This is a genomic window from Clostridium aromativorans (genome assembly GCF_020908015.1).
In the GTDB taxonomy this organism is placed as follows: Bacteria; Bacillota; Clostridia; order Clostridiales; family Clostridiaceae; genus Clostridium_B; species Clostridium_B aromativorans.
Window position 1 is genome coordinate 57,672 of the sequence record NZ_JAJJPB010000012.1, and the last position, 49,569, is coordinate 107,240.

General features: G+C 33.9%; 68 protein-coding genes and 1 riboswitch (1 of these 69 cut by a window edge). Of the genes, 1 reads left to right on the forward strand and 67 read right to left on the reverse strand.

The annotated features are described in order from the left end of the window. The 22 genes from LN736_RS10510 to cdaA form a co-directional block, all read right to left on the reverse strand. Nucleotides 1-1,034, reverse strand: the 5' portion of a protein-coding gene (locus LN736_RS10510) for an AMP-binding protein (protein WP_229981517.1). The gene continues 436 nt to the left of window position 1, outside the view; 1,034 of the gene's 1,470 nt are visible here — the first part of the coding sequence; it begins with the start codon at nt 1,032-1,034; its stop codon lies beyond the left edge, outside the window. Next, the gene (locus LN736_RS10515) at nt 1,031-1,273 is read right to left on the reverse strand and encodes an acyl carrier protein (protein ID WP_150355361.1); all 243 of its coding nucleotides are present in this window, start codon (nt 1,271-1,273) and stop codon (nt 1,031-1,033) included. The genes LN736_RS10510 and LN736_RS10515 overlap by 4 nt, the downstream gene beginning before the upstream one ends. A gap of 233 nt (nt 1,274-1,506) precedes the next feature. Then, entirely contained in the window at nt 1,507-2,061 is a 555-nt protein-coding gene (gene cobO, locus LN736_RS10520; RefSeq protein WP_150355362.1) for a cob(I)yrinic acid a,c-diamide adenosyltransferase, read from the reverse strand. A gap of 149 nt (nt 2,062-2,210) precedes the next feature. Beyond that, a complete protein-coding gene (locus tag LN736_RS10525; protein ID WP_150355363.1) occupies nt 2,211-2,906 on the reverse strand; it encodes an HAD family hydrolase in 696 nt (231 codons plus the stop codon). A 67-nt stretch (nt 2,907-2,973) separates the two neighbouring features. After that, nucleotides 2,974-3,717, reverse strand: a complete 744-nt coding sequence (gene cuyB / locus LN736_RS10530; protein WP_179978377.1) for a cysteate racemase — start codon at nt 3,715-3,717, stop codon at nt 2,974-2,976. Nucleotides 3,718-3,760: 43 nt separating this feature from the next. Beyond that, nucleotides 3,761-4,153, reverse strand: coding sequence for a secondary thiamine-phosphate synthase enzyme YjbQ (locus LN736_RS10535; protein ID WP_150355365.1), 393 nt, complete (start codon nt 4,151-4,153; stop codon nt 3,761-3,763). 509 nt (nt 4,154-4,662) lie between these two features. Continuing rightward, nucleotides 4,663-4,992: a PadR family transcriptional regulator gene (locus tag LN736_RS10540; RefSeq protein WP_150355366.1), complete on the reverse strand. Its 330-nt coding sequence runs from the start codon at nt 4,990-4,992 to the stop codon at nt 4,663-4,665. Nucleotides 4,993-5,186: 194 nt separating this feature from the next. Next, nucleotides 5,187-6,023, reverse strand: a complete 837-nt coding sequence (locus tag LN736_RS10545; protein ID WP_179978376.1) for a L,D-transpeptidase family protein — start codon at nt 6,021-6,023, stop codon at nt 5,187-5,189. A gap of 264 nt (nt 6,024-6,287) precedes the next feature. Continuing rightward, nucleotides 6,288-6,527 carry a YdbC family protein gene (locus tag LN736_RS10550; RefSeq protein WP_179978375.1) on the reverse strand — a complete coding sequence of 80 codons (240 nt, stop codon included), beginning with the start codon at nt 6,525-6,527 and terminating at the stop codon, nt 6,288-6,290. A 266-nt stretch (nt 6,528-6,793) separates the two neighbouring features. Next, a complete protein-coding gene (gene glmS, locus LN736_RS10555) occupies nt 6,794-8,620 on the reverse strand; it encodes a glutamine--fructose-6-phosphate transaminase (isomerizing) (RefSeq protein WP_150355372.1) in 1,827 nt (608 codons plus the stop codon). A 640-nt stretch (nt 8,621-9,260) separates the two neighbouring features. Then, a complete protein-coding gene (locus tag LN736_RS10560; RefSeq protein WP_150355373.1) occupies nt 9,261-9,461 on the reverse strand; it encodes a DUF4177 domain-containing protein in 201 nt (66 codons plus the stop codon). A gap of 184 nt (nt 9,462-9,645) precedes the next feature. Next, nucleotides 9,646-10,998 (reverse strand): phosphoglucosamine mutase, encoded by a 1,353-nt coding sequence (gene glmM, locus LN736_RS10565; protein ID WP_150355374.1) that lies wholly within the window; start codon nt 10,996-10,998, stop codon nt 9,646-9,648. 145 nt (nt 10,999-11,143) lie between these two features. Then, nucleotides 11,144-11,674 carry a 2-oxoacid:acceptor oxidoreductase family protein gene (locus LN736_RS10570; RefSeq protein ID WP_150355375.1) on the reverse strand — a complete coding sequence of 177 codons (531 nt, stop codon included), beginning with the start codon at nt 11,672-11,674 and terminating at the stop codon, nt 11,144-11,146. 1 nt (nt 11,675) lies between these two features. Then, nucleotides 11,676-12,425, reverse strand: coding sequence for a thiamine pyrophosphate-dependent enzyme (locus LN736_RS10575; RefSeq protein ID WP_150355376.1), 750 nt, complete (start codon nt 12,423-12,425; stop codon nt 11,676-11,678). Further along, on the reverse strand, nt 12,425-13,495 hold the full coding sequence (locus LN736_RS10580) for a 3-methyl-2-oxobutanoate dehydrogenase subunit VorB (RefSeq protein WP_150355377.1): 1,071 nt from the start codon (nt 13,493-13,495) through the stop codon (nt 12,425-12,427). Before LN736_RS10580 ends, LN736_RS10575 begins: the two co-directional genes overlap by 1 nt. Nucleotides 13,496-13,513: 18 nt before the next feature. Then, nucleotides 13,514-13,723 (reverse strand): 4Fe-4S dicluster domain-containing protein, encoded by a 210-nt coding sequence (locus LN736_RS10585; protein ID WP_150355378.1) that lies wholly within the window; start codon nt 13,721-13,723, stop codon nt 13,514-13,516. Nucleotides 13,724-13,867: 144 nt separating this feature from the next. Next, on the reverse strand, nt 13,868-14,530 hold the full coding sequence (locus LN736_RS10590) for an ATP-binding protein (RefSeq protein WP_150355379.1): 663 nt from the start codon (nt 14,528-14,530) through the stop codon (nt 13,868-13,870). A gap of 206 nt (nt 14,531-14,736) precedes the next feature. Continuing rightward, nucleotides 14,737-15,813 (reverse strand): butyrate kinase, encoded by a 1,077-nt coding sequence (buk, locus tag LN736_RS10595; RefSeq protein WP_150355380.1) that lies wholly within the window; start codon nt 15,811-15,813, stop codon nt 14,737-14,739. 48 nt (nt 15,814-15,861) lie between these two features. Then, the gene (gene buk, locus LN736_RS10600; protein ID WP_150355381.1) at nt 15,862-16,947 is read right to left on the reverse strand and encodes a butyrate kinase; all 1,086 of its coding nucleotides are present in this window, start codon (nt 16,945-16,947) and stop codon (nt 15,862-15,864) included. Between the two features lie 90 nt (nt 16,948-17,037). Further along, nucleotides 17,038-18,627 carry an NAD(P)/FAD-dependent oxidoreductase gene (locus LN736_RS10605; RefSeq protein WP_150355382.1) on the reverse strand — a complete coding sequence of 530 codons (1,590 nt, stop codon included), beginning with the start codon at nt 18,625-18,627 and terminating at the stop codon, nt 17,038-17,040. Next, nucleotides 18,617-19,864, reverse strand: coding sequence for a CdaR family protein (locus tag LN736_RS10610; RefSeq protein ID WP_150355383.1), 1,248 nt, complete (start codon nt 19,862-19,864; stop codon nt 18,617-18,619). The genes LN736_RS10605 and LN736_RS10610 overlap by 11 nt, the downstream gene beginning before the upstream one ends. Next, the gene (gene cdaA / locus LN736_RS10615) at nt 19,831-20,682 is read right to left on the reverse strand and encodes a diadenylate cyclase CdaA (protein ID WP_150355384.1); all 852 of its coding nucleotides are present in this window, start codon (nt 20,680-20,682) and stop codon (nt 19,831-19,833) included. Before cdaA ends, LN736_RS10610 begins: the two co-directional genes overlap by 34 nt. Before the next feature lie 124 nt (nt 20,683-20,806). Then, a riboswitch (cyclic di-AMP (ydaO/yuaA leader) is annotated at nt 20,807-20,936 on the forward strand. Nucleotides 20,937-20,939: 3 nt separating this feature from the next. Here cdaA and LN736_RS10620 point away from each other — a divergent pair. Beyond that, nucleotides 20,940-21,464 carry a cell wall hydrolase gene (locus tag LN736_RS10620; RefSeq protein WP_150355385.1) on the forward strand — a complete coding sequence of 175 codons (525 nt, stop codon included), beginning with the start codon at nt 20,940-20,942 and terminating at the stop codon, nt 21,462-21,464. Nucleotides 21,465-21,563: 99 nt separating this feature from the next. Here the strand turns inward: LN736_RS10620 and LN736_RS10625 are convergent, their stop codons facing one another. The 45 genes from LN736_RS10625 to LN736_RS10845 form a co-directional block, all read right to left on the reverse strand. After that, nucleotides 21,564-22,430, reverse strand: coding sequence for an NAD(P)/FAD-dependent oxidoreductase (locus LN736_RS10625; RefSeq protein WP_150355386.1), 867 nt, complete (start codon nt 22,428-22,430; stop codon nt 21,564-21,566). 103 nt (nt 22,431-22,533) lie between these two features. After that, a complete protein-coding gene (trxA, locus tag LN736_RS10630; RefSeq protein WP_150355387.1) occupies nt 22,534-22,851 on the reverse strand; it encodes a thioredoxin in 318 nt (105 codons plus the stop codon). Nucleotides 22,852-23,019: 168 nt separating this feature from the next. Continuing rightward, complete coding sequence (locus LN736_RS10635; RefSeq protein ID WP_150355388.1) at nt 23,020-24,231, reverse strand: tetratricopeptide repeat protein; 1,212 nt, start codon at nt 24,229-24,231, stop codon at nt 23,020-23,022. Beyond that, nucleotides 24,224-24,991, reverse strand: coding sequence for a DUF4652 domain-containing protein (locus LN736_RS10640; RefSeq protein ID WP_150355389.1), 768 nt, complete (start codon nt 24,989-24,991; stop codon nt 24,224-24,226). The genes LN736_RS10635 and LN736_RS10640 overlap by 8 nt, the downstream gene beginning before the upstream one ends. A 154-nt stretch (nt 24,992-25,145) precedes the next feature. Continuing rightward, on the reverse strand, nt 25,146-26,762 hold the full coding sequence (ptsP, locus tag LN736_RS10645; RefSeq protein WP_229981518.1) for a phosphoenolpyruvate--protein phosphotransferase: 1,617 nt from the start codon (nt 26,760-26,762) through the stop codon (nt 25,146-25,148). 39 nt (nt 26,763-26,801) lie between these two features. Further along, a complete protein-coding gene (locus LN736_RS10650) occupies nt 26,802-27,530 on the reverse strand; it encodes a tetratricopeptide repeat protein (protein WP_150355391.1) in 729 nt (242 codons plus the stop codon). A 161-nt stretch (nt 27,531-27,691) separates the two neighbouring features. After that, nucleotides 27,692-28,666 (reverse strand): GntR family transcriptional regulator, encoded by a 975-nt coding sequence (locus LN736_RS10655; RefSeq protein ID WP_150355392.1) that lies wholly within the window; start codon nt 28,664-28,666, stop codon nt 27,692-27,694. A gap of 216 nt (nt 28,667-28,882) precedes the next feature. After that, the gene (gene cwlD / locus LN736_RS10660; RefSeq protein ID WP_150355393.1) at nt 28,883-29,590 is read right to left on the reverse strand and encodes an N-acetylmuramoyl-L-alanine amidase CwlD; all 708 of its coding nucleotides are present in this window, start codon (nt 29,588-29,590) and stop codon (nt 28,883-28,885) included. 157 nt (nt 29,591-29,747) lie between these two features. Then, nucleotides 29,748-30,140 carry a 30S ribosomal protein S9 gene (gene rpsI, locus LN736_RS10665; protein ID WP_150355394.1) on the reverse strand — a complete coding sequence of 131 codons (393 nt, stop codon included), beginning with the start codon at nt 30,138-30,140 and terminating at the stop codon, nt 29,748-29,750. 25 nt (nt 30,141-30,165) lie between these two features. After that, entirely contained in the window at nt 30,166-30,600 is a 435-nt protein-coding gene (gene rplM, locus LN736_RS10670) for a 50S ribosomal protein L13 (RefSeq protein ID WP_229981519.1), read from the reverse strand. A 167-nt stretch (nt 30,601-30,767) separates the two neighbouring features. Beyond that, the gene (gene truA, locus LN736_RS10675; protein WP_150355396.1) at nt 30,768-31,502 is read right to left on the reverse strand and encodes a tRNA pseudouridine(38-40) synthase TruA; all 735 of its coding nucleotides are present in this window, start codon (nt 31,500-31,502) and stop codon (nt 30,768-30,770) included. Then, nucleotides 31,502-32,311 (reverse strand): energy-coupling factor transporter transmembrane component T family protein, encoded by an 810-nt coding sequence (locus tag LN736_RS10680; RefSeq protein ID WP_150355397.1) that lies wholly within the window; start codon nt 32,309-32,311, stop codon nt 31,502-31,504. Before LN736_RS10680 ends, truA begins: the two co-directional genes overlap by 1 nt. A 12-nt stretch (nt 32,312-32,323) precedes the next feature. Further along, nucleotides 32,324-33,178, reverse strand: a complete 855-nt coding sequence (locus LN736_RS10685) for an energy-coupling factor transporter ATPase (protein ID WP_150355398.1) — start codon at nt 33,176-33,178, stop codon at nt 32,324-32,326. After that, nucleotides 33,163-34,008 (reverse strand): energy-coupling factor transporter ATPase, encoded by an 846-nt coding sequence (locus LN736_RS10690; protein ID WP_150355399.1) that lies wholly within the window; start codon nt 34,006-34,008, stop codon nt 33,163-33,165. Before LN736_RS10690 ends, LN736_RS10685 begins: the two co-directional genes overlap by 16 nt. A gap of 94 nt (nt 34,009-34,102) precedes the next feature. Then, nucleotides 34,103-34,444: a 50S ribosomal protein L17 gene (gene rplQ, locus LN736_RS10695; protein WP_150355400.1), complete on the reverse strand. Its 342-nt coding sequence runs from the start codon at nt 34,442-34,444 to the stop codon at nt 34,103-34,105. Between the two features lie 61 nt (nt 34,445-34,505). Next, nucleotides 34,506-35,453 (reverse strand): DNA-directed RNA polymerase subunit alpha, encoded by a 948-nt coding sequence (locus LN736_RS10700; protein ID WP_229981520.1) that lies wholly within the window; start codon nt 35,451-35,453, stop codon nt 34,506-34,508. A gap of 63 nt (nt 35,454-35,516) precedes the next feature. After that, nucleotides 35,517-36,137, reverse strand: coding sequence for a 30S ribosomal protein S4 (gene rpsD / locus LN736_RS10705; protein ID WP_150355402.1), 621 nt, complete (start codon nt 36,135-36,137; stop codon nt 35,517-35,519). 21 nt (nt 36,138-36,158) lie between these two features. Next, nucleotides 36,159-36,557, reverse strand: a complete 399-nt coding sequence (rpsK, locus tag LN736_RS10710; RefSeq protein ID WP_150355403.1) for a 30S ribosomal protein S11 — start codon at nt 36,555-36,557, stop codon at nt 36,159-36,161. 19 nt (nt 36,558-36,576) lie between these two features. Beyond that, nucleotides 36,577-36,951: a 30S ribosomal protein S13 gene (gene rpsM, locus LN736_RS10715; protein ID WP_150355404.1), complete on the reverse strand. Its 375-nt coding sequence runs from the start codon at nt 36,949-36,951 to the stop codon at nt 36,577-36,579. Nucleotides 36,952-37,165: 214 nt separating this feature from the next. Further along, nucleotides 37,166-37,279, reverse strand: a complete 114-nt coding sequence (rpmJ, locus tag LN736_RS10720; RefSeq protein WP_007062395.1) for a 50S ribosomal protein L36 — start codon at nt 37,277-37,279, stop codon at nt 37,166-37,168. Nucleotides 37,280-37,297: 18 nt separating this feature from the next. Then, nucleotides 37,298-37,516 carry a translation initiation factor IF-1 gene (infA, locus tag LN736_RS10725; RefSeq protein ID WP_011988826.1) on the reverse strand — a complete coding sequence of 73 codons (219 nt, stop codon included), beginning with the start codon at nt 37,514-37,516 and terminating at the stop codon, nt 37,298-37,300. A gap of 300 nt (nt 37,517-37,816) precedes the next feature. Further along, nucleotides 37,817-38,470 carry an adenylate kinase gene (locus LN736_RS10730; protein ID WP_150355405.1) on the reverse strand — a complete coding sequence of 218 codons (654 nt, stop codon included), beginning with the start codon at nt 38,468-38,470 and terminating at the stop codon, nt 37,817-37,819. 25 nt (nt 38,471-38,495) lie between these two features. After that, entirely contained in the window at nt 38,496-39,776 is a 1,281-nt protein-coding gene (gene secY, locus LN736_RS10735) for a preprotein translocase subunit SecY (RefSeq protein WP_150355406.1), read from the reverse strand. A 1-nt stretch (nt 39,777) separates the two neighbouring features. Beyond that, complete coding sequence (gene rplO / locus LN736_RS10740; protein WP_150355407.1) at nt 39,778-40,218, reverse strand: 50S ribosomal protein L15; 441 nt, start codon at nt 40,216-40,218, stop codon at nt 39,778-39,780. Nucleotides 40,219-40,240: 22 nt separating this feature from the next. Further along, nucleotides 40,241-40,420 carry a 50S ribosomal protein L30 gene (gene rpmD / locus LN736_RS10745; RefSeq protein ID WP_150355408.1) on the reverse strand — a complete coding sequence of 60 codons (180 nt, stop codon included), beginning with the start codon at nt 40,418-40,420 and terminating at the stop codon, nt 40,241-40,243. 12 nt (nt 40,421-40,432) lie between these two features. Continuing rightward, on the reverse strand, nt 40,433-40,930 hold the full coding sequence (gene rpsE, locus LN736_RS10750; protein WP_150355409.1) for a 30S ribosomal protein S5: 498 nt from the start codon (nt 40,928-40,930) through the stop codon (nt 40,433-40,435). 16 nt (nt 40,931-40,946) lie between these two features. Next, on the reverse strand, nt 40,947-41,306 hold the full coding sequence (gene rplR, locus LN736_RS10755) for a 50S ribosomal protein L18 (RefSeq protein ID WP_150355410.1): 360 nt from the start codon (nt 41,304-41,306) through the stop codon (nt 40,947-40,949). A gap of 18 nt (nt 41,307-41,324) precedes the next feature. Continuing rightward, nucleotides 41,325-41,867 (reverse strand): 50S ribosomal protein L6, encoded by a 543-nt coding sequence (rplF, locus tag LN736_RS10760; RefSeq protein ID WP_150355411.1) that lies wholly within the window; start codon nt 41,865-41,867, stop codon nt 41,325-41,327. 100 nt (nt 41,868-41,967) lie between these two features. Then, on the reverse strand, nt 41,968-42,366 hold the full coding sequence (rpsH, locus tag LN736_RS10765; RefSeq protein ID WP_229981521.1) for a 30S ribosomal protein S8: 399 nt from the start codon (nt 42,364-42,366) through the stop codon (nt 41,968-41,970). Nucleotides 42,367-42,399: 33 nt separating this feature from the next. Then, complete coding sequence (locus tag LN736_RS10770) at nt 42,400-42,585, reverse strand: type Z 30S ribosomal protein S14 (protein WP_150355413.1); 186 nt, start codon at nt 42,583-42,585, stop codon at nt 42,400-42,402. 12 nt (nt 42,586-42,597) lie between these two features. Continuing rightward, nucleotides 42,598-43,143 carry a 50S ribosomal protein L5 gene (gene rplE / locus LN736_RS10775; RefSeq protein WP_150355414.1) on the reverse strand — a complete coding sequence of 182 codons (546 nt, stop codon included), beginning with the start codon at nt 43,141-43,143 and terminating at the stop codon, nt 42,598-42,600. A 22-nt stretch (nt 43,144-43,165) separates the two neighbouring features. Then, on the reverse strand, nt 43,166-43,483 hold the full coding sequence (gene rplX / locus LN736_RS10780; RefSeq protein ID WP_150355415.1) for a 50S ribosomal protein L24: 318 nt from the start codon (nt 43,481-43,483) through the stop codon (nt 43,166-43,168). Between the two features lie 17 nt (nt 43,484-43,500). Further along, nucleotides 43,501-43,869, reverse strand: a complete 369-nt coding sequence (gene rplN, locus LN736_RS10785) for a 50S ribosomal protein L14 (protein WP_150355416.1) — start codon at nt 43,867-43,869, stop codon at nt 43,501-43,503. A gap of 26 nt (nt 43,870-43,895) precedes the next feature. After that, complete coding sequence (gene rpsQ / locus LN736_RS10790) at nt 43,896-44,150, reverse strand: 30S ribosomal protein S17 (protein ID WP_150355417.1); 255 nt, start codon at nt 44,148-44,150, stop codon at nt 43,896-43,898. A gap of 20 nt (nt 44,151-44,170) precedes the next feature. Beyond that, nucleotides 44,171-44,383: a 50S ribosomal protein L29 gene (rpmC, locus tag LN736_RS10795; protein ID WP_150355418.1), complete on the reverse strand. Its 213-nt coding sequence runs from the start codon at nt 44,381-44,383 to the stop codon at nt 44,171-44,173. Continuing rightward, nucleotides 44,373-44,816, reverse strand: coding sequence for a 50S ribosomal protein L16 (gene rplP, locus LN736_RS10800; RefSeq protein ID WP_150355419.1), 444 nt, complete (start codon nt 44,814-44,816; stop codon nt 44,373-44,375). The genes rpmC and rplP overlap by 11 nt, the downstream gene beginning before the upstream one ends. A gap of 17 nt (nt 44,817-44,833) precedes the next feature. Continuing rightward, a complete protein-coding gene (gene rpsC, locus LN736_RS10805) occupies nt 44,834-45,505 on the reverse strand; it encodes a 30S ribosomal protein S3 (RefSeq protein WP_150355420.1) in 672 nt (223 codons plus the stop codon). 15 nt (nt 45,506-45,520) lie between these two features. Next, nucleotides 45,521-45,856, reverse strand: a complete 336-nt coding sequence (gene rplV, locus LN736_RS10810; protein WP_150355421.1) for a 50S ribosomal protein L22 — start codon at nt 45,854-45,856, stop codon at nt 45,521-45,523. A 26-nt stretch (nt 45,857-45,882) separates the two neighbouring features. After that, nucleotides 45,883-46,185, reverse strand: coding sequence for a 30S ribosomal protein S19 (gene rpsS / locus LN736_RS10815; RefSeq protein ID WP_150355422.1), 303 nt, complete (start codon nt 46,183-46,185; stop codon nt 45,883-45,885). Nucleotides 46,186-46,289: 104 nt separating this feature from the next. Continuing rightward, nucleotides 46,290-47,123 carry a 50S ribosomal protein L2 gene (gene rplB / locus LN736_RS10820; protein ID WP_229981522.1) on the reverse strand — a complete coding sequence of 278 codons (834 nt, stop codon included), beginning with the start codon at nt 47,121-47,123 and terminating at the stop codon, nt 46,290-46,292. A 67-nt stretch (nt 47,124-47,190) separates the two neighbouring features. Next, the gene (gene rplW / locus LN736_RS10825) at nt 47,191-47,490 is read right to left on the reverse strand and encodes a 50S ribosomal protein L23 (protein WP_150355424.1); all 300 of its coding nucleotides are present in this window, start codon (nt 47,488-47,490) and stop codon (nt 47,191-47,193) included. Continuing rightward, entirely contained in the window at nt 47,490-48,110 is a 621-nt protein-coding gene (gene rplD / locus LN736_RS10830) for a 50S ribosomal protein L4 (protein ID WP_150355425.1), read from the reverse strand. The genes rplW and rplD overlap by 1 nt, the downstream gene beginning before the upstream one ends. 24 nt (nt 48,111-48,134) lie before the next feature. After that, a complete protein-coding gene (gene rplC, locus LN736_RS10835) occupies nt 48,135-48,764 on the reverse strand; it encodes a 50S ribosomal protein L3 (protein ID WP_150355426.1) in 630 nt (209 codons plus the stop codon). A 69-nt stretch (nt 48,765-48,833) separates the two neighbouring features. Then, on the reverse strand, nt 48,834-49,145 hold the full coding sequence (rpsJ, locus tag LN736_RS10840) for a 30S ribosomal protein S10 (protein ID WP_434735232.1): 312 nt from the start codon (nt 49,143-49,145) through the stop codon (nt 48,834-48,836). A gap of 326 nt (nt 49,146-49,471) precedes the next feature. Further along, nucleotides 49,472-49,569: EF-Tu C-terminal domain-related protein (locus LN736_RS10845; protein ID WP_407647149.1), on the reverse strand; the 98-nt coding region annotated here is incomplete at its 5' end.

The window sequence follows — 49,569 nt, forward strand, 5'->3', positions numbered from 1 at the left end:
TTAGCAACTATTTCTCCTACTTCTCCTATTTCAGCTGGAAGACACTTCTTATTTAGGATCATTAATTTTGTACCTGGAATCCCCTTTCCTATAGAACCCAATTTATTTTTAATCTGAGAGGGCGGAAGATATGACAACCTAGCTGTAGCTTCAGTCTGTCCATACATAATGTATATGTCAACTCCTTTAAGAGCCTCATACAATTCCAATATAAATACCTCTGGAAGCCTTCCTCCGGCCTGTGTTACATATCTCAATGACGGCATCTCAGCATCCTTAAAATTAGTCATTCTCAACAATATCTGGTAAGTGCTTGGAACCCCTGCAAAACCAGTACAATTATATTTCTTTATGTCCTCTATAACAGTTTGAGGAAACATAAACTTACTATTTATTACAACGCTTCCACCACATCTAAAATGCGTATTCAAAAGGGATGTTCCATAACAATAGTAAAAAGGAAGTACAACCTCCACCCGGTCCTTTTCAGTCAAACGCAAATATTCCACAATAGAATCGGTATTATACATCAAATTGTAATGCGTGAGCATGACACCTTTCGGCTTTGAAGTAGACCCCGATGTAAACATAATAAGTGCTGTATCCCTTTCTACATCTACAGGATCATTCAGAACAAGTTCATTTTCACTTGTTCCCATGTCTTCTTCAGTATATAATATTGCTCTCTCATAAATCAATTTTTTTACCCTGGATTCATATTTTTTTTGACAAAAAATTGTTTTTATTTTTAAAATATCCACAATATATTTTACATCGTTTTCAGACATATTTGGATTAATTGGAACACAGATGCTTCCATTTTTAATTATACCAAAATAGGTTTCTATAAAAAATCTGGAATTATCTGAAATAACAAGTACACTGTCTTCCTTTGAACATTTATTTTCATTCAGTAGATTGGATACATAATTTACACCAAGATAGATCTCCTCATAGCTTATACTGCTGCCATCTATCAATGCTGTTTTTTTTAAATGTCCGGATTTTTCAAATATATAGTCTGTAAATGTCATAGTTCCACCCCGTATTTTTTTAATATCTTTTTAATGTCTCCAATCGTATACATTCTGGATATATCAACCACATCAAAATTTACTCCAAATTCATCTCCCAGTGCTGTAACCAATTCCACATGTGCCAATGAATCCCAATCCTTTATTTCATCCGGTCCCATTTCATCTTTGATATTTTCTACATCCTTTATATTTAAAGTATCACAAATTATATTTTTGAATTTATCTAAATTATTCATAATATACTCCTCCATTTCCCCATGCAATCTTTATTAAGTAGCAATTATCATACCACCAACTAAACATTTCTATATCAAAGAATTGCAGATACCCCCTATATATGCTTGTTGCATTAATAAAACAAAAGTACATATAACTTATCCTCAGTCCTAGTAATCATAATATACATTTTATATTGTTGCAAAAATGCATTTTGTTCCATATCTGCAACAATTTTATTCTAAAATTTAAATTAATATTCAATTCCTGCTTGACCTTTAATTCCAGCATTATAGTGATGTTTAACTTCAGCTATATCACTTACCATATCTGCAGCTTCTTCGATTTTATCAGAAGCATAGCGACCGGTTAGTAACAGATTTACTTCAAGAGGTTTTTGTTTGATTAAATCTATTACCTCTTGTTCTGAAATTAAATTAAAATTGACAGCAACATTGATCTCATCTAAGATAACCAGGTCATATTTTTTACTTTTTACAATTTCCTGAGCCTTTTTAAAACCCTGTTTGGCAAGGTCAATATCTATCGGAGCTGGATTATCCTTCATTACAAAACTGTCAAGGCCGCTTTGAATAATTGTAATATCCGGAATATATTTTTCTACTGCCATGATTTCTCCGTATTTTCTACCTTTCATAAACTGGATAACACATACTTTATATCCATGCCCAATAGCACGTAAAGCTTGTCCAAATGCAGAAGTCGTCTTACCCTTGCCATTACCCGTAATTACCATCACTAAACCGCGTTTAGCAATAGTTGACTGTACCGATTGCACTCTTGACATCTTATCACCTTCCTCCCAAATTCTACTAATTTAAGCATGACTTTAAATCCCTTGTTTTATATTAATTAGGTGTCTCAATATATTTTGTTCTTTTTTTAACAATCTAATTTATTTTATCAGAAATACTTAACCTTTCAAGCTCCAAGGATTCATAATATTTCCTTAAGTTCTACAAATTTATCTATTTTTTTACAACCTTTTCCGCATTCTTTTCCTTTATTAAAAAGAATGCTGACAATTCCCAACCTCCTAGGTCCTCTATAATCATTTATAAAGTCATCTCCTACAAATACTGCATCCACCGGTGAAAACCCTGATTTTTTCAAGGCAGATACATATATTTGAGGATGAGGTTTCCTCCATCCTTCTTCTGAAGAATTTATGACAAAGCTGAAATACTCTCTCACACCGGTGTATTTCAACAGTTCTTCTATTCCTCCTTTTACCTTGAAATTCGACACTACTCCTAAAACATACTTATTCCTTAAGCTGGATATGGTGTCTTTAATTTCTTCCTCAACGTAACACCTGTTTCTATAGTTTTTCCAAAAATTTACAAGGAGATTTTCAACTAACACTCTGCCGTCCTTTTGAGCAAAATGCCTCTCTTTCATAATCTGTACATATATATCTTCAAAATCATATTCTTTATACCGGGGAATACTAGATAAAATACTTTTTTCAGCTCTTTTATAATATGTGTAAAATTCTTGGAAGCTTTTAAAATACTCTTCACATTTTGAATTTTTAAATGCCCATAGGGCATAATCACTTTTTTCTGGAAGCTCGGTCATATTTACGATTGTTTCCATGCAATCAAACATGATGCATTTAAAATCTTTCATACTTTATAACCCCTTTATATCTATAGGACCGACAATGATTTCTCCGCTTTCTGACTAGAAACAGCATCTATTCATGTTCAACTATTTTCTTCCCGACAAATTTAATTGCACTTTGTGCCAATATTTTAGTGGGATCAACATAATTGCCCTTTATATTCAACATTTTAAAAGCCACTGGCAATTCAGTACAACCCAAAATTACAGTATCAACATCTTTTGATTTAAAATATGAAAGAACAGATTGTACACTATTTAGGTCGTATTTTTTAACTCCTTTTTTGACACTATATATTAAATCGCTGACAATATTTTCATTGGTGTCATCCGGTTTAACCACCTCAATATTATATTTATTAAATATTTTATCATATATTCCTGCAAAACATGTACCTTTTGTAGCTAATAAGCCCACTTTTTTTATTTCAGTATTTGTTCTTCTTATCTCCTTTACAGTCTCCGATATCATATTTAAAAAAGGTATATGAATATATTTTACTATTTCATCATAAAAATAATGGGCAGTATTACAGGGCATGATTATAACATCCGCACCCATCAATTCAAGTTTCAAGGCAGATTCAATCAAATATTTTTTGGGATCCTCCCCAGTTCCCAAAATATAGTTTGTTCTATCAGGTATTTCAGTGTTATTATCTATGATTACATGAATATGCTCATTATCACTTTTAGCATCTGTCAATGTAATTATTTTATAGAACAAATCAGCAGTAGCAAGTGGGCCCATTCCCCCTAATATTCCAATGATTTTTTTGCTGGTATTATTTATATTTTCAGCTTCTGAATCAATCATATTTATCAACCCTTTCAATATTATATAAAATTTATTTTATAAATCAGCCGCTAATTATCTTTATATATACTCTTCTATTTCGCGGCCCATCAAATTCACATAGATAAATTCCCTGCCAGGTTCCAAGTTTTAATCTTCCATTTTCAATAATGATATTACAGGAGGAACCTATAAGTGAAGCCTTTATATGAGCATGGGAATTACCTTCCACATGCAGGTATCCATTTCTTTCAGGAAATGCTTTGTTTAATCCTGATAAAATATCTTTCACAACATCGGGATCAGCATTTTCATTTATCGTTATTCCAGCAGTAGTATGGGGAACAAAAATCACTACTATTCCATTTTTGACTTCACTTTTAGCTACAACCTCATTGACAAAACCTGTTATATCCACAAACTCTTGAGCTCTTTTTGTTTTTACTAAATATTCCATTATTTCACCTTAAATCAAATATATAAATAAATATTATATTTCATTACAATTTTTTTATAAGTCTTAACTATTTGTTTTACATGCTTGTTATCCAAATATACTATGAAAGTCAAGATAATGCATAAAATTACAAGAGGATACAAAAAATTTACAGAAAATAAAACATACTTTTCAGTGAATATTTTTATCATAGCTATAATTGAAAACATCACCACAGATCCAAGCACAAATAACACTTTTGTCTTTGTATAATACAATTCAAAGGATTTTTTTGTAATCCACTGACATGCATACACAGCAAAAATTACAATAAATATAGTTGAAAGTACAAATCCCAGTGTAATTTGAAGCTGAAATTGTCCTTTGAAAATATTCATTATATCAATTGAAAAACAGATTCGAAGATCTAAGGTAACATACTATATCCATTATCACCAGGTTATTTTCTACTGATAGTTGTTTGTCTCTTAAATTATTTTATCTGCGGAGTTTTTTCAATTGATTTACCATTATTCACCCTCCAAACATAATATTTTTTTCACTATACTTGAAACATTATTCCAATATATTTCAAAACTTTTTAATTCCTCTCTTCCCTTTTTCGTTATAATATAGTATTTTCTGCTCGGTCCTAAAGGTGAAGGCTGGAATTTTCCGAAAATTAAATTTTTCTTCTCCAACCTTATAAGCAGAGGATAAATTGTACCCTCTTTTATCTCACTAAATCCATAATTTCTAAGTGATACCATAATTTCATATCCATAGGTAATTTTTAAACTTATTATCTTCAATATGCAGCCTTCCAGAGTTCCTCTCATAAGTTGAGACTTATCGAACATGTATTTCCCTACTTTCCAAATTCAATATTTAATCTACATTGCACTACATAGTAGGTTAATTATATTGTAATACAACCCAATCTCTCGGTCAATAAAAAAATGAGGGATCATGTATCATCTTACATTCAGATATAAAAAAATGAAAGAAACTTGAAACAAAGTTTCTCATTTCTTTCATGAGCTAATAAATATTTTCATTGTATCAAGATTCCTGAACCTATAGGGACATTATCGTAAATATATTTTGCATTTTCAAGAGCTAGTCTTATACAACCATGGGAAGCAGATTTCCCAAGAGTACCATCTACCAGATTTCCGTTCTTATCAAATAAAACGCTGTGAAATAAATAATTCCCCTGAAATTGTGTAAAATATTTAAGTATGGCTCCATTTTCTGATTCAAATTGCGGACCCTTTATCCCTACAAAGAATTGACCCTTAACTGTTGGTGTACCGCCTGTTCCTGATGCACACTGAAATGAATTTATCAGTCTCCATTTATGGATGCTCCCATTAAAAATGTATACCATCTGTTCTGATGTACTGACCATAACATAATAATCAGTATAGCTCTGAGTATCCAACTTATTTACTATGCCTTCCGAATAAGCTGAATTAAAATTAGACACTACTTCTGCCGTAGGCTTGTACATTATATCTGCAGTAGGCTTCTTTTTCAAATCCTTCAACGTGGCTCCACTTACTATTCCATCTGTAGTAAGACCATGTTTGTGCTGAAAGTCCATCACAGCATATACTGTCTGTTCTCCAAAATCTCCATCTTCATTTACAGTGTAACCAAATTTTTTAAGTTTCTTTTGAATATCTTTTACATCATTCCCCTTATCCCCTGCCTTAAGAATGCTTCTAGGTGGTGATACCGGTTTTTTTTCTTTTGGATGCGGAGTTATGTTACTACCAACATTTACTTTTTGAGCATCTTCTCTATTGTATATACTAGATAAATTGCTGCATGCAGAAAAACTAAAAATTATTACACCTACAATTCCTATTAATAAAACTCGCTTCATATGGCTCTCCCATCCCTCTTACTGCTTTTAATTTAAAATAAAATTCCCCCTTTAATAATAATGACGATAAAAAATAATAACATGTTACATAAATACAATCTATATTCATCATATTATTATATCACTTAAATGGTACCAATTATTTAAAAATTTAAAATTGCTACCTATAACATACTCATTTCCCTTATACAGGTATATTATAACACGGAATAACATTATCTCTTATAGTTTTGCAAAAAATAATTCATTTTACCCAAATAGCTCCTACTCCACATCCAGTTCATCAATATCAATCTTATTCAACAAGTCCCTTAACTCTGATATCTCCTCTTTGTCTAAAGTTATTCCTTTCCCCATTTTCTCATGTTTTTCATCCCAGTCTCTAATATCTATCTTCGCTTTTCTGTCATTCCAGCTCACAACGTTGACCTCTTTTTTCCAGCCTCTCGAACCTTCAGACAGTGTTCCTATATTTTTAACAATATCAAATTTAATATTCGTCATTTGAATCTCTCCTTTTACAAGTGTATGTTCCATCTCCTAACTATTCTTATTATGATCTTATAATAGCATATTTTTTTATATGCTTATAATAAATTTTAAATAGATGTATAATAAATAATTAAATTCACAAAGACCAGTAAAAAACCGCACACTCTCTCAAATATGGAGAATGCACGGTTTTACTTTACTGCTTATTCAATTTGTCCTGCATACTACAATCAAACTTTGTTTCAAGCCAATAGCAGCCATCCACCCTTATAGTCCGTCTACTCCACCGTAACGGACTTGGCTAAATTCCTAGGCTTATCCACATCGCAGCCTTTCTTTATGGAAATATAATAGGCCAGAAGCTGAAGTGGAATTACCGCAAGTACCGGAGCAAATATATCCAGTGTCTTGGGAAGGAATATGACAGAGTCAGCTGCCTTCTCAACATTCTTGTTTCCCTCAAAAGCAAAAGCCAGAACCTTAGCTCCCCTGGTAGTCACTTCTTTGATATTGCTTACCATCTTTTCAACCAGTTTCTCCTGTGTAGCCCCTGCAATCACCACAGTTCCATCTTCAATCAACGCTATAGGACCGTGCTTCAGTTCGCCGCCGGCGTAAGCTTCCGAATGGATATAAGATATCTCCTTCAGTTTCAGGGATCCTTCCAATGCAACAGCGTAGTCAAGGCCTCTTCCCAAAAAAAATACATCTTCCTTTTTGTAGGTTTTTTCTGCAAACTCCTGGATGATCTCTTTATTTGCAAGCACTTTTTCCGCCTTCACAGGCAGGGAAAGCATTTCCTCTTTTATCTTTTCTATTTTTTCTGTGCTAATGGTCCCCTTATGCTGCGCGAAAAAGAGAGCTACTATATAAATTGCAATCAGCTGGGTTACATATGCCTTCGTAGAAGCAACTGCTATTTCAGGACCCGCCCAGGTATAGAGCACATCATCCGCTTCCCTGGATACAGAACTTCCCACCACATTTGTTATGGCTATTACCCTGGCACCCTGCTTCTTTGCTTCTCTCAAGGCTGCAAGGGTATCAGCAGTTTCTCCAGACTGGCTTATTATTATCATCAAAGTTCTTTCATTTACTATAGGATTCCTGTACCTGAATTCTGAAGCAATATCCACTTCTACAGGCATTCTCACCAGTTTTTCTATCACATACTTTCCAACCATTCCCGCATGGTATGCAGTTCCGCAGGCCACTATATATATTTTATCTATATTTTTAATTTGTTCTTTTGTTATTTTTATATCATCTAAAGTTACAGGCTTTCCCAGCATGATTCTAGATGTCATAGTATCTTTTATAGCCTTTGGCTGTTCATGTATCTCTTTCATCATGAAATGCTCAAATCCACCTTTCTCGGCAGCATTTGCACTCCAGGTAACATGATAAACATCCCTCTTTATTTCTTTCTTATCTTCAGATAAAAGTTTCACACCATCTTCTGTTATAACCACAAATTCATTTTCATTCAAAAGATATATATCTCGCGTATGGTTTAACACAGCCGGAATATCCGATGCTATATAGTATTCATTTTTACCAAGACCCACTATAAGGGGGCTGTCTTTTCTCACTGCAACCAGTTTTCCAGGCTCTTTCGAGCAAATAACCCCGATGGCATAACTTCCTCTTATCCTTGATATTGCTTTCATGACCGCCTCTACTATATCTCCATTGTAGAAATATTCTATAAGTTGTGGAATAACTTCTGTATCAGTTTCAGATATAAATTTATATCCCTTGGATGTGAGCCACTCTTTAAGTTGTACATAATTTTCTATTATACCATTATGAACTACACTTATTGTTCCGTCCTGACTGTTATGTGGATGTGCATTTAAATCAGAGGGTTTACCATGGGTCGCCCACCTTGTATGACCTATTCCAACTATACCCTTTAATGGATGTTTTGACAATTTATCTTCCAAATTTTTAAGTCTTCCCTTACACTTCACCACATTGATGTGATCTTTATCTATTATAGCAACTCCTGCTGAATCATATCCTCTGTATTCAAGTTTGCTAAGACCTTCAATTAAAATGGGTGATGCCTGTTTTTTTCCAACAAATCCAACTATTCCGCACATATTAATCTTCCTTTCAATATTTAATATATTAAATGCAGCACAATTCTCCACTAATAACACGGTAGTTTCTTTCAATATGAAATCAAAAAGTCATAATCAAATAAAACCCGAATTATTATTGATTTTTCAGGAAATCGTACTTTTGGAATCGCATATTCGACTCCTATTAAAGGTTTTTACACCAAACTGATGTTGTATCAGAAATTGCTTCCTGGTTTTATCAGTTGTTAACGGTAGTGCGATACCGTGGGGCACCCGCCGAAGATTCGATACTCCCCATCCTCGTCAACTCAAGTGAGACTCCAAATCTTCGATTTGGTCAGTCGAACTTAAGTTCTGGCGCTTTTGTTACATTACTACTAACTAATAACCACCTGCCTTTAATATAATTGACAACCTCAAATCTGTCATCAATACATTATATTATTTAATTTAATTTTTTGTCAACTATCGCAATTGTGAAATATATGCATCCTCAATATGGAATTTATTCTAAATCATCTTGAAATATGGTCGTTTCCTAAGATCATACTATGTAAATACATATTAAATTCAATTATTAATTTTGTATTAACATAGTTTATAATAGTGTTTAAATTTTTGACCAAATGATTTTTGCCCTAATCTAATTCTTTGTAATTTAATTTTCTATACGCCTTTTAAATATTATACAGTCGCCGTCCACTTTGGAATCTTTACCCAGTGTGGTATATGGTTTTTGTATAATTCCTGAAAATTCCCAATTATCTTTACCAAATTTATTCAATTTTTCTTCTAAAGTCAAATCATCATCTGAACCCAGAAAATTCTCTGCTGTAAATACTTTATATTCCCATACCATTTCTCTATAACTCCTCCAAATATCATATATTAGCATTAAAATAGGCAAAAATCATTTAGGTCTCTAATTAATATACTTCCCAATTTTACATTATAATAGAGCTAAAAATATTTAATTAAAAAATAAAAATACACTGCTTAGTATTTTACAGCAGTGTATTAAAATTTATATATTTTTTAATGTTTCACAAACTGGCCTTCTGCTGAATCATTTCAGCTAAATTACGAGCAATTTTATCTATTTCATTTTGATTTTCTCCCTCCAGCATGACCCTGACAAGTGGTTCTGTTCCTGAAGGTCTTATCAGTACTCTCCCACAGCCATCTAACTTTTTCTTTACTTCTTCTATTTTTTTTATTATCTCTGCATCTTCTTCATATATGTTTTTTTTGTCATTAGACACTTTTGCATTTGCCAGTACCTGGGGCAAATTCTTCATCATGGAAGCAAGCTGGGATAATTTTTTGCCGCTTTTTTTAACTATGGAGGATATCTGCAGTGCAGTGACAAGTCCATCTCCTGTGGTATTATAATCCAGCATGATTATATGTCCCGATTGCTCTCCGCCTAATTTATATCCTTCCTTCACCATCTTCTCAAGCACATATCTGTCTCCCACCTTGGTTTTTACTGTATTCATTTTTTCTCTTTCAAGTGCTATATCAAGTCCCATATTACTCATAACAGTAACCACCACAGTGTTTTTATACAACTTGCCCTGTTCCTTTAAGTTTTTCCCTATTATAGCCATAATAAAATCTCCATTTACGAGATTTCCTCTTTCGTCCACAGCAATACATCTGTCCGCATCTCCGTCAAAGGCAAGCCCTAAATCAAATCCTGATTCCACTACAGTTCTCATAAGTTGCTCAGGATGGGTAGAACCGCAGTTGTCATTTATGTTTATTCCATCCGGATTATTATTTATAACTTTTAATTCAGCTCCCAATTCTTCAAAAGCCCTTACAGAAGTCTTATAAGAGGCACCGTTGGCACAGTCTAGCACAACCTTCAATCCCCTTAGATCTCCATCAATAGTTGATTTTGCAAAATCCACATAGCTTTTCAATGCATCTTCCTTTTCAACTATCTTTCTTCCTATTTGCGCACCAAAAGGCACAGATATTCCCTTAAAATCACTTTCAATTATGTACTGTATTTTATCTTCTAGTTCATCAGATAATTTATATCCTGAACCATTAAAAAATTTTATGCCATTGTATTCCACAGGATTATGAGAGGCTGAAATCACTACTCCCGCATCTGCTTTATATTTTCTTGTCAAATAAGCTACTGCTGGTGTTGGTATTACTCCAATGCAAATGGCCTCCGCTCCTATGGAAAGTATACCTGAAACCAATGCACTTTCCAGCATATCTCCAGATATTCTGGTGTCCATTCCAACGAGTATCTTAGGCTTATGTACTGCTTCCGTCAATACATAGGCTCCTGCTTTTCCCAATTTATAAGCCAATTCTGAAGTCAATTCCCCATTTGCAATTCCCCTTACACCGTCAGTGCCAAACATTCTCTGCATACTAATACCTCACTTATTAAAAGTTAATTTGTCTTTTTATATTATATTACATTAAAAATATTTCCACAACGTACTTTTCCATAACTTAAAAAAGCACCTTATTAAATAACCAAAATGGCATTCAATAAAGTGCTTTAACAAAAGCTTACTTTACAAATTCAATACCTTTTTCCACAGCTGCCTTATTGGATTCAAAGAATTTCTCTTTTCCATGATCTTTTAAAGAACTGAGCAATTGATCCATAGAAACTATTCCAGTTTCTTTTACTAAGGCTCCCAACAAAATCATATTAGCTATTTTTTTGCTCCCTATTTTTTCTGCTAGACTTTGAGCCGGGATCGCTATGATCTTTACATCTTTCCTCTTTGGCATAATATCTATTAAATCCGAATCCATTACTATTATACCATTAGGTTCTACAGAGTTTTCAAATTTTTCTAGAGAAGGTCTGTTCATTACAACTATACTATCCGCCCTCAAAACTATGGGAGAGCCTATATCCTCATTGGTCAATATTACAGAACAGTTAGCTGTCCCGCCCCTCATCTCAGGTCCATAAGAAGGAAGCCAGGAAACATTTAAGTTGGCATCCATACCTGCATAAGCCAAGAATTTACCCATAGACAAAATACCCTGTCCACCAAATCCTGCAAAAATAATCTGTTGTGATGCCACCTTACTTCACCTCCTCAGTAGTGTCTTTTTTTACTCCTAAAGGATAGTATGGTATCATGTTATCTCTCAACCACTGCATTGCCTCTTTAGGCGACAGTCCCCAGTTAGTAGGGCATATTGAAAGAACCTCAACCAGTGAAAATCCCTTTCCTTCCAATTGATTTTGAAATGCTTTTTTTATAGCTTTTTTAGCTTTTAAAAGATGAGGTATAGTATCTACAGAAACTCTCTCCACATAACATGCTCCTGTAAGGGTGGATATCATTTCAGAAACCCTCACTGGATATCCAGCTATTTTTGTATCTCTTCCATAAGGAGTAGTCTCAGTAACTTGTCCCGGTAAAGTGGTTGGAGCCATTTGACCTCCAGTCATACCATAAATACAGTTATTCACAAATATAGTAGTCACATTTTCTCCCCTTGTAGCTACATGAACTATTTCTGCAGTACCTATAGCTGCTAAATCTCCATCCCCTTGATAAGTAAATACTACACTATCAGGATTAGTTCTCTTTACACCTGTAGCAACTGCCGGTGCTCTTCCATGGGACGCTTCAAATACATCACAGGCAAAATAATTGTAGGCTAGAACTGAACATCCTACTGGTACAACTGCAATAGTTTTGTCCAATATCCCAAGCTCGTCTATTGCTTCTCCAACTAATTTGTGGATTACTCCATGAGTACACCCTGGACAGTAATGTGTCGGCACATCCAGCAGTGATTTTGGTGGTTCATATACTACAGTCATTATTTTTCCCCTCCTATCATGGCCTTAACCTTTTTTAAAATATCCGAAGGTTCTGGAACCATACCTCCAGATCTTCCATAAAAATCTACTGGTTTTCTACCGTTAGCTGCCAACTTTACATCATAGACCATCTGGCCACAGCTCATCTCTACAGACAGATAACCATGTTTTGTCTTATCTATAGTTTTTTCAAAAGCTTCAACTGGGAACGGCCACAAGGTTATCGGTCTTATCAATCCTATATTTATTCCCTCTTTTTTAGCCATCTTAATTACATTCTTGCATATTCTCGATGTAGTTCCATATGCCACTAATATCAGATCACATTCTTCATCACAATTATACAATTCATATCTAACTTCATTTTCTTTTATCCTCTTAAATTTCTCTTGAAGTTTGTTGTTGTGTTTCTCTAATTCCTCAGGTGCTAAGTACAGGGAGTTTATAATATTATGCTTCTTCCTTCCATTAAGGCCATTAGCTGCCCAGGTTTTCTCAGGTAATTTTCTCTGTGGTCTTTCTTTAAACTCCACAGGTTCCATCATCTGTCCGAGCATTCCATCTCCCATTACCATGCAGGGAGTCCTGTACATATCAGCCACGTCAAAGGCATCCTGTATTAAATCTATCATTTCCTGTATGGAAGCTGGTGCAAATACGGGCATATTATAATCTCCATGTCCACCGCCTTTTGTCGCCTGAAAATAATCTGATTGAGCTGGCTGTATGCTTCCAAGGCCTGGACCTCCTCTTACTATATTCATAATAAGACAGGGTAATTCCGCTGCTGCAATATATGATATACCTTCTGACTTCAAACTAATTCCAGGTGAGCTTGAAGATGTCATACACCTGACACCACTACCAGCTGCACCATAAACCATGTTTATAGCAGCTACTTCACTTTCAGCTTGAATAAAAACTCTATCTATCTTTGGCATAACCTTGGACATATAAGCTGCGACTTCTGTTTGCGGGGTAATGGGATATCCAAAAAAAGCTTTACATCCTGCTTTTACAGCTGCTTCACCTATGGCCTCATTGCCCTTCATTAATACCTTCTTTCCCATAAAAAGCCTACCTCCTTATTATTTTTCAACAGTTATTACACAGTCTGGACATATTCTAGCGCAAGATGCACATGCTACACATTCTTCCATTTTATCTTCTGGAACAGTAGCCGGATGATACCCTTTTGCATTTAACTTGGTGGAAAATGACACAATCTTTTTTGGACAGACTTCTATACAATGTCCACAGCCTTTGCATCTCTCTTCCCTAAAAGTTACTTTTGGCATGAGAAATCCCCTCCTAAAAATTTAGCTATTAAATAATTGTAATTGATTGTAATGTCTCTAGATAATAAATTTAACACCTTTAACTTTATATGAATTTTATTTCTAGCATATTGATTGTTTTAAAATACCTAATTTCCAAATATCCTATTCCCAGGGTGTCTTCATATAAATATCTATAGGAAATACTTTTGTATTTATCTTACCCTGAACTTCATCTGCTAGATCCTTCCTGCATACAGTATATGCATGGGGAATTTTCAATTTGCCAGATAATTTTTCAACCAGTTTATCCCCTTCCAGTATATCCGATACAGTAGTTTCATAGGACAAATTATTATTTGAAATGAGATGAGTTACTTTTAATCTAGATGAAGTTTCTATGAATTTTATATATCTTTCAGTATCCTCTTCATTTGAGGTCAACGGTCTTTTGTTATTAATTACATAATACATATCATAGGGTTCACTATTGAAAAATCTGTTAAATTGTCCAAGTGCTACAGCTCCTTGGTCATCTCCCCCTACATCAAAAAATGCCTGATAGCTTTTGTCATTGAATACTGAAAGCACTTCAGCAGGTATTACCATCAATTCTGCGTTCAATAGATTAGGATCTGATGATATAACTCTTACACCTTTTTTTTCTAGTTCATTTTTCAAACTTCTTGTACAAAAGTATGGATTTACTATATCTAAATCTACTATTGCTGTTTTTTTATTTTCATTTGCAGTATTTATTGCAGAATTAATAGCTATTTCAGTTTTACCACTTCCAAAATGACCTGTAAATATCTTAATTCTACTCATTTTATCACCTCATTTGAAGAACTTATACCCAACGTTGCGCATCTGGTAAACGGTTTCATATAGAGCATAAAACAATTCTATCCTTTAGGCAAAACATTTAAAATACCTGATAATTATCAAAAATATGAATAATAACTGTCAATTAAAGATTCATATGATTTTTTTATACTTTCTTAAATATATTATATCACAAATTTCTCACATTTCTAACTAATTATTTTATATTCTTTAATTTCTTCTCCATTCAAAGCTCTAAATCCCACTTGTGCCAGTTCCAACAGCTCATATCTTTCAGGAATACAAATCACAGATGAGATAAAAGATACCCTCTCTTTTAATTTATTTACCACATTTTCGCTGTAGGCTATGCCGCCTGTTAAAATTATAGCATTCACATCTCCCGAAAGAACCGCTGCACATTTTCCTATTTCTTTGGATACTTGAAGTATAAAGGCATCTAAAATTATTCGGGCCTTTTTGTCTCCCATATTCACCATCATCTCCAATTTCCTAAAATCATTTGTACCCAGGTAAGCCACCATTCCACCTTCTCCAGCTATTATTCTCTTCATCTTGTGGTAGCTATATTTGCAACTATAACAAAGATTTACCAGATCTCCTACCGGAATTCCACCAGCTCTTTCTGGAGTAAATGGTCCATCTCCATCCAATGCATTATTTACATCTACAACTCTCCCTCTTTTATGTGCCCCTACTGAGACTCCGCCGCCCATATGAGCAACTATCAAATTTAAATCTGCATAATCCATACCTATATCAGCAGCATATTTTTTCGCTACCGCTTTTTGATTCAAAGCATGAAATTTACTTTTCCTAGTTATATCAGGCATGCCTGATATCCTCGCTATGTCCCATAATTCATCCACAGTAACTGAATTTATTGTAAATGCAGGTATTTTCAAAGGGCCTGCTATACTATCTGCTATTATAGCTCCTAAATTTGAAGCATGTTCACCTTGTATCCCCACTTTTAAATCCTCTATCATAGCTTCATTTATCCTATAAATTTTATCTTCTCTAAGATTTAAAAGACCACCCCTCCCAACAACTGCACTTAAGGTATTTAAATCAAAACTTCTTTTCCTCAATATTTTTAATACATCTTCTTTTCTGAACTGAAACTGGTCATAAACTCTATCATATTTATTTATGTAAGATGATGAATACATTATAGTTTCTTTCAATATCTCTTTTTTACCTTCACAAACATATACTTTAGTAGATGTAGAACCAGGATCAATCACTAAAATTCTGTATTCCATATTTTCCCTCCTCAAAATCCTATTGGCCGTTTCATTGATAATATGTACCTATGTAAAAGATACCTCTTCATCATAAATTTTTACCCTTTCTTTTCCCTGAAGTACTCTTAGCGCCCCTTGAGCTAAGGCCAGCATTTCAAGTTCACCTGGTATTATTTCAACAGGGGCAATAAAAGCTACCATATTTTTTATGACATTCGTAAGAACTCTACTATAAGCCATTCCTCCGGTTAATATTACCGCATCTACTTGTCCATTAAGATCCACTGACATGGCCCCTATTTCCTTAGCAATCTGATATGCCATTGCTTCAAGTATGAATTTAGCCTTTTTGTCCCCATTTTCAATCCTATTTGCTATTTCCTTACCATTATTAGTTCCCAAATAAGCTACAAGTCCTCCCCTACCTACTATTTTCTCTCTCAGTTCTTCACGGGTGTATTTACCGCTAAAGGCCAATTCTATTAAATCTCCACAGGGCAGAGTCCCTGCTCTTTCTGGTGAAAAAGGCCCTTCTTCATTGGCATTATTTGTATCAATTATTCTTCCATTCTTAACAGGAGATACAGATATGCCTCCACCTATGTGTGCAACCACAAAAGAGCTTCTGTCAAAATCTTTATGAAACTTACGGCATACTTTTCTACAAACGGCTTTGGTATTCAACGCATGAACGAGAGATTTTCTTACAATCTGTGGTATGCCTGATATTCTTGAAATGTCATCTATTTCATCTACTGCTACTGGATCCACTATAAATGCCTGTACGCCAGCTTTTTGGGCTATTATATTTGCAATAATTCCTCCTAAATTAGAGGCATGCTGTGCTTGATAACCTATCTTCAGATCCTCCAGCATTTTCTGCGTGACCTTATAGGTTCCTCCAGGCATAGAACGCAGCAGCCCTCCTCTCCCTACTACAGCAGACAATCTGTTTAATACTACATTGTTGGATCTAAGCCAATCTAATACAACTTCAGTGCGCATTTCCTTTTGAGCATATATGCTTTTAAACTTTTTTATTTTATCCACATCATGTAATATATTATCTGAAATTTTACATTCTTCATTTTCAAATAATGCTATTTTAGTTGATGTAGAACCAGGATTAATTACCAGTATAATATTGTCCATATAAAATACCCCCGTAAAATATATTCTTCAACAATCACATTTTACCAGATATATATTAAAAAGAAAACGTACCAGTATACCCACAACTGCTCAGAAAGGTCTATAGTTTTCAATTATGCTTTCCGCTGCCTTAATACCATCTACTGCAGCAGATACTATACCCCCTGCATATCCTGCACCTTCTCCACAGGGATATAGTCCACTTAAGGATATACTTTCAAAACTATTGTTTCTAAGTATTCTAACAGGCGCAGAAGTTCTAGTTTCAATACCTGTTATTACTCCATCACCCTCCGCATATCCGGGTATTTTCTTCTCAAAGTAGATAAAACCTTCCTTCAATCCTATAACTACCTTTGATGGAAGGCACTGCTTTAAATCTCTAAACTCATATCCCGGTCTGTAAGTAGGCTTTACTTCACCAAATCCAGTAGAAATTTTCTCCCTTATAAAATCCCTGATCAACTGCACCGGAGCAACGTAATTTCCTCCCCCTAATTTGTACGCTAACCTTTCATAATATCTTTGAAATTCCATACCTTTTAGAGGGGAATTACCTTGAAAATCATTCTCATCAACAGTTACTACCACAGCAGAATTTGCATTATCAAGATTTCTCTTATAATAGCTCATTCCATTAGTCGCAAGTGCCCCTTCTTCTGAAGCCGCAGATACAACTTCTCCTCCAGGACACATACAAAAACTGTAGACCCCTCTTCCACTTTTAGATTTATATGTAAGCCTATAATCTGCAGGGCCCAATTTAGGATGCCCTGCAAATTTCCCATATTGACTTATATCTATCATGTGCTGTGAATGCTCCACCCTAACACCTACAGCAAAAGCTTTGGGCTCCATGAATACTTTTCTTCTAAAAAGCATTTCATATGTATCTCTAGAACTGTGTCCTATAGCAAGTATTAAATTGCTGCAGGGAATTTCACTTCCATTTACAATTAGACCCTTTAATTTTTTGTTTTCTATCATTAAATCCTCCAGCCTGCTGTTAAATAGTATTTCTCCCCCTAATTTTAATATTTTATTTCTTATATTTTTAACCACAATTTTTAAGTTATCTGTTCCTATATGAGGCTTGCCATCATATGTAATTTCATCAGGGGCACCATATTTCGAAAATGTATCCAAAATAAAATCACATCTTTTATCCTTTATTCTAGTAGTCAATTTGCCATCGGAAAAAGTACCCGCTCCACCCTCTCCGAACTGAACGTTGGATTCTAAATTCAGCTTGCCGGTGGTCCAAAATCTATTTACTGTTTTTGCTCTATCTTCAATTTTTTCCCCTCTTTCTATTATAAGCGGTCTGTATCCTTTTCTTGCCAAAAGAAGGCCTGCAAACATACCTGCAGGCCCCATTCCAACAACTACAGGTCTGGAATCCATTTCCTTTCTCCCCGGAATTATTTTCCATCGTACAGTTCTTCCTTCTATTATTACATCTTTATCCACTGACTTTAATTTTTTTTCTGCTGAGCATACTACTTCTACAGAATAATTAAATTTTATACTGTTCTTTCTTCTGGCATCTATAGATCTTCTCAGTACTCTAAATTTTTCAATATCACTTTTACTTATTCTAAGTTTTTTTGCAGATTTACTTTTCAATTCTTCTAAATTTCCATCTATACCCATAATCAAATTATTAATTCTAATGGCCATTTTGTCCCTCCGACGTTTTTTTACTTATTTCTAAATTCACACTCTGCGGATTTTGAGATACTAATGTCAATCCCTGAGGTAGAGATATCACTACATTGGCGGAGTGAACCCCTTCATCCATCGAATCCGCATCTACAAAGCAAGCTATACTATTTTCATTTAGATTATTTAGAATACTATCAGATCCAGAAACTACTATCGATACACTCCCGCTGCTCAATTTGGCTGTATAATTGTCACTTAAATTCCTAACAAGTATATTCAAATTTAATTGCCTCTGCGATTCCCCATCAACTTTAAATGTACTCGAATTCAATTTTAATTGTATCACTCCATCACTATTTACTAATTTTACCCCTTCTGGAACTACTAACTTGATCTGTGTACTTTCTGCACTTCCTATTTTGCTTAAATCAACAGGCTCTGTATCTATTCCACTTATATTCTTTATCACACTTTCATTGCCAGCTATATCTACCTTATCCGGCACAGCAGTCATCAAATTAGTTTCCGAACCATTTATAGAATTACCACGAACTTTAATATTTACTGGAACGGTTTTTATTTTTCCAATAGGTATGACAACCTTAACAGCAGAAGGACTTATACTGGTATCTTTTATTAAATTTCCAGATACATCTTGAGGTTGAAGCGATAATGTTGTACTTATGTCATTTTGAGCATATTTTAAATCATATATAGCTGCAGCATATTTCACCGCATTTATTGAATCTTGAGCACCGCTTATTTTTGCTTTTTCTGTTTTCAAGACAGGATCTAGAGCATAATATCCTTCTTTGGGTTTTCCTCTTAGTATTATTTTTATGGATACAAATTTTTCCTTTAATTCGTCTAACTGTATTTTTATCCATAAATTTTGATTATTTATTATACTTATATTACTGGGGCTCTTTTTTACAGTTACCGGTATATTATTTTCTCCCTTTTTCATAACATAAGCACTTAAATCCGAGTTCAATTGAAAATCACTGGGCCTTACCGAATATACATCAGAAGCATTTCCTTTTATTACGAGAGATACATTAGGCTGTTCATTACCCACCTGAACAAGCTTTGATTGAGCAAGTACATTTTTATTTACTATAGTTACAGGAACTACAATTTTTCTTTCTGTCATAGGGTTTTCTATATTAAATATATATAACCATAAGATAAATGCAGCAATAACACAGCATACTTTTATTAAGATCTGGTTCTTTTTATTTTCTTCTTCCACTCAATCACCCTCTCTCTCCATGTGAACTTTTTTTGAAATCTTCTTTTCATTATATTAATAAGAATTTTTTTAAGTCTATCCTTAGTATAATTCCTTATTAATTTTCCATTAACGGCAAAAGAGATAGTTCCTGTTTCCTCAGAAACTACTATAATCAGGGCATCAGAATTTTCTGATATACCAAGGGCTGCTCTATGTCTTGTACCTAATTTTTTATTCAATTCATTATTATTTGTAAGAGGCAAAAAACACCCCGCTGACACTATTCTGTCATTTCTTATTATAGTTGCCCCATCATGCAAAGGTGTATTTACTACAAATATATTCTCTAAAAGAGCCGAAGATACTACAGCATCTATTTTAGTCCCTGTATTTATTATATCTTCAAGTCCTGTAATCTGTTCAATTACAATGAGAGCTCCTGTTTTGCTCTTCGATAAATTATCTACAGAATTTACAACTTCTGTTACAACTCTTTCCATTACCTCTTCATCCTGTAATATATGTTTATCATTAAAGGCTGTTCTTCCAAGATGTTCAAGTGCACGGCGAATTTCAGGCTGAAATATAATAACAAAAGAAAGAACACCTATAGTCAGCGTTTTTGTAAGTATCCAGTTAAGCATTACCAAATGAAAAAAGCTGCTTATGGGTATAAGAAATATTATAAGCACAATTCCCTTTAAGAGCTGCTCGGCTCTAGTTTCTTTTATAAGCATATACACTTTATAAAGTATGTATGATACCACTAATATATCCACAATAGACCACAAACTTATATTCCTTACTGAATTAACTATTATTTGCAATAATTCCACCCGTTCCACCGTCCTATAAAAATATCTCTTAATAATTATACACTATTTAATATTGTTTATATCAATACTTTAAAGTATTTTAAAAAAATTTTAATAAAATGTATTTTATTTTAATAAATGGGTACAATATCATTGACCTAAGTTTAAATAAAAAACACGGGGAAACCAGTAATATTGGGGTGAATCGTATTATACGTAGGTTATGCCTTTACCGAACCCGTCAGCTAACCCCGCCGGTAATAAGGAGATGATTTGATTTGAAAAAATTTTTTTATTTTATTATTCTCTTTTTGATGCTATTTATGCCATTACAGAATGTAAGCTCATGTACTCTCAACAATGCAAACTCCACTTTATTTAATGAACAGGAGGAGGTTGTACAGGTATTTAACTACTCTGACCAAAAGATACCTATAACACAAGATGATGTAAATTTAATGGCTAAGGTAGTTTATGCCGAAAGTAATTGTGAACCCTTTGAAGGTAAGGTGGCAGTGGCTTCTGTAATACTCAACAGATTACAATATCCGGAATTCCCAAAAACAGTAAAGGGAGTAGTAACACAAAAAGGAGCTTTTTCCTGTGTCAGAAATGGAACTATAGATGTAGTAGCAAACAAAGATAGTTATAATGCAGTCTTACAGGCATTAAAAGGAGTAGATCCAACTAATAAGTCTATTTTTTTCTATAATCCTAAAATAGCTACATCTCAATGGATGAAAAATATACGCAAAAAAAATGTCAAATCTATAGGAAATCACGTATTTTTTGTAGTAAATTAAATAAAGAGGTGTACTTTTGCAAAATAAACTTGCAGAAGTACACTTTTTTATAAAACTTATTTATTCAATTCACCATTAACTTTTCATTGTAATTTGAAATTATGAATCACTTAAATTATCTAAATACGAAACGGCATTTAACGCCGCTATCTGCCCCTGGCCCACAGCTTTCATGTATTGATAGGGTTTTCCGGCACAATCTCCGGCTGCAAAACACCCTGGTATATTCGTATTCATATTTACGTCTATTTTCACATGATTATCTTGCATAGCAATTCCTGGAACAAGCTGTGCCGGTGAAATACTGTCCTTTAATACAAATACTCCATCTGTAATTATTTCTCTATCCTTCAAAAGTACCTTTTCCACTTTTTCTTTTCCATATATTTCTAGTTCTTTGCCTCTTACTACTTCTATATCCCCATCCAATTTTAATTTATCTCTATACATAGGTACATAATAGACCTTTTTAACCAGTTCATTTACATAGTTAGCCTCTTTCTCAGCTTCTTTGTTATATCCTATAATAGTCACAATCTTTCCCTTATATAGAGGAGCATCACAAGTAGCACAATACCCTACCCCTCTTCCCAAAAACTTCTCCTCTCCCCTTAAAGGTTTAGTATATTCAATACCAGTAGCCAATACAATAGTTTTTGCCTCATACATTTTTTTGTTGACCATAAGGCCGAAATATTCACCCATGGCATATATTTCATTTATTCTCTCTAAAATTATATTTATATTCATAGATTTTATATGTTTCTCAAACTTATCTTTTAGCTGCAGTCCCGTTATATCTGGAAGTCCAAGATAATTTTTGATTTGGGCAGCTTTCACCAGCTTTTCACTAAGTTCCGCATTTCCAAAGAGAATAATATTTTTATTCCTTATCTTAGCATTGATTGCTGCAGAAAGTCCTGCTGGCCCACTGCCCACTATGGCAATATCATATCTAGAATCCACTTGTATACACCTCCTGATCCATTTACCGCTATAATTAAAATGACAAATCAACAGTGTCAATTTGTCATTTTAGCATGTTTAGATTTTTGACAACTATCCACAATTAAACATGTTTTTTCAAAACATCTTTTATAGTATCCTTTGGTCTAAATCCAATAAACTTATCTACTATATTTCCATCTTTAAATACCATGACAGTTGGAATACTGGCAATTTTGAATTGGGCTGCAGTAACTGGGTTTTCATCTACATTCAGCTTAAAAAACTTTGCTTTTCCCTGCATTTCATCTGAAACCTCCTCTATTACAGGTGACAGCATTTTACAAGGTCCACACCAAGAAGCCCAGAAATCAACAACTACAGGAGTAGATGAATTTTTAATTGAGCTGGAAAAATCTGAATCCTTTATTTCTTCTACCATTATTCTTCCTCCTTACAAATTATAGGGATATTTCCCCTAATTATATTTTACCTGAATGATTAGCCACTGTAATTTCTCATTTTTTCTTTAAGGTTGAAAATAGCAGTGCTTCATCAAATTTAGATAACAATTTTATTATTTGTCTAGTAACTAATTTTTAGTCTTTATTTAACCATTTAAAATATCGTCTATTACAGAATTATTGTAAATGGATGTTGGATATTTATTTACTAATTTTTGGGCATAATTTTTGGATATATTCATATTCATACCTTTATATAGAACAGCAAGCCTATACAAAACTGTATCTTCATAGCTTCCCTCAGAAAAGCTCTTATCATACTGAGAATAATACTTTAATGCACTGCTAGAATCTCCTGATAAATCAATAGACCTTGCAAGGAAATATGTTATATGAGGGTATAAATAACTTTTAGTTCCAACTACATAGGCTTTCTTAAAATAAGAAACAGCATTATTATGATCTCCACTGTCCAAATATTTACTACCTAAATTATAAAAATACAAACATCCATCTTCACTTAGGATCTTATAAGCTGTTAATAGAATTTTCTTATCATTCGGATTTAGCTTCTTGTCTTTCCATTTAACAAATTGCAAGTACATAGAATTATAATCTTTATTCTGTATATAATTCTCCATATTTTTCTTCGGAAAAACATCCACATTGCCTACGTTTTGATTGTTTTTTAAACTATTTTTCACTTTTTCCACTTTGACCACATTATCTTTGCTTTCAGAATTATTTCTAAAATTCAATCTACCACTGTAAATACACACCCACCATAGAGATGCTGCAAATAAAACAACTACAAAAATACATACTACTTTTTTTATATTTAATCCTTTTTTTATAACATCCATGTCTTTAAGCAATTTCATACTTTTTTTTGCCTGAGGGTTATCCACATCCACTTTAAAAACATTATTTATCTTCTCCAGTGCCTTATTGTAGCTGCCTCTTTTTATGTGGCACAGTGCACTGCAATTATTTACTTCGATATAATTAAAATCACTTTCAGCACATTTTTCAAGCAGCATCAATGCTTCATTTATTCTCAATTCTTTGATTAACATTAGAGCTCTTTTATATAGATCAAATCTTGTATCATCATCTTTCGAGCCTTCAATATATTTTTGAGCCACTTCATCATTGTTGACTTTATAATTCATGTTCCAAATTTTTCTTGCATTCAATAAGTCACCTTTCAAATATAGTAAAAGTCCCTTTAAGTTAATAGCTGCTTTATTTTTTATATTTATAGATATACTTTTATCACATAATTCTAATGAGCGTTTTATACATCCCTTATTATATTTATCCAGAGCCTTATTATATATTTTTTGAGACTTATTCATTTATTTTATATACCACTTTCCCATCAGAATTTTTTACTTCCATTTCGCCATTTAATTCTGTATTAAAAGAATTGATGACCCAATCTTCTACATGAGATTTATTGTATGCATCATCATCATATACATTTACTTTTAGATTTACATTACTTCCACTTTTTTGTACGGATATTATCTGCTGTTTTTTACTAGGTGTTTTTATCAACAGTACAACTTCATTCCTACCTACATTTAACATATACAAATCTCCTCCTTTTGACATCGTGCCATGAGAAGATCCTATAATGACAAAAATATTTTCACTGTCAGCCCATTCCAAATATTTAGGAGATATTGCAGTGTTCCCTTCAATTTGAAAACTGTAAATTTTTTGTCCATTTTTTACTATTATTCTTCCCTGTCCCTCTTCCAATGCACTGCTACCTTTTCCCTCTATGCAAGCACTATAACTTCCATCTTCAGAGCTTTTCCAGGGAGTATTAAAATTTATTTTAGTATCACTGCTCAATTCCTTTTTTGAAAATTTTATTCCTTCTGAATTCTTAGCAACAGTATTTGATTCTATACTGTTTTTGGGCTTTTCAACTTCTCTATTCTCATTGCTTGTACTATTTGAGTTAGTTTTCTCAGAACCGGTGGAATTATTTTTAGATACATTTTTTGTAGAATCAGAGTTGTTTTTGCTGTCAGAGCATCCAGTAAACCCCATGGCTAAAATGACTGATAGTATACATATTAAATAACCAAATTTTTTAATTTTCATATAATATTCCTCCCAATACAAAGTAACACAATCGTGCATTATATTATAGACATATGGAAAACCACAGCTCAATTGGATATTTAATTAAATTATACCATAATAAATATATACTAAAAACTACCGATATTCATAAATATATCAGTAGTTTTTAAAATTAATTTTCCATTATAATCTGTTTGGCTTTCAACATGGAGGAGGCACTCATGGAAAATTCATCTAAGCCATACTTTACTAAAATGGGTATGGAATTTTCATCTCCCGCCATTTCGCCACACATTGCACATGGTTTTCCTCTCCTATGGGCAGCATCTATAGTATTTTTTATGAGCTTTAATACGGCAGGATGCATTGGATCATACAGATAAGATACTTTTTCATTCATTCTGTCTGCTGCTAAAGTATACTGTATCAAATCATTAGTTCCAATACTAAAAAAATCCACATATTTAGACAATTCTGCTGCCTCTAAGGCAGCAGATGGTACTTCTATCATTATTCCAGTTCCCAAATTTCTATTAAACTCCAGTTTTTCCTCTTCAAGTTCCTCCATACATTGCCTTAATACATTCTTAGCCTGTAAAAATTCTTTTACAGAGCTTATCATGGGAAACATTATTTTTAAATTTCCAAAAGCCGATGCCCTGAGCATTGCCCTCAATTGAGGTTTAAATATATCCTCTCTGTCGAGACAAAGTCTTATGGCCCTGTATCCCAAAAAAGGATTCATTTCTTCAGGAAGCAGCAGATAAGAAAGTTTCTTATCTCCACCTATATCTAAAGTTCTTATAACCACAGGTTTGTTTCCCATTTTTTCCACTACATATTTATAAGCTTCAAATTGTTCTTCTTCTGGCGGCATATCTCCTCTATTCATATATAAGAATTCTGTTCTAAAAAGTCCTATACCTTCACCTCCATTTTTCAATACCTGTTCCACATCTTGAGGTTTACCTATATTGGCAAGAACTTTTACTTTTCTACCTGACTTCGTAATGGTCTCCACATCTCTTAGAGGCCTAAGCTTTTCTATTTCCATATTATAAACTTTTATTTTAGATTTGTACTCTTTTATTGTATTCTCATCAGGATTAATTATAACATTGCCTTCAACGCCATCTACAATCACAATATCTCCATCCTTAACTAAATCCGTTATATTCATAGTACCTACTACCGCCGGTATTTCAAGAGTCCTGGCCATAATAGCACTATGTGAAGTCCTGCCTCCAATATCTGTAACAAATGCTGATATCTTGCTCTTATCCAGCTGTGCAGTATCCGAAGGTGTCAAATCATGAGCCACTATTACCACTTTGTCATTTTTAATTTTATTCAAAAAAGATCCACGTCCTGTAAGGTTGGCAAATATTCTATCTCCAACATCTTTTACATCAGCACCTCTTTCCTTAATGTATTCGTCTTTCATGGAATTAAAAATTTTCATATAAGAGTTTACTACCTCATAAAGGGCTACTTCTGCATTTATATGATCTGTTTTTATTCTCACTTTCACAGCACCTGTAAATTCTTCATCCTTTAAAAGCATGATATGACTTTCAAATACTTCTGCTTTATCCCTTCCCATTTCCCTTTCAGATTTTATTTTTATTTTCTCAAGCTGCTTTCTGGATAAATCCAGAGCTTTCTGAAATCTTTTTTCTTCCTTATCGACGTCCTTTACATACCTTTTTTTTACATTTATCTTGCTTTCCCTTTTTATGAGTACACTACCTATTGCATAACCTTTAGAAGCAGGTATACCTTTTTTCATAAGTTTCTCTCCTAAGATCTTTTATTTTATTAAATTATACTATTTAAGCAAGTCTTGAAATTCTTTTGAATTTTTCACTGGTTCAAAATCTTTTTCATCTTTCGCTATATCCTTAACATCTGAAGACATATCTATAGCTATCTTAAGAAATTTAACCGTATTTTGAACATCTCCTCGCCTCCCATATATACTGGCTTTTCCATAATAACTCCAAATATATTTCTCTATTTCGAGATCTTTATCATACCAGTTAAGCGCATCATCATATTTGCCGTAAAGTTCATAGGCAAGCGCCTTATTAAATCGCGCATAGCCAAAATCAGGATTAAGTTCAAGAGCTTTATCTATATTTTTCATTCCTTCTTCATAGTTACCGCTGTAACAAAGTGCAATTCCTTTTATATTATAAGCCTTGTAGAATTCATTATTTTGACTTATAATCTCATTTGCTTTACCTATAGCTTTAGAATATTCTTTATTTCTAAAAAACTCCTCTGCAGTTTTACACTCTTCTTCCAATTTGTTGTGTTCGTTCTCTTTATTCTCAGCTGCACCAGTGTTATTATTGCTATCTTTTATCACAGTGTCCTGAGTGACATCTTTACGTGTATTTTCCAATGCAGCTTTATTTTTATTATTCCAATATGAAGTCTTCATAACCAAAACCACAGCAAAAATACATAAGATACAAAATATTATCACCTTAGTCTTTAGAGAAAATCTTCCAAATAATTTTGTACCTATGCCCTTCCTATTTTTATAAGCCATGTACTTTCCTCCTAAAAAACGCAAATAAGTATTTCAGAACAATTATCATCTGGAACACTTATCATTTATGCATTGACTATATGGTTATTTATATTATACTTTCTCTATGAGAAGTTTACAAGTTCAAATTATACCAATACATTCTTCTAATTGTATTAGTTTCACTTTTGATATTTAAGATCAATTATCTTTGACTTTAATGCTTTAACTGAATTGTCATCAAGACTATATAAAAACTTCATTATACATTTATTGTCCACATTGTGCCGCTGAACATCTCTATACCTTCCTGGTGATACTATAAGAACATCTGCATCATTTATAATCTTTATAATTTCCTGTTCATTTGCAGAATTAGTAAATTGAATGTCTATATTTCCAAGCCCGGCTTTTTCTAATGCACCCCTGGCTTTAAACATAAATTCATTCGAGATACATATAAATGCAAACTTAGTACCTTCAGAATACCTGGCAATCTTAACTATGGTTTCCAAATCTACATTTATTGCCACTCCTATTATTTCCTTTTGAAATCTTTTAGTCAATTTAACAACTTCATTGACATGATTAAAGGTTGCTATTATAACTTGACTCTTTTCTATAATTTTTTTAGTAGAATCACTTATATTTCTTATATCATCAAGAGTAAATGGAATTACATTCATATTTGTACTTTCCATGATCTGTTTGCTGAACATTCTGGATTGTTCAATATTACATTCCACATATACAGCAGTTATTTTACTCATAAGTTCTTTCTTTTCTCTTACTCTTTGAATCACAATTTCCAAAAACTCATTAGCATCCATCCCAGATTCTATTGCCTCTTCAAATCCAAGATCAATAAATTTCATTATTTTCTGCCTTATATCCTGAGCTTTCCAGGGATTAGCTTCCTCCGCCACAAAAGTTCCTCTTCCCTGATAGGACTTTAAGACCCCCTCTTGTTCTAATTCATCATAAGCTGTACTCACAGTATTTCTACTCACTTTAAGCTTTTCGGACAGTTCCCTTTCTGTAGGCATTTTCTCTCCTACTTTCAATTTACCCCGGTTTATCAAATTCATTATTGTCTTTTTTACCTGCAAATATAGTGGTATTTCACTGTCTTTATCTATTTTAATCTCTATAATCATCACCCCAAAATCACTAAATTAATAGCTTAAAACATTGCTTTACCTACAGAATACCATAATGCAGGGTAAAAATCAATTAGCTGTTTTGCATTAATTTACAATCTTCAGAAAAATCACTATAATGACCTTACTTGGAACTCATTAATTCCACAATTAGAAATTAAGCTTATTAAAAAGAGCAGATTTAAAACCTGCTCTTTTTAATTTGACGAAATCTCAATTAGAAATATAATATTTATCAATAGATTTAGCTATAGATTCTGCTATTTTATCTTGATATTCATCCTTAATCAATTTATTCTTTTCTTCAGCATTAGATAAAAAACCACATTCTATCAATACAGAAGGTATATCGTATTTGCATCTAAGTACCTTATATGAATTCAATGCGGCTTTTTCTTTTCTGTTATTGTTTTTATCTAAATCATTAATTAAATTGTTCTGAAGGATAGCAGCTAGTTTTTTACTATTTTCATTTTTTGAATACCATACCTGTGCCCCATAATATTTAGATTGAGGAAACATATTCAAGTGTATGCTTATAAACATATCACATTTTGTACTTTCTTTCAATTTACATCTGTTATTTAAATCCTCAATTTTTTTCTTTCTAACTCTACCTTCTTCAGTATAAAGACCATTGTCCCCTTCTCTAGTCATAAATATTTTATAACCTCTTTTTGTTAACTTATTCTTAAGTTTATTACTTATTTTTAAATTTATTTCCTTTTCCATCACTCCATCTTTTGATACCGCACCGCTGTCAATACCTCCATGTCCAGGATCTATGAGAATTATATTTTTATTATCGCATCCAGCAGCAGTGTCATAGCTTCCTAAAACCCTGGCAGAACTGAAAATATCAATACTAAATGTAAGTAATAATATTAACAATATAGTAAAATTGGTTTTTTTCTCCTTCATACCACTTATATCAACTCCTTATAATAGTCTGAAAGCTTTACTATATATCTTTACCTACATCTTTAAGAAATATTAATAAAATTTACACTAAATTAAAAAGCTTCTAGAGATAAAAGTAAGAATACCTTTTACCTCTAGAAGCTTAGACATAATTCCATTATCTCTTTGAAAATTGTGGAGCTCTTCTGGCCTTTTTAAGACCATATTTCTTTCTCTCTTTCATTCTAGGATCTCTAGTTAAAAAGCCTGCTTTTTTAAGTTCTAATCTTAAATTTTCATCTGCTTTCAACAGCGCTCTTGATATGCCATGTCGTATAGCTCCAGCCTGGCCAGTAAAGCCTCCACCATGAACATTCACCAGAACATCAAACTTACCGGCAGTTGAAGTTAATTCAAATGGTTGATTAACTATAACTCTTAAAGTTTCCAATCCAAAATAATCTTCTATACTTCTTTTATTTATAATTACTTTACCCTCTCCAGGTACAAGTCTAACTCTTGCTATTGATTCTTTTCTTCTTCCTGTTCCGCAATATTGAACTTTAGCCATTTTTTATCCTCCCTTCAGTCTCCAATTAATATCTTAATTCCAATACTTCTGGCTTCTGAGCCTCATGATTGTGCTCACTGCCTCTGTATACCTTCAACTTTTTCAACATCTGTCTTCCAAGTACTCCTTTTGGAAGCATTCTTCTGACAGCTTCTTGAAATACAAATTCAGGTTTTTTTGTCAATGCATCTCTATAGGGAATTTCTTTTAGTCCACCTGGATATAATGTGTGATGTCTCAGCATTTTTTGATCCAGTTTTTTCCCAGTCAGAACTACTTTCTCAGCATTTATTATTATTACAAAATCTCCCGTATCCACATGTGGTGTAAATATAGGCTTATTTTTACCTCTCAATATGGATGCAACTTGACTCGCTACTCTTCCAAGTGGTTTTCCCGCAGCATCGACAATGTACCATTTTCTTTCAATCTCATTGGGTTTTGCTATATATGATTTCATCTTTCCCGTTAAAAAATAACGGTTCTCAACTCCTCTCTTAATTAACTTCTCTTTTAATTTAATAATTTTAATACACGCTTCTCTATAGAAAGATCCGGGGCTAGTGGATCCTTTATAATCAAAATTACAAACATTTATATTATAATACAATGATCCTGGCGTGTCAATTAATAAAACACCTTCTCAAGACAAAGACCCCTTGCTGGAACAGGTTTACCTGCCCTTGATCTGTCCTTTGATTCCAAAATATATTTCACATCCTCGGGTTTAAATCTTCCCACTCCTACTTCCAAAAGAGTTCCCACCATTATCCTTACCATATTATACAAAAATCCATTTCCTATTACATTGAATTTAATCAATTTTCCCTCTTGTACAACTGTCATTTCACTTATAGTTCTAACAGAAGATCTCACTGAACCTCCTTTTTTCTTAAAAGCAGAAAAATCATGCATTCCCAAAAAATATTTACATGCTATTTTAATCTTTTCTATATCCAATTTTCTTCTAAAATAGTAGACATATTGTCTTCCTATAACAGGCCTGTTGTTCCCTGTTATTATAGTATAGACATATTTTTTGCCTATACTGTGAAATCTGGCATGGAAATTATCATCCATTCTTTCGGATTTTAGTACAACTATGTCTTCTGGAAGTACTCCATTCAATACCATTTTAAAGTTAGTTGCAGGTATTTTACTGTCCGTAAAAAAATTACACACAAATTCTTTAGCATGAACTCCCGCATCAGTTCTACTGGAACCTATGGTTTCTGAGAAACTACCTGTAGTTTCTCTAATTGCATCTTCCAGCTTTTCCTGAACAGTAACAGCATTTTTTTGTCTCTGCCAACCAGAATAATTGGTACCATCGTATTGTATTGTCAATTTAATATTTTTCATCAATGCCACCACATTCTACCTAGTACAGAAATAAATACTAATACTGCAGTGCATGCTGATGCTATAAAATCTCTATTGGTCAATTTAAGCTGTTTCATTCTGGTCCTGCCTTCTCCACCTCTATAACATCTGGCCTCCATAGCCATGGCCAATTCATCTGCCCGCCTAAAAGAGCTTATAAAAAGTGGAACTAAAATTGGTACAAGACTTTTAGCTCTCTGAATAATACTTCCTGACTGAAAATCTGCTCCTCTTGCCATCTGTGCTTTCATTATTTTATCCGTTTCATCCATTAAAGTAGGTATAAATCTGAGAGCAATAGTCATCATCATAGCTAGCTCATGAGCAGGTACACCTATTTTTTTCATCGGATTTAAAAGTTTTTCTATGCCATCAGTCAATTCAATTGGAGATGTAGTCAATGTTAGAAGCGATGTTCCCACAATTAAAAATATAAGTCTGATAGTCATAAATGCAGCCATAATCAATCCTTCTCTATATACAACTAAAAACTTCCATTTAAATATTGGTGGATTGACTCCGCCGGTCATAAACATATTTAATATTGCAGTTATAAGTACCAAAATAAATATGGGCTTAAGCCCTCTATATATATATACAAATTGTACCCTAGATACAAGTATTGAAATTACAGTAAATGCTACTATAAATATATACCCTTTAAAGCTGTTCACTATAAACAAATCCACAATATATATTAAAGATATCAATATCTTAACTCTCGGATCCAATTTATGAACAAAAGAATCTCCAGGTATATACTGTCCTATCGTAATATCTTTAATCATTTGCCAGCTCTCCTAACTTTTATTCAGTATTTTAAGCAGTTCTTCTTTTGCTTGCTCTACAGTAAACACATCTTTTGATATATTAATTCCCTTTTCCCTAAGCTTTTTTACCATATAAGTTACTTGCGGTACTGCAAGCCCCACATTTTCTAAAACATCAACTCTATTAAAAACTTTTGCTGGTGATCCATCCAATATACACTTTCCCTTATTCATTACTATTATTCTATCTGCAAGTTTAGCTACATCTTCCATACTATGTGACACAAGTATTATAGTCATATTGTATTCATCATGTAAACTCCTTATTTCTCCTAGGATATCATCTCTTCCCTTGGGATCAAGGCCTGCAGTAGGTTCATCTAGTATAAGTACTTTAGGTTCCATAGCAACTACTCCAGCTATGGCAACTCTTCTTTTCTGTCCGCCACTTAATTCAAAAGGAGATTTGTCCTTATACTCTTCATATTCTAGCCCAACCATATTCATAGCTCTTTTTACTCTTTTAACTATATCATCATTGGTTAATCCCAAATTCTTAGGCCCAAAAGCAATATCTTTTTCTATGGTTTCTTCAAACAATTGGTATTCTGGATATTGAAATACAAGTCCAACTTTTTTTCTGATAAAATTCAAATTGATCTTTTTTTCGGTAATATCCACACCATCTATTATGATCTTTCCTGAAGTTGGTTTTAAAAGACCATTTATGTGCTGAATAAGTGTAGATTTTCCTGAGCCGGTGTGTCCTATAAGAGCAACAAATTCTCCATCTTTAATTTCAATATCTATATTATCCAATGCCTTTTTTTCAAAAGGCGAACCTTTCATATATACATGAGTTAAATTTTCTATTTTAATTGACATAATTCACTCACCATCTCATCTATAGTTAATATATCGGTTCTAATATTGACTCCACTATTTCTGAGTTCATAAGCTAATTCAGTTATCTGAGGCACATCAAGTCCAATATCTTTCATTTTAGCTACTTGACTAAATATATTTCTCGGAGAACCCTCCATTATAATTTTACCTTTATCCATGACAATTATCCTATCAGCATCAACTGCTTCCTCCATATAATGAGTAATAAGAATCACAGTCATACCATACTTACTGTTTATCTCTTTTATTGTATTCAGTACTTCCTTCCTACCTGAAGGATCCAACATTGCAGTAGATTCATCAAATATTATACAATCCGGTCTCATAGCAAGTACCCCAGCAATAGCTACTCTTTGTTTCTGCCCTCCTGAAAGCAAATGAGGTGCATGTTTTCTATATTCATACATATGTACTCTTTTTAAACATTCATTAACTCTCAATCTTATTTCCTCAGGTGGCACACCTAAATTTTCCGGTCCAAAAGCAACATCTTCTTCCACAATAGTTGCAACTATCTGATTATCGGGATTTTGAAAAACCATTCCTGCTTTATTTCTAATACTCCAGGTATTTTTCTCATCTGACGTATCCAACCCCTCTACATACACTTTACCGCTAGTTGGATTTAACAACGCATTCATATGCTTTGCTATGGTAGACTTTCCCGAACCATTTCTTCCCAAAATCACAAGAAATTCTCCCTTTTCTACTTGAAGACTAACGTCATCTATGGCAAATTTAGAATTCCCCTTATCACTGTCCTCATACCTATATTTTACTTTTTCACATAATATCATCTTTTTTTCCATAGAAACACCTCGCTAATTGGATAAGCGCTTTAATATCATAATAGAAAAACAGGGATTAAGCTAACTTACTTAATCCCTCCATATTCCCTCCATATTATACTAACTCTAGTATAACTAACTCAGCTCCATCGCCTCTTCTTGGACCTATTTTATACATTCTGGTGTAACCGCCATTTCTTTCAGCATACTTAGGAGCTATATCAGTAAATAAATTTTTTACAACTTCTTCTTCAGTTACGAAAGAAAGTACTTGTCTCCTAGCATGAAGATCTCCTCTTTTGGCAAGAGTTATCATTTTTTCTGCTATATTTCTCGTTTCCTTCGCCCTTGTTCCCGTTGTCTGTATCTTTCCATGTTTAAGAAAACTAGTAACAAGATTTCTAAGCATAGCTCTTCTTTGATCAGATGGTCGCCCTAACTTACGGTACTGTGCCATTTATATCCCTCCTTACTACTGTTGTTATTAAATAATCCTATCAGAATTTATCTCCAAATTTTTAATCTTCGTTTTGCTTTAGCGATAATCCCAGAGCATCAAGTTTTTGTTCAACTTCTTCTAAGGACTTTTTACCTAAGTTTCTAACTTTCATCATATCATCCATAGTTCGCTCAGTTAATTCCTGTACTGTATTTATGCCAGCTCTTTTTAAACAATTATAGCTTCTTACAGAAAGCTCTAACTCCTCTATTGCCATCTCAAGGACTTTTTCTTTCTTATCTTCTTCTTTTTCAACCATTATCTCTACATTATTAGCATGATCAGTTAAAGTCATGAATAACTTAAAATGCTCTATAAGAATTTTAGCAGATAAACTTACAGCCTCATCCGGCAATATAGTTCCATTTGTCCACACTTCCAAGGACAATTTATCGTAATCAGTTATCTGGCCAACTCTCGTATTTTCTACAGCAAAATTAACTCTTCTAATAGGTGTATATATTGAATCTACAGGGATTGTACCTATTGGCATATTTTCAGATTTATTTCTTGCCTGAGAAACATATCCCCTACCGCTATTTACGGTAATTTCTATATAGAGCTTAGCATCTTCATCCAGAGTAGCTATATGTAAATCTTTATTGATTATTTCGACATCGCCATCTGTCCTTATATCTCCCGCTATAACTTCTCCTGGGCCCTGAGCATCTATATATATTGTTTTAGGACCTTCTCCATTCATTTTTAAAGCTAATTCCTTTATATTTAAGATTAGCTCTGCTACATCTTCCTTTACCCCACGTACAGTTGAAAACTCATGAAGCACACTATCTATTTTTATATAGTTAGCAGCCACTCCTGGAAGTGAAGAGAGAAGAATCCTTCTAAGTGCATTTCCAAGAGTAATACCATAACCTCTCTCCAGCGGTTCTACTACAAATTTTCCGTAGCTACCATCTTCGCTAGTTTCAACACATTCAATTTTGGGTTTTTCTATTTCTAACATGAATATAACCCTCCTTCTATTTATCTAATAATGTATCCTCGAGGGCAACTGATTCTATATTAATTACTTACTGTACAACTCTACTATTAATGTTTCATTAACAGGGACATCTATTTCATCTCTTGATGGTTCTCTAATAACCTTTCCCTGAAAGTTCTCTATATCTCCTTCTAACCAAGCTGGTAAAGTTTTAGGATTTTCTGCAAAAGTTTTAAATTTTTCTGATGTTTTGCTCTTATCATTCACAGTTATTACATCATTAATTGACACTTTAAAAGAAGGAATATTTACCTTCTTACCATTAACTAAGAAATGACCATGAGTTACTAATTGTCTAGCCTCTGATCTTGACTGACCATAGCCAAGTTTGTAAACTATATTATCGAGTCTTGTTTCAAGCAAAACCAATAAGTTTTCACCTGTTATACCCTTTTTCATATCAGCTTTTTCATAGTATCTTCTAAACTGTCCTTCTAATATTCCATATATTCTCTTAGCTTTCTGTTTCTCTCTTAATTGCAGGCCATAGTTTGATATTTTCTTTCTTCCCTGCCCATGCTGTCCCGGTGCATACCCTCTTCTTGAAAATGCACATTTATCTGTATAACATCTATCGCCTTTGAGGAATAGTTTTAAACCCTCTCTCCTGCAAAGTCTACATACTGACCCAGTATATCTTGCCATTAAAATTTACACCTCCTATTACTAAACTCTTCTTCTCTTTGGTGGTCTACATCCATTATGCGGTATTGGAGTTACATCTTTAATTAAAGTAACTTCAAGTCCTGCTGCTTGGAGTGATCTTATTGCCGCTTCTCTGCCCGCACCTGGCCCTTTTACATATACTTCAATACTCCTCAATCCATGTTCCATAGCTGCCTTAGCTGATGTTTCAGCTGCCATTTGTGCAGCAAATGGCGTACTTTTTCTAGAACCTTTAAATCCTAAACCGCCTGCACTGGCCCAAGATAAAGTATTTCCAGCAGCATCTGTAATAGTAACTATTGAGTTATTAAAAGTTGATCTTATATGTGCACAGCCATGTTCAACATTTTTTTTCTCTTTTTTTCTTCTGGTAGTCTTTTTAACTTTTCCAGCTGCCATCTTTTCCCTTGCCTCCTTATTATTTTACTAACCTCTTTTTAGCTCCTACTATTTTCTTAGGTCCTTTTCTAGTTCTCGCATTTGTCTTAGTTTTTTGCCCTCTAACTGGCAGACCCTTCCTATGTCTTATTCCTCTATATGAACCTATTTCTACTAATCTCTTTATATTGAGAGCAACTTCTCTTCTTAAATCCCCCTCAATCCTTAAATTTTTTATATAATTTCTCAGCGAGTTAATTTCCTCTTCTGTTAAATCCTTAACTCGGGTATCTGGATTGACATTAGCTTCTTTTAGGATTTTTTGAGAAGTAGGTAACCCTATACCATATATATAAGTGAGACCTATCTCAACTCTTTTTTCCTTTGGTAGGTCAATACCTGCTATTCTTGCCATTAAAATTTACACCTCCTGAGTATCTAATGGATAAAGATTTATTTATATTTATTATATAAAGTTTTAAAGTCAGCAGAATATATAAAATATTTTGCTGCAGCCGCACTTTAAAACATGATTAGCGTAAAATTTACATTATAAAATATCAATTTAGCACATTATTTGTTCTATCTATATAATATACATTTTATACTTAGCCTCATTTTTAACTAATTTATCCCTGTTTTTGTTTATGCTTAGGGTTTTCACATATAACCATTACTCTTCCCTTTCGCTTTATGATCTTACATTTTTCACACATAGGCTTAACTGATGGCCTTACTTTCATCGCTAACCCTCCCCTCAATCACTTTGCCCTCCAGGTTATTCTTCCCCTAGTTAGATCATATGGGGAAAGTTCTACTGTAACCTTGTCACCTGGAAGTATTCTTATAAAATTCATTCTCAATTTACCCGATATATGTGCCAATATTTTATGTCCGCTCTCTAATTCTACTTCAAACATTGCATTGGGCAAAGCCTCCAAGACAGTACCCTGCATTTCAATAACATCATCTTTTGACATAAGGTAATCAAACCTCCTTGTTATTGCTGACTGCGAAACCATTCTTTAATATCACTTCTAGTATATTATAAAGATAATATTATACTCTTTTAATTTACATTAGTCAATACTCCATTATTGAATACTTCAAAAATGAATTTTTACACTACACCTGTAGCAACAATAATCACTCAACTTCAACAATATTTCTGTCTACAGCCTCTTTGAAATTCTATCCAACCCTTCAATAGTTTATTCTACATTTCACCAACTTATCATATAATGCCTCATAACTAGACAATATAACCTTCTAGAACATTTTTATTTGTGAATATCTTTCAAAACATCTTTTATATTCTGAAAAACTTGATCTATTTCACCAGTCCCATTCACTGTAGAAAGTACATCCTGGGCTTCATAATAGTCAATCAAGGGTTCAGTCTGCTTGTCATACACATCCAACCTACTTTTAACAGTGGCTTCGGTATCATCTTTCCTCTGTACAATGTCATTATGACACACATCACATTTTCCCTCTACTTTAGGTGGATTAAATTTTATATGATAGCTTGCACCACAAGATGGGCAAACCCTTCTTCCCGTTATCCTATTAAGAATCAAGTCTTTAGGAACATCAATAAGAAGAGCTACATCTATCCTTCCCCCTGTATTACTCAGAAATAAATCTAAAGCTTTGGCTTGAGTTACTGTCCTTGGAAATCCATCTAGCAAAAACCCTTTTTTACAGTCATCCACAGCCAATCTATTTTTCATCATACTTATAGTAATTTCATCAGGTACTAATTTTCCTTCATCTAAATATTTTTTAGCCTCAACCCCAAGGGAAGTTTTTTCTGAAATATTCTTTCTAAATATATCACCAGTAGATATATGTGGTATAAAATACCTCTCGCTGATAAATTTAGCCTGAGTTCCCTTTCCTGCTCCCGGAGGTCCTAATAAGATTATCTTCAAATAGCATCATCTCCAAAATAATTTATTAATTCAAAAATCCACGATAATGACGCACTAACAGCTGGGATTCTATCTGCCTTACAGTCTCAATAGCAACATTCACTATGATAAGCAATCCTGTTCCACCAAAATATATACCTTTAAAATTAGTATAGGTTTCTGCTATTATAGGTGATATAGCCACTATGCCGGCAAAAGCTCCTCCTAAAAATGATACTCTAGCCAAAACCCTTTCTATGAATATGGTTGTTGGTTCTCCTGGTCTTATTCCCGGTATAAACCCAGATGATTTATTCATATTCTCAGCCATTTCCTCCGGCTTAAGAGTAACTTCGGTATAAAACCAAGTGAAAAAAATTGTCAATAAGAAATACAGCACCGAATATTGCCAATTGCTCTCTTTAAATGGACTAAATGAGCTTACTGTTATAAAGTTATTAAAAGCAGAATCAGGCCAAAACTGACCTATAGTAGCTGGAAACTGCATAACCGATATGGCAAATATAATTCCAATAACAGCTGCTCCATTTACATTAATGGGGATATGCGTTGACTGTCCCTTATACATTCTACCACCATTGGTTTTGCCAGCATATTGTATTGGGATTCTTCTTTCAGCCAAACTCATGAGTACAACTGCTATAAACAGTATAATTATTGCCGCTCCAAATCCTATTAATTCCACAAAATTAACCGTTCCAACTTGCTGAAGATTAAATATACTGGATACAGCAGACGGAAACCTCGAAATAATATTTACAAATATTATAAGAGAAATTCCGTTTCCAATGCCATGCTCCGTGATTCTATCACCAAGCCACATGAGAAAAGTCGATGCCACAGTTACAGTAAATATTATCATAATTATATTTATTTTATTAGATGGATCTACCAGCGCACCAGCTCTACTTATTATAGCATATATGCTAAAGCCTTGAATTACTCCAAGTGGTATTGATGCATATCTTGTATATTCCTGTATTTTCTTTCTTCCTTCCTCTCCCTCTTTAGACAATTGTTCTAAACGAGGTATAGCAACTGTAAGCAATTGAAATATAATGGAGGAATTGATAAAAGGGATAACTCCCATAGCAAATATACTAAATCTGCTAAATGCACCTCCTGCTAAAAGATCATAGAATCCAAATAACGATCCATTTTGAGTTAAATTAGTCAATTTAGTGGTATCAATCCCTGGAACAGGAATAAAATTACCCAACCTAAATACTACTACCATAAGTATAGTAAATATCAATCTCTTTCTAAGTTCAGGAACCTTCCAAGCATTACGTAAGGTCGATAGCACCTTATATCACCTCTACTTTTCCTCCAGCCGCTTCTATCTTTTCTGCTGCAGTTTTTGTAAATTTAGCTGCTTTTACCGTGAGCTTCTTTTTAAGCTCGCCATTTCCAAGTACCTTCAATCCATCTTTTGATCCTCTTATAATTCTCTTTTCTAAAAGTAATTCCGGTGTAACTTCTGTCCCATCTTCAAATATATTCAATCGTTCAACATTCAATTCAAAATACTCTTTTGCAAATATATTAGTGAAGCCCCTTTTAGGAAGTCTTCTATAAAGTGGCATTTGTCCGCCTTCAAATCCTATTCTCACTCCACCGCCAGATCTGGCTTTTTGACCTTTTTCACCTTTTCCGGCATTTCTTCCAAAACCTGAACCAGTACCTCTTCCAATTCTTTTACGTGATTTTCTTGAGCCTTCTGCTGGTTTTAACTCATGAAGTTTCATTTATACTTACACCTCCTCTGTACTATGCTTCTTCCACATCTAAAAGATAGCTAACTTTTTTGATCATGCCTCTTATCTGAGGAGTATCCTCTTGCTCTACAATCTTCCCTATTTTCTTTAATCCAAGAGCATTAACAGTAGCAATGTGATCTTTTTTTCTGCCTATTAAACTTTTCTTTAAAGTTATTTTAAGTTTAGCCAAGGTCATTCCCTCCTAACCTAAAATCTCTTCGACAGTTTTACCTCTAAGACTAGCTATATGTTCTGCTGTCTTTAGTTTTGATAAACCATCAATAGTAGCATTTACCATATTTCGTGGATTATTAGAACCCACTGATTTTGCTCTAACATCCTTTAATCCCGCAAGTTCAAGCACCGCTCTAGAAGGTCCACCTGCTATAATTCCAGTACCTTCAGGTGCTGTCATTATAAATACTTTTCCTGTTCCAAATTGACCTGTTATGTCGTGTGGCACTGTTGTACCGAAAATTGGTACATCAATTAAATTCTTTTTTGCATCTTCTATTCCTTTTCTAATTGCTTCGGGTATTTCTATAGATTTTCCCGTTCCCACTCCTACATGGCCATTTTCGTCGCCCACTACAACTAGAGCACTAAATCTAAAGTTTCTACCACCTTTAACAACTTTAGCAACTCTATTTATAAATACAACTTTTTCTTTAAGATTTAAAGTGCTAGGATCAATTCTCATTTACTTCCCTCCTCTTTTAAAATTCCAATCCAGCTTCTCTTGCTCCATCAGCTAAATTTTGTACTCTTCCATGGTATACATATCCACCTCTGTCAAAAACAACTCTTTTAATTCCTTTTTCCATAGCCTTTTTTGCTATAGCTTCTCCAACAACTTTTGCTGCTTCTTTATTACTCCCTATACCTTGAAAATCCTTATCCAAACTTGAAGCAGAAACTAGAGTTGCTCCCTTTATATCATCTATTATTTGAGCATATATATTCTTATCACTTCTGTATACCGAAAGTCTTGGTCTTTCAGTTGTTCCAAAAATCTTTTTACGAACTTTAAGATGACGTTTTTCCCTCAACTTTTTTCTATCATCTTTTTTAAACATAAGGTTCACTCCTTTCTACTACTTCTTACCAGTTTTCCCTTCTTTACGCCTTATAACTTCATCTTCATATTTAATACCTTTTCCTTTATAAGGCTCAGGTTTTCTCCATGATCTTATATTTGCCGAAACATACCCTACTAATTCCTTGTCAATACCTTTAACTACAATTTTTGTAGCAGCCGGTGTCTCAAAAGTTATGCCTTCAATTGATTCTATTTCAACTGGATGGGAATATCCTAAATGTAGAACTAATTTTTTACCCTGTAATTGAGCTCTATATCCAACACCTACTAATTCCAGCGTTTTTGAATATCCCTCAGTTACGCCAATAATCATATTATTTATCAATGCTCTTGTAAGTCCATGCAGAGCTTTAGTTTGTTTTTCATCATCATTTCTCTTACATATTACTGTATTGTCTTCCAAAGTTATATTTATGTCTTTTCTCATAGCTTTAACAAGCTGGCCCTTAGGCCCTTTTACAGTAACAACGTTATCTGGCGTTACTGTAACGGTGACACCACTTGGAACAGCTATTGGAAGCCTTCCTATTCTTGACATCATTACACCTCCTGTATTACTCATAGGTTGGTAACAACTATCGTCGATCGTTGCTACTCTTTTTATATTCCACATAAATCTTATCTCACATTAAAATGAACTACCATATGTAGCATAGTACTTCTCCGCCCACACCTAATTTTCTTGCTTCTTTATCAGTAACAATCCCTCGGGAAGTGGATATCACTGCAATTCCAAGACCATTTAACACTTTAGGGATTTCTTCCTTTCTGCAATAAACTCTTAACCCTGGTTTAGATATCCTCTTGAGTCCAGTTATAACTCTCTCTTTATTTTTACCATATTTCATGGAAAATCTTATCATATTAACAGAACCATCCGCATATTCCTCTATATCCTTTATATATCCTTCTTGAAGCATTATATTCAATATTTCCCTCTTAATAACTGAAGAAGGTACTTCTACCACCTCATGCCTAACAACATTTGCATTTCTTATACGTGTAAGTAAATCTGCTATAGGATCAGTCATTACCATTTATTGTGCCTCCTTTCATCAATAACTAACATTTTACCAACTTGCTTTTCTACATCCAGGTATTTCACCCTTATATGCCAATTCTCTAAAACATATACGACATATACCATATTTCTTAAGTACTGCATGGGGCCTACCACATATTCTGCATCTTGTATAGGCTCTAGTTGCATACTTAGGTTGTTTCTTCCATTTCTCTATTAAAGCTTTACGTGCCATATTTTTCCCTCCTTATCTTTGAGCAAATGGCATCCCGAGGAATTTAAGTAATTCCCTTGCTTCTTCATCAGTATTAGCCGTAGTAACAAAGACTACATCCATGCCCCTTACTTTATCTATTTTATCATACTCTATCTCAGGAAATATTAACTGTTCTTTAATTCCCAATGAATAATTTCCTCTGCCATCAAAAGATTTATCCGAAACTCCCGAAAAATCTCTAACTCTAGGCAGTGCAACATTTATTAATTTATCTGCAAACTCATACATATACTGCTTCCTCAAAGTAACTTTACATCCTATAGGCATATTTTCTCTTATCTTAAAATTTGCTATGGATTTCTTCGCTCTAGTCAATACTGGCTTTTGACCCGTAATTATAGCAAGATCATTTACTGCTGATTCTAAGACTTTCGGATTGTCTTTGGCTTCTCCTACACCCATATTAATAACCACTTTTTCAAGTCTTGGTACTTGCATAACATTGGTATATTTAAACTTCTCCATTAAAGCAGGAGCTACTTCTTTTTTATATTTTTCCTGTAATCTCGAACTCATATTTTTGCCCTCCTTTCAAAGATTAGAATGTTTCTCCGCACTTTTTACATACTCTTACCTTTGTTCCATCTTCCAATATTTTATGACTTATTCTAGTCACATTTTTACACTTGTCACAGTACAACATAACCTTAGAGCTGTATATGGGAGCTTCTTTATGAATTATACCACCTTCCATATTCTGCTTATTTGGTTTTTGATGTTTTGAAACTATATTGACACCCTTGACAATAACTTTTCCCACTTTAGGCATCACTGACAGAACTTCTCCTGTCTTTCCTTTGTCTTTACCTGATATTACCATAACCGTATCCTTTTTTCTAACATGCACTTTTGCCATTATAGCCACCTCCTCATCTATAAAACTTCAGGCGCTAACGATAATATTTTCGTAAAATCTTTATCCCTTAGCTCTCTTGCAACTGGTCCGAATATACGAGTCCCTCTTGGCTGCTTATCATCTTTTATTATAACAGCAGCATTTTCATCAAATTTTATATATGAACCGTCTGTTCTTCTAAGTCCTCTCACAGATCTCACAATAACAGCCCTCACAATTTCTCCTTTTTTAACAACACCGCCTGGTGTTGCATTTTTAACACTGGCAACTATTATATCGCCGATATTTCCCCATTTTCTATTGGAGCCGCCTAAAACTCTTACACACATAATTTCCTTAGCACCGGAATTATCTGCAACTTTCAATAATGTCTGTTGTTGAATCATTGAAAACCCTCCTTTCAGCTATTCTACTATTTAGCCTTTTCCACTATTTCTACAAGTCTCCATCTTTTATCTTTAGATAAAGGTCTTGTTTCCATTATCAATACTCTATCATTATTTTTAGCTTCATTTTTTTCATCATGAGCCTTAAATTTAGTAGTTCTGTTGACTGTTTTACCATATAACGGATGACGAACTTTTGTCTCAACTGCAACTACTATAGTCTTATCCATTTTATCGGAAATAACTCTTCCTACTCTTGTCTTTCTATATCCTCTTTCCACAGAATAAACCTCCTTTCAGCCTACTGTTCTAACGATCTTAGTTCTTCTTCTCTGAGAATGGTTTTAATTTGGGCTATAGACTTTTTAACTTCCTTTATCCTCATGGGATTTTCCAGCTGGCCTGTAGCTAATTGAAATCTCAAATTAAACAATTCAGATTTAAGATCCAGTACCTTAGCTTGTAAATCTTGAGGACTGTTTTCTCTCAATTCTTTCAATTCTCTAGCCTTCATTGCTTTCACCACCCACTTCTTCAAAATCTTTTCTTGTGACGAACTTAGTTTTTATAGGCAATTTATGTGATGCAAGTCTCATTGCTTCTCTTGCTATTTCTTCAGATACACCTGACAATTCAAACAATACTCTGCCTGGCTTAACAACTGCCACCCAATATTCCGGTGCTCCTTTACCAGAACCCATACGTGTCTCAGCAGGTTTTTGAGTAATTGGCTTATCTGGGAAAATCTTTATCCAAAGTTTTCCTCCTCTTTTTATATATCTATTTATAGCTACTCTGGCTGCTTCTATTTGGCTAGCAGTTATCCACGCACATTCTGTAGCCTGTATAGCATAATCACCATATGCTATAAAGTTGCCCCTTGTAGCTTTGCCTTTCATTCTACCACGCTGCACTTTACGATGCTTAACCCTTTTAGGCATTAACATAATCCTATTCCTCCTTCCTATGCATTAGCTTTTTTCTTATCCTCAACAGATTTTTTAGTTGGAAGTATCTCTCCTTTATATACCCATACTTTTACACCAATTTTCCCATATGTTGTATCTGCCTCTGCAAATCCATAATCTATATCAGCTCTTAATGTCTGAAGCGGAATTGTTCCATCATGGTAGGATTCAGCTCTTGCAATTTCAGCTCCCCCAAGCCTACCGGAACATGTAATTTTGACTCCCTTAACACCAGATTTCATTGATCTCTGTATAGTTTGCTTCATAGCTCTTCTAAAAGATATTCTCTTTTCCAGCTGTAGTGCTACATTTTCTGCCATAAGCTGGGCATCAGCTTCTGCAACTTTTACTTCAACTATATTTATCAATATAGTTTTACCTTCAACTATTTTCTGAAGCTGAGATTTTAAAGCTTCAATCCCTTGACCGCCTTTACCTATTATCATTCCAGGTTTAGCTGTAAATATATTTAATTTAACTCTTTTAGCTGCTCTTTCAATCTGAATTTTTGAAACTCCAGCTACAGCAGTTTTTTTCTTTACAAATGTCCTAATTTTATTATCTTCAATCAGATTATCTGCAAAATTTTTTTTATCTGCATACCATTTAGCATCCCAGTCTTTAATTACACCAACTCTTAAGCCATGTGGATGTACTTTCTGTCCCATCTAGTTCCCTCCTTTTTACTCTCTTTCCTTAACTATTAAAGTTATGTGACTGCTTCTTTTATTTATTCTAAATGCTCTTCCCTGAGCATGTGCTTGAAATCTCTTTAACGTTGGACCCTCGCAGGCATACGCTTCTGAAATATACAAATTATCCTTATCTAAATCCAAATTATTCTCTGCATTTGCAACTGCCGATTTCAAAAGCTTATTGACCACTACCGCTCCATCTTTTGGAGTATATTTCAATATGGCAAAAGCCTCATTTACATTTTTTCCTCTAATTAAATCAAGTACAATTCCTACTTTCATTGAGGACATTCTTACGTATCTAGCTATAGCCTTAGCTTCCATTTGTACACTACCTCCTTCCTAGTCCCCTATTGTTGAGCAACACTAGTTGTCTTTTCAGTCTTATCAACTTTTTCAGCAGAGTGTCCTCTGTATGTTCTGGTTAATGCAAATTCCCCTAATTTATGTCCAACCATATCTTCTGATATATACACTGGGACATGTTTCCTTCCATCATGCACTGCTATAGTATGGCCTATCATCTGAGGAAATATCGTTGAACTTCTCGACCATGTCTTTATAACCTTTTTTTCACCATTTTTATTTAACTCATTTATCTTCTTTAAAAGTGATTCCTGTACATAAGGTCCCTTTTTAACTGATCTACTCACTTTTTAGCCTCCCTTCATAAAATATATAACTAATTATGAAACTATTTTTATATTAAAATAAGCAATAAATTAAACCAGTGAAGAGAATGTACATTCTCTTCAAACTATTTACTATTTCTCCCTTTTACCATAAGTTTATCTGAATATTTATTATGCTTTCTGGTTTTAAATCCAAGAGCAGGTTTCCCCCAAGGAGTAAGTGGTCCTGGGTGTCCTACTGGTGCTTTACCTTCACCACCACCATGTGGATGGTCATTAGGATTCATTACAGAACCTCTGACTGTTGGCCTTATTCCCATATGTCTTTTTCTTCCTGCCTTACCTATGTTGACTATCTCATGAGTTAAATTGGAAACTGTTCCTATAGTCGCTCTACATTCTATTCTTACATGTCTCATCTCACCGCTTGGAAGTCTCAATGTAGCATACTTGCCTTCCTTAGCCATAAGTTGTGCAGAGGCACCTGCAGATCTTACAAGCTGTGCTCCTTTCCCAACTTGTAATTCTACGTTGTGAATTATCGTACCAACAGGTATATTTGAGAGTGGAAGACAATTTCCAATCTTTATATCCGCATCCGATCCAGATACTATTATATCTCCAACCTTTAAACCCACTGGAGCTATTATGTATCTTTTTTCTCCGTCCACATAGGCTACAAGAGCTATAAATGCTGATCTATTAGGATCATATTCTATTGTAGCTACCTTCGCTGGTATTCCATCCTTATTCCTTTTAAAATCTATTACTCTATATTTTTGTTTTGTACCGCCACCTATATGGCGAACTGTTATTTTACCGTAAGCATTTCTACCACCGCTTCTCTTTAAAGCCACTAGAAGTGATTTCTCTGGCATATCTGTAGTTATCTCCTCAAATGCATTTACTGTCATATGTCTTCTTGAAGGTGTGGTAGGCTTAAATCCTTTAATTGCCATAACGGTATTCCCTCCCTTTTTTCGCTTATCTGGATTTCTCCAATAACTGCTTCATTCATTGCTTTATTTACTGCTGCATTCCTTCAAAAAATTCTATAGTCTTACTGTCTTCTGTAAGTTTAACAATGGCCTTCTTATAATCAGGTCGTTTTCCAATATGAACACCAACTCTTTTTTTCTTTCCCACATATCTTGCTGTATTTACAGTTTCAACAGTCACATCAAATACATCTTCTACAGCCTTTTTTATCATTAATTTATTGGCATGTATATCAACTATAAAGGTATATTTTTTATCATTCATGCAGCCCATGCTTTTTTCTGTTATAACAGGTCTTTTTATGATATCATAATTAGTATATTTCATTATGCATACACCTCCTCAATCTTTGATACAGCATCCTTAGTTATCATAAGTTTGTCAAATTTTAATATATCATACACGTTTAAATTATTAACAGGAATAACTGATACTCCTGGTATATTTCTCGCTGATCTGTATACATTTTGATTTGATTCAACTGTAACAATCAATGTTTTTTTTGCGTCAAATACATTCAACAATTTTACTATTTCCTTTGTTTTTGGAACATCTATCTCCAAATTATCCAGGACTACCATTTCGTTCTCTTCAACCTTACTGGATAAAGCTGATTTCATAGCTACTTTTCTAACTGATTTTGGAACTGAAATTCTATAATCCCTTGGCTTCACTGCAAAAACTATACCACCGTGAATCCACTGAGGAGCTCTTATAGATCCCTGCCTTGCTCTACCAGTTCCTTTTTGTCTCCAAGGTTTAATTCCACCGCCAGAAACTTCAGCTCTAGTTTTCGCTGACTGTGTTCCCTGTCTCTTATTTGCAAGTTGTGCTACCACTACTTGATGGAGAGCATATTGATTCACTCTAGTTCCAAATACATTATCTGATAATTCAAATTCTCCAATTTTTTGTCCTTCTTTATTAAATAATCCTACATTAGGCATTCTGCATCCTCCTTTCTATTAAAATCAAGCCTTAACAGTATTTCTTATCATTACAAAACTTTTATTAGGCCCTGGTATTCCACCTTTTATTAAAATAACATTTTTTTCAGGAATAACTTTCGCAACTTGTAAATTTAATACCGTGACATTTTTATTGCCCATATGTCCCGGCATTTTCATATTTTTAAAAGTTCTAGATGGATCAGACGAAGCTCCCATCGAACCAACAGCCCTATGAAATTTTGAACCATGTGACATTGGCCCCCTTTGAGCATTCCATCTTCTTATAGTACCCTGAAATCCCTTACCTTTTGAAACTCCTGACACATCTACCTTATCACCTTCAACAAATACATCTACCTTTATTTCCTGTCCGGTTTCATATTTGTCTGCATCATCAACTTTAAACTCTTTTATAAATCTTTTTAGCGGAACACCTGCTTTAGCAAAATGACCCCTTAACGGTTTGTTAACAAGCTTTTCTCTTATATCATTAAATCCCACCTGTATAGCATTATATCCATCTTTTTCTACTGTTTTTTTCTGAACAACTACACAAGGACCTGCTTCAATAACTGTAACAGGAATTACCTTCCCACTTTCATCAAATATCTGGGTCATTCCGAGTTTTTTACCCAGTATAGCCTTCTTCATTTAAATACACCTCCTAAACGTATTAGCGGATCGCATAAACGGTCATAATAGTCAGTAATAATTCTTAATTTATAATTTAATCTCTATATCTACGCCCGCCGGTAAGTCCAATCTCATCAAAGCATCAACAGTTTTAGGTGATGGACTTATTATATCTATAAGCCTTTTGTGAGTCCTTATCTCAAACTGTTCTCTTGAATCCTTATATTTATGTGGAGCCCTTAAGATTGTAACTACATCTTTTTCAGTCGGCAGTGGTACTGGTCCCGCTACCTTTGCTCCCGTGGATTTAGCAGTTTCCACTATTCTCTCAGATGATTGATCCAATATGGTATGATCAAAAGCCTTCAATCTTATTCTTATTTTCTGTTTTGCCATTATTATTTCCCTCCTTTTCATGCACGCTATGCTCCTTACGTACAACAGCGGACACATTCTGTAAACTGTACCAGGCGTTTCATTTAATTTACGCAAAGTGACCTTTTACAAAAGCACCGTCACCTGGTTCAAGACCATGGCATACTCAATCAAGAATTACCCGGAAGTCCGGCAACCTCTTGCTTCATCGCTGTTATAACATCACAACCACTTAATTATACAATAAATTTCTATTTCTGACAAGTGACAAATATAAAATTTATAAAGAAGGGAAGGGCATTTATATACCCTTTCCTTCTTTGTTAAAAAACTACAGTAATTTACACCTATTACTCAACTATTTTAGTTACGACACCAGAACCAACTGTTCTTCCGCCTTCTCTTATTGCAAACCTCAACCCTTCATGCATTGCTACCGGTGTTATGA

Coding starts and splice junctions, on each gene's coding strand:
- ptsP (WP_229981518.1), bottom strand. CDS start 26,762: ATGAAAAAAGGTATACCTGCTTCTAAAGGTTATGCAATAGGTAGTGTA.
- LN736_RS10560 (WP_150355373.1), bottom strand. CDS start 9,461: ATGGTATGGGAATATAAAGTATTTACAGCAGAGAATTTTCTGGGTTCA.
- buk (WP_150355381.1), bottom strand. CDS start 16,947: ATGGACAATATTATACTGGTAATTAATCCTGGTTCTACATCAACTAAA.
- LN736_RS10515 (WP_150355361.1), bottom strand. CDS start 1,273: ATGAATAATTTAGATAAATTCAAAAATATAATTTGTGATACTTTAAAT.
- rpsI (WP_150355394.1), bottom strand. CDS start 30,140: ATGGCTAAAGTTCAATATTGCGGAACAGGAAGAAGAAAAGAATCAATA.
- rplC (WP_150355426.1), bottom strand. CDS start 48,764: ATGAAGAAGGCTATACTGGGTAAAAAACTCGGAATGACCCAGATATTT.
- LN736_RS10580 (WP_150355377.1), bottom strand. CDS start 13,495: ATGGGAAAGAAGGTATTAATGAAGGGCAATGAGGCCATAGGTGAAGCA.
- LN736_RS10700 (WP_229981520.1), bottom strand. CDS start 35,453: ATGTTAGAAATAGAAAAACCCAAAATTGAATGTGTTGAAACTAGCGAA.
- rpsM (WP_150355404.1), bottom strand. CDS start 36,951: ATGGCAAGAATAGCAGGTATTGACCTACCAAAGGAAAAAAGAGTTGAG.
- LN736_RS10680 (WP_150355397.1), bottom strand. CDS start 32,311: ATGATTAAAGATATTACGATAGGACAGTATATACCTGGAGATTCTTTT.
- LN736_RS10655 (WP_150355392.1), bottom strand. CDS start 28,666: ATGATTATAGAGATTAAAATAGATAAAGACAGTGAAATACCACTATAT.
- LN736_RS10605 (WP_150355382.1), bottom strand. CDS start 18,627: ATGGCCATTAGAATTAATAATTTGATTATGGGTATAGATGGAAATTTA.
- rplE (WP_150355414.1), bottom strand. CDS start 43,143: ATGAGTTCGAGATTACAGGAAAAATATAAAAAAGAAGTAGCTCCTGCT.
- LN736_RS10540 (WP_150355366.1), bottom strand. CDS start 4,992: ATGTTCGATAAGTCTCAACTTATGAGAGGAACTCTGGAAGGCTGCATA.
- cwlD (WP_150355393.1), bottom strand. CDS start 29,590: ATGAAGGAGAAAAAAACCAATTTTACTATATTGTTAATATTATTACTT.
- rpsD (WP_150355402.1), bottom strand. CDS start 36,137: ATGGCAAGATATACTGGGTCAGTATGTAGACTTTGCAGGAGAGAGGGT.
- rpsK (WP_150355403.1), bottom strand. CDS start 36,557: ATGGCAGCTGGAAAAGTTAAAAAGACTACCAGAAGAAAAAAAGAGAAA.
- rpsC (WP_150355420.1), bottom strand. CDS start 45,505: ATGGGACAGAAAGTACATCCACATGGCTTAAGAGTTGGTGTAATTAAA.
- LN736_RS10585 (WP_150355378.1), bottom strand. CDS start 13,723: ATGCCAAAAGTAACTTTTAGGGAAGAGAGATGCAAAGGCTGTGGACAT.
- LN736_RS10535 (WP_150355365.1), bottom strand. CDS start 4,153: ATGGAATATTTAGTAAAAACAAAAAGAGCTCAAGAGTTTGTGGATATA.
- rplN (WP_150355416.1), bottom strand. CDS start 43,869: ATGATTCAACAACAGACATTATTGAAAGTTGCAGATAATTCCGGTGCT.
- LN736_RS10770 (WP_150355413.1), bottom strand. CDS start 42,585: ATGGCACGTAAAGCTTTAATAGAGAAATGGAAGAAACAACCTAAGTAT.
- cuyB (WP_179978377.1), bottom strand. CDS start 3,717: ATGATTGATTCAGAAGCTGAAAATATAAATAATACCAGCAAAAAAATC.
- LN736_RS10685 (WP_150355398.1), bottom strand. CDS start 33,178: ATGTCAATTAAAATAGAAAATTTAACTCATGTATATATGAAAGGTTCG.
- rpmC (WP_150355418.1), bottom strand. CDS start 44,383: ATGAAGGCTAGAGAATTGAAAGAATTGAGAGAAAACAGTCCTCAAGAT.
- infA (WP_011988826.1), bottom strand. CDS start 37,516: ATGTCAAAAGATGATGTTATTGAAATGCAGGGTACTGTCTTGGAGGCT.
- truA (WP_150355396.1), bottom strand. CDS start 31,502: ATGAAAAATATTAAATTGACAATACAATACGATGGTACCAATTATTCT.
- rpsE (WP_150355409.1), bottom strand. CDS start 40,930: ATGAGAATTGATCCTAGCACTTTAAATCTTAAAGAAAAAGTTGTATTT.
- trxA (WP_150355387.1), bottom strand. CDS start 22,851: ATGGTAGAAGAAATAAAGGATTCAGATTTTTCCAGCTCAATTAAAAAT.
- rplX (WP_150355415.1), bottom strand. CDS start 43,483: ATGGCAAAAGTGCATGTTAGAAAAAAGGATACGGTTATGGTAATATCA.
- rplB (WP_229981522.1), bottom strand. CDS start 47,123: ATGGCAATTAAAGGATTTAAGCCTACCACACCTTCAAGAAGACATATG.
- buk (WP_150355380.1), bottom strand. CDS start 15,813: ATGGAATACAGAATTTTAGTGATTGATCCTGGTTCTACATCTACTAAA.
- LN736_RS10640 (WP_150355389.1), bottom strand. CDS start 24,991: ATGAAAATTAAAAAATTTGGTTATTTAATATGTATACTATCAGTCATT.
- rpsH (WP_229981521.1), bottom strand. CDS start 42,366: ATGGTAATGACTGATCCTATAGCAGATTTACTTACACGTATAAGAAAT.
- LN736_RS10650 (WP_150355391.1), bottom strand. CDS start 27,530: ATGGCTTATAAAAATAGGAAGGGCATAGGTACAAAATTATTTGGAAGA.
- rpmJ (WP_007062395.1), bottom strand. CDS start 37,279: ATGAAAGTAAGGCCATCAGTTAAGCCTATGTGTGAAAAATGTAAGATC.
- LN736_RS10550 (WP_179978375.1), bottom strand. CDS start 6,527: ATGACGAATATTAAATTTGATATTGTTAAAAATATAGGAACACTGTCT.
- LN736_RS10690 (WP_150355399.1), bottom strand. CDS start 34,008: ATGGAAAAAAAGATGATATTATGTGAAAAAGTAAAATATAGGTATGAG.
- glmM (WP_150355374.1), bottom strand. CDS start 10,998: ATGCAGAGAATGTTTGGCACTGACGGTGTAAGGGGAATTGCAAATGGG.
- rplM (WP_229981519.1), bottom strand. CDS start 30,600: ATGAAATCATATATAGCAAAACCCAATGAGATTGAAAGAAAATGGTAC.
- rplD (WP_150355425.1), bottom strand. CDS start 48,110: ATGCCTAATGTAGGATTATTTAATAAAGAAGGACAAAAAATTGGAGAA.
- cobO (WP_150355362.1), bottom strand. CDS start 2,061: ATGTCAAGAGTGCAATCGGTACAGTCAACTATTGCTAAACGCGGTTTA.
- rplQ (WP_150355400.1), bottom strand. CDS start 34,444: ATGGCACAGTACCGTAAGTTAGGGCGACCATCTGATCAAAGAAGAGCT.
- LN736_RS10525 (WP_150355363.1), bottom strand. CDS start 2,906: ATGAAAGATTTTAAATGCATCATGTTTGATTGCATGGAAACAATCGTA.
- LN736_RS10635 (WP_150355388.1), bottom strand. CDS start 24,231: ATGAATAAGTCTCAAAAAATATATAATAAGGCTCTGGATAAATATAAT.
- glmS (WP_150355372.1), bottom strand. CDS start 8,620: ATGTGCGGAATAGTTGGATTTGTTGGAAAAAAACAGGCATCACCCATT.
- rplR (WP_150355410.1), bottom strand. CDS start 41,306: ATGTTTAAAAAAGATGATAGAAAAAAGTTGAGGGAAAAACGTCATCTT.
- rplV (WP_150355421.1), bottom strand. CDS start 45,856: ATGGAAGCTAAGGCTATAGCTAGATACGTAAGAATGTCCTCAATGAAA.
- LN736_RS10590 (WP_150355379.1), bottom strand. CDS start 14,530: ATGAGTAGAATTAAGATATTTACAGGTCATTTTGGAAGTGGTAAAACT.
- rplW (WP_150355424.1), bottom strand. CDS start 47,490: ATGAAATATACTAATTATGATATCATAAAAAGACCTGTTATAACAGAA.
- rplP (WP_150355419.1), bottom strand. CDS start 44,816: ATGTTAATGCCTAAAAGGGTTAAGCATCGTAAAGTGCAGCGTGGTAGA.
- LN736_RS10545 (WP_179978376.1), bottom strand. CDS start 6,023: ATGAAGCGAGTTTTATTAATAGGAATTGTAGGTGTAATAATTTTTAGT.
- LN736_RS10575 (WP_150355376.1), bottom strand. CDS start 12,425: ATGACTGTAGTATATGAACCACCAAAATCACTGCTGGATGTGCCGACA.
- rplO (WP_150355407.1), bottom strand. CDS start 40,218: ATGAAACTTCATGAGTTAAAACCAGCAGAAGGCTCAAGAAAATCACGT.
- rplF (WP_150355411.1), bottom strand. CDS start 41,867: ATGTCAAGAATAGGAAGGCTTCCAATAGCTGTTCCAAGTGGTGTCACC.